The organism is Novosphingobium sp. BL-S-20 (genome assembly GCF_055521635.1).
The window spans coordinates 2,771,697-2,824,494 of sequence record NZ_CM145494.1; the positions used below are offsets into that span (position 1 = coordinate 2,771,697).

Here is a 52,798-nt window from a genome sequence, read left to right on the forward strand (position 1 = left end):
CGCCCACCATTTCTACATCACCTTCAAGACCGGCGCGCCCGGCGTAACGGTTCCTCCCGAACTGCGCGCCCGTTTCCCGGACGAGATGACGATCGTGCTCCAGAACAAGTTCTGGGACCTCGCGGTGCGCGAGGACGGCTTCACCGTCAGCCTCAGCTTCAACCAGATGCCGTCCAAGCTGGTGATTCCCTTCTCGGCGATCACGGCCTTCGTCGATCCGGCAGTGGACTTCGGCCTGCAGTTCCAGGCGGTGGAAGATGACGAGGACGAAGACGATCTTGCCGCTCCGGAGAACGATTCGGAACGCGACGTGGCCTCGCGCATTACTCCCAGCGAAGACGGCTCGAACGTCGTTTCGGTCGATTTCGGCAAGAAGAAGTAAGGCGGGCTGACGAAGCCCGAGAAGGCAAGCTTCATGGGCGTCGTTTCCGTTCCGAAAAAAGTCAGCAAGAGTGTCGGCAACAGCGTCGGCAGGGGCGTGAGCAAGGCCGGAACGGCGGTAAAGAATACCGCCGGGAAGGCGCTGGACAAGGCCAGCACCCTCAGCGGCCCCAGCCCGAACACCGCCACCAACCTCGCCATTGCCGACATCGCCCTGCGCGGCGGCAGCTTTCTGGCCCGGCGCGCGATGGAGCATGCGCTGCTGGGCAAGCGCTACACCCCGGAAACCGCGGCGCAGATCCTGCGCGGACGCTCTTTCAGCCAGGCGATGCTGCATACCGCCATCGCCCGCATGGCGCTCGGCTCCGCGCCGGGCGCCGCACTGGTCATCGGCGGCCTCGCCGCCAAGACGCTCTACGAGCGCAGCCGCGCCCGCAAGGAGAAGCTCCGCGGCGAAAAGCAGATCCGCGCCATGGCCGAGGACGGTGCCGACGAAAGCAAGGGCGAAACCGACCTCATGCCGAAGATCGGCGGATAGGCACGCCCGATTTCCCTGGAATTGCCCTCTTGATTTACCGGCCCGGCCTCGGCATCGGGGCACATGGTCAACTCCCCGGAAAATCCTGCCGATACGCTCGCCCGCCGCGGGCTGATGCTCATTCTGTCCTCGCCCTCCGGCGCCGGCAAGACGACGATCGCGCGCATGCTGCTCGAACACGATCCGCACATCCGCAACTCGGTCTCCTGCACCACCCGTGCGCCGCGTCCCGGCGAAGTGGATGGCAAGGACTACCACTTCGTCAGCAAGGAACAGTTCGACCGCATGGTTGCCGACGAGGACTTCCTCGAATGGGCTACCGTGTTCGGCCATTCCTACGGCACCCCCAAGGCCCAGGTTAAGGCCGGGCTGAAGGACGGGCAGGACTACCTGTTCGACATCGACTGGCAGGGTACCCAGCAGCTCTACCAGAAGCTGGAGCGTGACGTCGTGCGCGTGTTCCTGCTGCCGCCGAGCATCGACGAACTGCGCCGCCGCCTGACCGGGCGCGGTACCGACAGCATGGACGTGATCGCCGCCCGCATGGAGCGCGCCCGCTCGGAAATCAGCCACTGGGACGGCTACGACTACGTGGTGGTCAACGACGACATCGCCGCGTGCTTCGACAAGGTGGAACAGATTCTCTACGCCGAACGCATGCGCCGCGCCCGCCAGACCGGGCTGATCGGCTTCGTACGCGAACTGATGGTTCCCTAACCCGATTTTTCCTGTTCCTTGCGGGCACCTGCGCGGGTTTCGCGCGTAGATAGCCGGGAGCGCTTGGAACGGGAGAAGATCATGGCCGCGCGAAAGAACCCGCTGGTGCAGGCCCTGCCATGGGCCTGCCTGTTCGCCCTTTCGGCCTGCGGTTCACCTTCCCGCGAGGAAGCGACCGCAAGCCCGCAGGCCAGCGCGACAGACACGGAACAGCCCCCAGCCCCGGCAGCGCCCTCGCCGCAAAGCCTGCCGCCTGCCGAACCGCTGTCCTGCTCGGACGAGATCGGTGCCGCCGCCGCGCAGAAGCGCGCGGACTTGTGCCGCAACGTCTCCCCGGCCACGCATCCGCCCTGCAACATCGCCAACTCCTGCGCGATGATCGAGGACGAAATCGCCCGAAGCTGTGCGCTCTTCGAATCCAGGGGCGATCCGATGCCCGAATGCGCTGTCGATCCGAAAAGCAAGGAAGCCGCAGCAGCAGTCATCGAGCGCTACTACTCCGCGCTCAACGCCCGCGATTACGCCACCGCCTGGCAGCAATGGGGCAACGACGGCCCACCGAACCAGACGCTGGAAAAGTTCCAGGCCGGTTTCGCCCATACCCGCGCCATCCATGTCGCGATCAGCAAGCTGGAGCCGGGAGACGCGGGCGCCGGCTCGATCTATCAGTCGGTTCCGGTGACGGTGGACGCCATGCTCGACGACGGCACCCACCAGCGTTTTCGCGGCACTTACGTGGTACGCCGCGTGAACGACGTGGACGGCGCGAGCGCAGCGCAACTGCGCTGGCACATCGATTCGGCGCGGCTCACCTCCGCGCGCTGAGGTCCGGGGCGGCGGTAAGTCCTCTCTCCGCTCCCACTCTTCATCGCCCCAACCTACCCGTCGTCCCCGCGAAGGCGGGGACGACGGGGGCGTAGATAACGAGAGTCGCCCCTTTGCCTCAGCTTATGGCCACCCGAGTCCTTCTTTCTTGTCCTCGCCCTCCGCAGCCTCTAGGCGCGCCTGCAAACCTGCCTTTTGACCGACTTTCTGGAGACGCGAACATGTCCGAACTCGAAACCGCGATCGAAGCCGCCTGGGATGCGCGCGACACCGTCACCCCCGCCAGCGAAGACGTGCGCAAGCTCGTTGACGAAGCGCTCGGCCTGATCGAATCGGGCGCCGCCCGCGTCGCCGAACCGGACGGTCAGGGTGGTTGGAAGGTCAACCAGTGGCTGAAGAAGGCGGTCCTGCTCTCGTTCCGCCTCAACGACAACGCCCCCGTCGCCCACGGCGCCGGCGGCGCCCCCGCTTTCGACAAGGTGCCGGTGAAGTTCGACGGCTGGGCCGACGAAGACTTCCGCAAGGCCGGTTTCCGCGTGGTTCCGGGCGCGGTCGCCCGCCGCGGCACCTACATCTCGAAGGGCGTCGTGCTGATGCCGAGCTTCGTGAACATCGGCGCCTATGTCGGCGAAGGCACCATGGTCGACACCTGGGCGACCGTGGGCTCCTGCGCGCAGATCGGCAAGAACGTCCACATCTCGGGCGGCGTCGGCATCGGCGGCGTGCTTGAGCCGCTCCAGGCCGGCCCGGTCATCATCGAGGACAACTGCTTCATCGGCGCCCGTTCGGAAGTGGCCGAAGGCGTCGTCGTCGGCGAAGGCGCGGTGCTGTCGATGGGCGTCTACCTCGGCGCCTCCACCAAGATCGTCGACCGTGCGACCGGCGAAGTCCACATCGGCAAGGTTCCGCCCTATTCGGTGGTCGTCCCCGGCTCGCTGCCCGGCAAGCCGCTGCCCGACGGCACCCCCGGCCCGTCGCTCTACTGCGCCGTGATCGTCAAGACCGTCGACGCGCAGACCCGCTCGAAGACCGGCATTAACGAGCTGCTGCGCGACTGATCGCGGGCTTCGAACCAGCGTTCCGGAAGGGGTCGGATGGCACGCCATCCGGCCCCTTTCGCGTCTCGGGAACCGGACGAACGGCATCGGCGTTTCCGTGATTGGCCCTGAATGTACGGCGGCCACGACGAGCCGCTCCCAAAGCTGCGGGCCACGGGAGAGCCGAGATGCAACGCATCGGTGAAGAAGTTCATCTGGACGAGGACGAGGCCCGCTCGGGCAGTACGCCCCACATCGTGCGCTATGTCCTGATCGCCAGCCTGATCCTCGCGATTCTGGCCATGTCCGCGATCTGGATTTCGCGCGCCTGGTGGGACCAGCCGCCACCGCAGGGCCACCCGGTCACGGCCGAGGAACACGCGCTGGGCGGGTGAACCGTCGAATTCGCTTGCCAGAGCGGCCGACTCGACTGATCCTGCCTGCGGAAAACAAGGAACCGCACGCTTCCGGGCGATGCAGAGTTCTCAGGACAGGAGAAGCGGATGCAGGATGAGGTAACCACGCCCTCGCACGGCCGTCACGCCGCGCGCATTCCCCAAGGCAATGCCACGCTGAAGATTCTGCCGCATATTCTGGCCGCGATCTTCGGCGTCTTTGCGGTAGCGATCGTGATTCTCTGGCTTTCGATCGGCATCTGGAGCCGTCCCGATCCGCACCGCCTGATGCCCGGCGCGGCCCAGCAGCAGGCCCCGGCGGAACCTGTTCACCAGCTTTGACGGAAACGAAAAAGCGAGCCGCCGGCGGAGGCGTGTCCCGAGCGCGGCCAAGGCCGCGCTCCCGCCATGGACCTGCCGTTCGCCCCCCGACGCCCGACAAGCCCCCTGCACCGACGGCTCCCATATGAAAGGCGGCAAAGCGCCGATCTCTAGAAGGTCCGATACTGCGTTCGGTGACGTGGGTATTCGCCATGTCCCGTAGCGAGGACAGAGCGTTGCAGAAATTTAACGGCGCTGGTCCCGTCGCGAAACCGTCGATTCAGGCCAGCAGCGCTCGCGTACGGGCCACGACTTCGATCAGGTAATCGCGCGCCGCCTCCACGCCGAGCGCGGCCTGCGGCAGGGCCATGTCCAGCCCGAGCGTCTTGCCGCGCGGCAGGGCATCGACGAATTCGCGCAGCGGCAGATCACCCTCGCCGGGGATCAGCCGTCCGCCGCCCGGCTCGCCCTCACCCTTGAGCATGGCATCGCAAAGCCGGACATGCCCGATCAGCGCCGCATCGAGTTCGGCCAGTTCCCGCACGGCGCCGCCGGAACGGAAGAAATGCAGAGCGTCCACGGTCACGCTTACCCGGTCTCCACCGATATGGGCGACAAGGGCCAGAGCCTCAGCGAGACTGCGGACGGTCATGATCGGAGAGAATTCGAAAGCGAAGTCCATGTCGCGTTCGTGGGCCATTTCCGCGAGGCGTGCCATGTAGTCGAAGGCCTGCTCGCGTTCGAGGCCGTTGTCGCGCGCGCCGATGCGGCGGGTGCCGAGTTCGGCGAACACGTCCATGTCAGCGGCGTGGTCTTCCGGTGTCAGCGTTGCCGAACCGTTGATCCCCTCGCCGAGGCCGATACGCAGGCCGCCGTCTGCCAACGCCGCCCTGACCTCGCGGCGCAGCGCGGCATCGTCTCGCAGCGACCACGGCGCGTAGCCCTCGGGCTGACCGGCGGGTTGCTCCAGCCCCAGCGACACCGCCTTGCATTCCATCTGCGCGGCAAGCCGGACATGCTCGACCGGGCCCATGCCGGCAACCGTGCGCATGTCGATGCCTAGGGGATGGGGCATGATGTTAACCTCGTGAACCGTTGAGGGGTGTGAAGACATCCTGAATAGCCGTCCTTGCCCGCGCCGCGAAGCCTCGATCGCAGGAAAGCCACAGTTGGCGCAAGCTACCCGCCCCGTCCGCGAAACAGCTTGACGGCGAAGCCCGCCCCGGCGACGGGCAGGGCCTTCATCGACAAGGACAGACCCCCGCCATGATCGCATCCGTTTCCCTGCCTTCCGGCGTCACTTTCGCCAACGACCGGCCTTTCGTGCTGATCGGCGGCATGAACGTGATGGAGAGCCGCGAGGCGGTGATGGACGTGGCCGCCGAATTCGTGCGCGTCACCGGGGAGTTGGGCATTCCCTACGTGTTCAAGGCCAGCTTCGACAAGGCGAACCGCTCATCGATCTCCTCGTTCCGCGGCCCCGGTCTCGACGAGGGTATAAAGATCCTGGCCGAAGTGAAAGACCGCTTCGGCGTGCCGGTGCTCACCGACGTCCACGAGCCGTTCCAGGCGGAGGCCGTGGCCGAAGTCGCCGACATCCTCCAGCTTCCCGCCTTCCTCGCCCGCCAGACCGATCTCGTGGTGGCGCTGGCGCGCACCGGCAAGGTCATCAACGTGAAGAAGCCGCAGTTCCTCGCCCCGCAGGAGATGCGCCACATTATCCGCAAGTGCGAGGAAGCCGGGAACGGTCAGGTGCTGCTCTGCGAGCGCGGTTCCTCGTTCGGCTACAACAATCTCGTCGTCGACATGCTCGGCATGGACGATATGAAGGCGATGGCCCCTGTGGTGTTCGATGCCACCCATGCGCTCCAGCGCCCCGGCGGGCGCCCCGACAGCGCCGACGGGCGCCGCACTCAGGCCGCCGCGCTCACCCGCGCGGGCATGGCGCTGGGCATCGCCGGACTGTTCCTGGAAGCGCATCCCGATCCCGACAAGGCGCTCTGCGACGGCCCCTGCGCCCTCCCGCTGGACCGTCTGCGTGCCTATCTCGAACAGGTTCAGGCCATCGACCGCGTGGTCAAGGCCTTCCCGCCGCTGGATATCGATTGAGGTAACAGAACGCGGCTCGCCTATTAGGCGATGCCGCGTTCCTTGAGGATGCGCTCGATCACCGGCTTGTCACCGGGATTGTTGAGTTCGATCGCGTCCCACGACAGCGGATCGAGCGTGACGACCGAGACCGGCAGGCCGAGATCGAGGAAGCGCAGCTGCTCCAGCCCTTCGAGCAGTTCCAGCTCACAGGGCGGTGCCGCGACATAACGCTCCAACGCTTCACGGCGATAGGCATAGAGGCCGAGGTGCAGGTGCACGGGCGGGAATTCCCGCGCCGCCGCATCGGCCGGAAGATAGGGCAGCACCCGCTTCGAGAAATAGAGCGCCCGTCCGCGCCCGTCGATCACGGCCGTGGTTCCGCCGACGCGGCCCTCGGCCTGATCCTGCACCAGATGCTCGTAAACTGAGCGCGAGGCGCGGACCGCCGGAGTCGCCATGATCGCCTCGGGGTCTTCGAGCAGGCGCTCCACCAGCGCGGGCACGACACCTGAAGGCGACAGCGGCGCGTCGCCCTGAAGGTTCACCACGACATCGGCCACCGGGCCGAGCTTCGCAATCGCTTCAGCACAGCGCTCGGTGCCATTGGCGCAATCCGGCGAGGTCATCACCACTTGCCCGCCGAAGCTCTCGACTTCCGCGGCAATCCGCGCATCGTCGGTAGCGACCCAAACCCCGGCGGAACCGGGCACGCCCATGGCGCAGTCCCAGCTTCGCCGGATCAGGCTGCGCTCCTCGCCGGTGGCTCCGGCCAGGCGCACGAGCGGCTTGCCGGGATAACGGCTCGACGCATAGCGCGCCGGGATGACGATCGCAAAACTGGTTGACGTCACGGAAAGGTCAGCTCAGCCCTGCGCGGAGGAAGTCGTGCAGATGAATGATGCCGACCGGAATCTGGTTGATCGTCGCGACCATCTCGTTCTCGACCACGGCACAGTTCGGGCCTTCTTCGCCGACCACGAAAGCGCAGGTGATCTGGGCATCGTTGAAGAAGCGCATGGCATCCTCGGCGGCCATGTTCGCGCGCAGCATCTTCGGGCGCGGCGTCATCACGTCGCGCGCGCAGACCCGGTCGAGCATCTTGAAGTGCCGGCGCAAGTCGCCGTCGGTGATGATCCCGGCCAGGCGGCCCGCCGGATCGACGACCCCGGCGATGCCGAAGCCCATCGAGGTCATGCAGGTGATGACTTCGTCCATCGGCAGGTCGAGATCGACCAGCGGCAGCTTGTCAGTGCCGTGCATGATCTGGCTGACCGAAGCGAGACGCAGGCCGATCGAGCCGCCGGGATGCAGCGCCTTGAGGCTCTCGCGAGAGACGCCCTGCATATCCATCAGCACCATCGCAATCGCATCGCCGAGCGCAAGCTGCTGCGTGGTCGAGCTGGTGGGAGCGATATTGGCGGAGCAGGCTTCGGTGGCAACGGGCAGCAGCACGCAGACGTCGGAACGGCGCTCGACCAGTGAATCGGCGTAGGAAGTCATGCCGACGACGGGAATGCCGCAGCGCTCGGTGTGATCGAACAGCACCTGAAGCTCGGCGGTGTTGCCGGAATTGGAAATGGCGAGCACCACGTCGCCCTCCACCACCATGCCGAGATCGCCGTGCGCGGCTTCACCGGGGTGGAGATACATGGCGGGTGAGCCGGTAGCGGAAAGCGTCGCTGCGATCTTGCGCGCGATGTGGCCCGACTTGCCGACGCCGGCCACGACGATGCGGCCCGTGGCACCGGCCAGAAGCTGGCAGGCCTTGGTGAAGCTCGTGCCCAGCGACGCGCCGAGCTGGTCCAGCGTGCGGGCTTCGATATCGATGACTTCGCGTGCGCGGGAGACGATGAAATTGCTAGCCCCGACGGCTATCGAGACAACGGAATTCGACAAAACTACCCCCCTGGTCGCGCGCTTTCGATTGCTACGCATCAGATGACACCTTGCGCCTAATAGCTTCTCGGTCTCGGTACACAACGCCGCAGTTCTGACATGTACTGTTAGACACCGCGGTAATCGGCAATTTTGTGCTAAGCAGCATGAGGTACTATGTAAACCCCACATGACGGCGGATTTCCTCCGCTTGCCGCAAATCAGGCACGGCCACCGGTCAGTAGAAGAGCGCTATAGTTGACCGAAATTTATTATGGCCGTTTGATGGCAAACAAACCCGACTAATTCAGTCCAATGCGTCTACGGGACGACGCCTGCCGACGCGCTGCCAGGGTTGACCGATCACTTTCTCGAAGCGATCCCGGATGCCCCAGAGCCAGCCGATGCGGCGCTCGGCAAGGCCGGGCAGGCTCAGCAGGTCGCCGCCCAGCCAGGGCAGGAACGGATTGCGCCGCGAATAGGACCATATCTCGACGCGCTCGATCGGGCGCGCCGAGGCGCCGCGCGCGTGAAAGCCGAGGGTATCGGCCACGACCAGCGTATTGCCAGGCACCGCCAGCGCCCTCGGCTGGGGAAGCCCCATCTCGGCAAGGTCGCTCGCCCTGACGCGCGGCGATCCGCGCGCGGAAAGCCGGTCGATCGCACGCGGATCGGCCAGGCTGCGGCGATGTTCCCAGTCCAGCCGCTCTTTCGTCAGGCGATGCGAGCCGGGCACGAAAGTGAAAGGCGCTTCGTCCGCGGTGACCGGGTTTAGGAACAGCCAGGCCTTGAGCGAGGAATGGAAGGCATCGGCATGGAGCGATTCCTGGGGGTCCGCCTCGTTGCTGGCATCGTGGGTGACGATGGTCTGGATATAGTGCACCGGGCGGATGCGGAAACCGGCGACATATTCGAACAGGGCATTGAGATCGCGGCGATCCAGCAGGCCCCGCAGCTGCGGAATCGCGTGCAGCATGGCCGGATCGATCGCGAGGCGGCGGGTGATCGCATCGCCCTGCCGCATCTCGCGCGCCTCGCCTTCATAGGAGAGGATCGCAGCGCGCAGAGCGGTGAACTGTTCGGGCGGAATGACGTTCTCGATCGCGACATAGCCGTCGCGATCGAAAGCCTCGCGCCAGTCCGCACGGACCTTCTTCGCCAGCCGCCAGCGCCGCCACGCACAGAGCGCGCCCGCCAGCCTGACCCTTCCCCGGTGCAGCCCCAAACGATTGAGTCGCTGCGAGCCGATCAGGGGATTGTCGAGAAAACTTTTGGCCGATGTCCCTAGCTGAAAGAGCCAGACAGGTGACAGGAGTAGCAATTTTATCGACTTCGGAACTCTCATAGGAAGGGCGCTACCGATTTCCCGGAAGCAGGGCAACAGCCCGCGGGAGCAATCGACAGTGACGGATTTCGTCTTCTTCGGGGCGCTGAACAGGCTTGGCCGAATACCCGGCTCAGCTTTTCAGGATGAGAAGATACATGAGGATGGGTTCTTCCAGCGGCTTCGCCCTGGCACTGGCCATCTGCCTTTCAGCGACACCGGCACGGGCAGATGAGTGGGAGGGTTCGCCGCCTCTGTCGGCGCCCGATACTTCCGCGCAAACCACGCCGATCGGCCCCCTACCGATCACCGTATCGCAATGGAATCTCGCCGATATCGCCTCGCCTGATCTGATCGATCTGACTCCGACAGCGCTTGCCGAACTGCCCGAAGAGCCTCCCGATATCTACGGCCCCATCCAGCCCCTCTCGCCCGGCGGCCCTCTCGACGCATCGGGGCATGTCCCGCGCGAACATGCTCCCTATCGCGGCTTCTTCCGGCAAGCCGGAACGATCAGGACCGAACTCGCCATCCTGTTCGTCTATATGGGCGCGCAAAGCATTCCCAAGGTCTTCAAGAAGACCGCACCGTTCCACTTCAAGGACGAAGGCTGGTTCGGCAAGGACACCGCGAACATCGGCATGGACAAGCTCACCCATGCCTTCAACACCTACCTGATCGCCGACATTCTCCACGCGCGCCTGCACCGCAATACGCAAGGTTCGCAAGGCGATGCCGTAACGGCAGGCGTCATCGCCGCCGGGGTCATGGCGCTCAACGAAATCTCGGACGGTATCGAGACCGACAGCGGCTATTCGATGCAGGACATCGCGATGAACCTGACCGGCGCGACGCTCTCCGTGCTGCGCAACTCGGTGCCGGGCCTGAAGGACAAGTTCGCCTTCAAGATCGAGATCATGCCGAACGACCGGATCTACAGCCACGTCGGCAAGAAACACTACGCGCAGCAACGCTTCCTCTTCGCGCTGAAAGGCGCCGGGTTCGAGGGCCTCCAGCGCAGCCCGCTGCGTTTCCTCGACCTCCAGATCGGCTATTACGCCACCGACTTTCTCAACAGCGACCGCGCCAGAGGCATCGAACCCAAGCGGCACCTGTTCTTCGGTCTCGGCCTTAATCTGGGCGAACTGCTGTTCGGCCGCTCGGAGTCGCGGTTCGGCAAGGCGGCCCATTCGGTGCTCGATCACGTCCAGCTTCCCTATACCTCGCTGCGTGTCGACACGCACGGCGACTTCGGCCATTGGTGACGGCTCGCTTTCCTGTCCGATCCCGAAGGCCCGCCGACCATGAACCGAAATCTCACGCCTGCCGTCGAGCAGGCGATGCGCGAGGCGGCACGTCTCGCCATCCTGCCGCGCTTCGGCACGGCAGGCGCCGCGCCGGTCGAGAACAAGGCGGAAGATCCCGGTGACAGCGAGCCGGTAACTGCCGCCGACCGGGAATGCGAAGCGATCCTGTCCGACCGCCTCGCGGGCCTGATCCCCGGCGCCCATGTCGTCGGCGAGGAAGCCGTGCATCATCGGCCGGAGCTGCTGGACCATCTCGGCTCCGGCGCCTGCTGGATCATCGACCCACTGGACGGAACCGCCAATTTCGCGGCGGGAACCGCCCCCTTCGGCCTGCTTGTGGCGCTGGCGCAGGATGGGATTCCGGTCGGCGGCTGGATACTCGATCCGCTATCCGGTCGCTTCTGCGCGGCGCTTTCGGGTGAAGGCGCGGCGATCGACGGAGCTGCGTTCCGCGCGCCCTCCACCGAACCGGCTCGCCCGGTCGTGGCGGTGACGCGGCTCATGCCCGACAAAGAGCGACGCGCGCGCCTGCTCACCGCTCTCGCAGCAGAGGCCGAAGTGCTCGACAGCCCCCGCTGCGCCGCCGACCAGTACCCCCGCATCGCAACGGGAGGTAACCATGCAACCCTGTTCACCCGCACCCTGCCCTGGGACCATGCGGCGGGCGTGCTGTTTCTCAACGAAGCGGGAGGCCGCGCCGCCCGGCCCGACGGCACTGCCTATCGCTGCGACGACCGGCGCGAAGGCCTGATCGCGGCCACCACGCAAAAAACGTGGGACCGGGCGGCGGATCGCCTCTCCACGCTTGGCGATTCGCTTGCCGTGGAGCTAGAGACCGCGCGATGACGGTTCCCTTCCTGCGCATCCCGCCCTTTCCGGGCCACCGCGCCGCGCCTCTCGCCGAGGCCTCTTCCAGCCGCAATGCGGAAGTCCAAGGTCTTGCCGCCCTGCTGCGCGAAGCCCGCGTCGGCGGTGCCTACTGGGGTAAGGCAGCCTTGCTGCCCGAGAGGCGCTCCATACTCGTTGCTGCGCCAAAGCCCGAAACGGCAAGCGAAGCCGCGCAATACTTGCGCGCGGCAGGACTGGAATCGCAGGCGGTCTCTCTCGGCAGCCTGCCCGTCGAGGCCGATCCGTGGAGCCTCTGCGCCGCTGCCGATCTCGTGATCGCCGATGCCGACGACGAATTGCTGCTGGTGGCCTCCCTATCTGGCTGTCGGGTCGAACCGCTCGGCGCGGGCCGCTTCGCCGCGCTGGCCGACCCCGACACGCTGGAGGAGATTCTCGCCGCCGAACTCGGACGCTGGACCTATCGCGATCCCTTCACCGGCGACGTTCTGGAACCGAAACAGGCGATCGCCCTGCTGGCCCGCTGGCGCCGCCTGATCGACGCAAACCGCTCGGTCACCGCGATCTACGGCATCGCGCCGTGGAAGCGCATCACCGCCGACGCCCTGCTCTGGGACGGTTCCGGCCCGGTCCGCCATGCCAAGACCGAGCTTCCCTCTGACGCCTCGCAAGTGCTGGCCTGGATCGCACGCAGCGATGCCCGCACTCTCTCGCAGCTCGAAGCGCGCGGCGTGCGGATCGGCGAGATCGAGGACGGCATGATCCGCTCGACCGGCCTCGGCGCCAATTGCGTGCCGCCGCTCTCGATCGTCGTCGACGCCCACGGCCCCCACTTCGACCCTGCCCAGGCGAGCGAACTGGAACTTCTGCTCGAAACCGCGACGATCCCCGAGGACATGCTCCGCCGCGCCGCAGCCTTGCGCGAACGGCTCGTTTCGGGCGGGATCAGCAAGTACGGACAGGACGCCGAACGCCCCGCTGCGTCCAGAGAGAACAACCGCAAGCAGGTGCTCGTGACCGGACAAGTCGCGGACGACCGCTCGGTGCTGCGCGGCGGCGGCGGACTGGACAACCTCGCCCTGCTGCGCCGCGCACGCCAGCATGACCCGGACGCCCACATCGTCTTCAAGCCCCACCCCGATGTCGAGGCCGGCCACCGCAAGGGCCACATCCCCGATGCCGAGGCGCTGCAATATGCCGACGAGATCGACCGCACGTCCTCGATCGCCGCGCTGCTCGACCGGGTCGATGCCGTGCATGTCCTGACCTCGCTGGCCGGGTTCGAGGCGCTGATGCGCGGGCGCGAAGTCGTGACCCACGGCGTGCCGTTCTACGCGGGATGGGGCCTGACCCACGACCTCGGCAACGTTCCCGCCCGCCGCACCCGCCAGCGCACGCTCGACGAATTGGTGGCGGCCACGCTCATTCTCTACCCGCGCTACCTCGACCCCGTTACCCGCCTGCCCTGCGAGCCGGAAATCCTGGTGGAGCGGATCGCCGGAGGGCAGGCAGGGGTCCGGTCCAACCTCATCCGCCTGCGCGAGGCGCAAGGCCGGATCAAACGCCTGCTGGGCTGGATGACGGGCCGATGACGGTAAAAAATCGCAAAATGAGCGCCGAGGATCGTCCTTTCGTGCTCGATATCAGCCGCCTGATCTGGCGGCTCTGGGCGGGACGCCTGCCGACCGGGATCGACCGGGTCTGCCTGGCCTATCTGGAGGAATTCGCCGGTCAGTCGCTCGCCATGCTGCAATCGGGCGAGCGCCGCGTCGTCCTCGGCCCACGCGCCAGCGACCGGCTGTTCGCGCTGATGCTGGCGGGCGTCGGCAAGCCGATCCGGCGCGGGCTGGTGCTGCAACTGGCGACGGCCATTCCCCTAGCCCTCGCCCGCCCGCCCCGCGTGGCCGGGAAAATCTATCTCAATGTCGGCCACACCGGGCTCAACGCCGAAGGACTGGTGGACTGGCTCGCGGCGCAGCGCCTGCGGCCGGTGTTCCTGATCCACGACCTGATCCCGATCACCCATCCGCAATATTGCCGCGCGGGCGAGGCCGAACGCCATGCGAAACGTATGCGCCACGCCCTCGCCGCCGCGCAGGGCTTCATCGTCAATTCCGCCGACACCGGCGAGGAACTGACCCGCTTCGCCCGCAGCGAAGGCGGCGAACCGGCCCCCACCCTCGTTGCCCATCTCGGAATCGAGAAACTATCGGCAGCCCCCGTCACCGCCACGCCGCACGCGCGTCCCTATTTTCTCTGCCTGGGCACGATCGAGGCGCGCAAGAATCATATCCTGCTGCTGCGCGTCTGGAAGGCCCTGCGCGAGGAACTCGGCGCGGAAACGCCCGATCTGGTGCTGATCGGCCAGCGCGGCTGGGAAGCGCAGGACGTCTTCGATCTGCTCGATTCCGAAAGCCACGAGCACGGCCGAGTCATCGAACTGGCCCGCTGCACCGACGGCGAACTGGCGGACTGGCTGGACCACGCCCAGGCCCTGCTGATGCCGAGCCATGTCGAGGGCTACGGCCTGCCCGTGCTGGAAGCCTTCTCGCGCGGCACCCCGGTGATCGCCGCCGACCTTGCCGTCTACCGCGAACTGGCCCCCGGCATCCCCGTGCTGCTGGGCGCGGGGGACGAGCGCGGCTGGCAGGACGCGATACGCACCTGCCTTGGCGAAAGCGCCGAGATCGCGCGGCAGAAGCAGCTACTCCAGACTTACCGCGCACCCGACTGGCCCGGCCACATGGCTCTCGTGCGCCAGTGGCTCGAACGGCTCTAGGGCCTGTAGGGATTCAGCCCATGCGGGCCTGCGAACGGCGGCCTTTCGCGCTTCCGGTGCTCACGTACCTAAAGTACGCTGCGCGCCGGATCACGAAAGTCCACCGTTCTCGGCTCCGCCTGAACTGAATCCCCACAAGCCCTAGCCGACCGAGCAGCCGTCGCCCTCGCTGACTTTCGACCCGTCCGGCTTGTACCAGGTGGCGATCGGCCCGCTCTGCTCGTCGTAGTAGCAGACGGAAGACACAGTGTTCGTCGTCGCATCGACGTGGACCGCGTAGTTATGGGCGCCGCAATTGTGCTGCTCGCACTGCGAGGCGGCGATGTCGTTGTCCTTGCGCATCACCGGGCCGACCGGTCCCTTGATCGCCGCGATGGCGGCGAGAACCTTCGGATCGCTCACGGCGCGGGAGAGACCCTCCTGCACCACGGGATGCTGGAAGAAGGCATAGTCGCCCACCTTTTCGAACGGATACTTGCCGACATAAGCAGAGAGACTGGCCACCGCTCCGATCGGCGCGCTGGTAACGGCCTCAGCCGTGGCCGCTTCCTCCGTAGCTGCCTCGGCAGAGCGCTCGGCGAGAACCGAAGACGGTACAGCGTCCGGTTCGGCGCCCTTGTTGCAGCCCGTAAGGCCGCCGAGAGCTAAAACGAGAACACCGCCCGCCACCAGGGCGCGCCAGTCAGGGTCATGCATCCGGTATCCTCCTCACGTTCGACTCCTGTCGAATCGCACCGGAGCATCGCCGGTTCCCGCGCCGACTGCAATCGCGCCGGAAACGGTCCGATCCTTCAGCCGCGGATCGCCGGGCGCAGCCGCATCGCAAAAGACAGCACGAGGGGCCAGAACAACGTGGCGACCACATCGCCGATAGTATCGTGCCAGGCCCAGGAACCATGCGCGAGCCGGTCGATATATTCGTTTCCGAGTTCGAAGATCACCACCATGGCCAGTGGCCAGTTTGAGCTGAGCTTCTTCTTCATCACGATGGCGGTGAGAAGCCAGATCGTCAGGCCCGCGTAAGTATGCGCGAACTTGTCGGGAGCCGGGCACTGCGCGACGATCCAGGCGATCGTGCGCTCATATTGGTGGACGAATTCCATGCTGCCTTATGCTGCGCCGCATCATCCCGGTCCAGCCGGATCGTAGCCGTTCCCGTGACAATTCGCCGAACGGATTCTCGCCCGACATCAAGGCGCAGCGGATTTCGGTCCGCCGCGCCTTGATCTTCTCCCTTTCCTCGGCCTCTTTTCGGCGCCCGGCTTGGATGCCGGCCCGCCTGCTCCCTGTCGTCAGACCGGCTGATGCCGGAGCCTGACCGAGGGGGCGATCGATCGTGTCGCGCCCCGTATCGTCCGTTTTCGCGTTCCCGAAAGACGATCCGCCCTCATCCAGTGAACAGGCTCCGCCACCATGCCGCCGTCAGACGGACAACGATAACGTCGGCCTGCATTGGACGAGGGCGAGATCGTCCGCTCGGGGACCCGGAATATCCTGCATGAGGCCGGCACCGATCATGCTCGGTATCATCCCCGCGTTTCAGTCCTGCTTCAAAGGCTCGGGATGAATAACCCCGGACTTGCAACAAGCAGGACAAGTTCCGCCTGAGATGATGTCAGGAATGGCTTCCTGACACCATTTGTTCATGGCCCTCTTCCAAGCCGGTGCCGTCTTTCGCGGCCCGCCTCTCTTCTGCCTGAACACATAGCATCCGATCAAAGAAATCGGAAGCGATCATTGGCGCAAGGGCGCGGCACTCCGATATTTTGCATTGCGAAAGGAATTCTCCATGTCCCGCGATCTCACCAAGACACTGACCTACTTGTGCCTCCACCTGACGGTCGGCTTCACGGTCGCCTATGTAATGACGGGTTCGCGGGCCCTCGCGGGAGGGATCGCGCTTGTGGAGCCTTGCATCAACGCGGTAGCCTTCTGGTTCCACGAGCGCGCCTGGAAACGATTCGATGCTGCATCCGCTCACGTCGAAAACCGGACTGTTCGGGCGCTTCACCCCGCCTGAGGGCTGCCCGAAAGCGGTGGAAGCTGGACCGAAGCGGGCGAATCGGGAACGACACCTGCTCCCCCGCGTTTGCCAGCACTTGAAGGCTTTTGCGCCCGACACCCCTTCCATTAGTCCCTGAAAGGAACCCCGGCATGACGACGAATTCCGCCTCCGCCCGCTACACAGGCCTCGGCAAGGAAGGCAAGGGCGCGATCACCACCCGTTCGGGCGTGCTCAGCGACCAGCCCTACGGCTTCGGTACGCGCTTCGAAGGCCAGCCGGGCACCAATCCCGAAGAACTGATCGCCGCCGCCCACGCCGCCTGCTTCACGATGGCCACCAGCTTCGCCCTGGCCAAGGCGGGCTTCGCCGACGGCACGCTGGACACCCAGTGCACGATCACGCTCGACAGCGCCGATGGCGGCTTCGCCGTCACCAAGTCCGCGCTGACCCTCAAGGCCAACGTCCCCGGCATCAGCGCCGAGGATTTCGAGCGGCTTGCTGACGAAGCCAAGGCCGGATGCCCGATCTCCAAGTTGCTGAATTGCGAGATCACCCTCGAAAAGTCGCTGGAGGGCTAGGAAAGCCAGTCTTCGCCTGTCATGGCGCCCCTTCCAACGAAAGGACGATCATGGCAGGCGACGACGAGGATTACGTCTACGACGAAGAGAGCGGCGAATGGATGCCGGCCTCCGAACTGGCGAGCAAGCGCGCCGCCGCGACTGCGGTGGAAGTACGCGATGCCGTCGGTAATCTGCTGGCGGACGGCGATCAGGTCACCTTGATCAAGGACCTGGAGGTCAAGGGCGCCGGGCAGACTCTCAAACAAGGCACGCTCATCAAGTCGATCCGACTGACCGGCGATCCGCAGGAGATCGACTGCAAGTATCCCGGCATCAAGGGCCTGGTCCTGCGCGCGGAATTCGTGCGCAAGCGATGAGCCGGCGATCCACGAACGGAATGGCCCGGAACAGCGCGGGTTTTCAGGCGTTTGACAGTCGGAAGGGGGCAATCGGAGAGCCTCATTGCCGATAAGGACGCCAATGAAGACCCACGTTCTGGGCGCGGTCGTCGCCGCAGTCGCGATCGGATGTCTGGCGGGCGCTTGTCTGCCCGCCGGTTCCGATGCGAACGATGGGCAGGCAGAACCCCAAAAAACCCGCAAAATCGTCGATTCCCGGAATCCGGAGCCTCAGCCACGCCCCGAGCCACCCATGGGTTCGCCCCCACTCGGCCGCTGACGGTCGGTCCAGGCACAGCCCTGCCGGGTTTCCCCGCCGATCTTCAGCATCACCGTAAAGGGATAGGTCCGATCGGACATGCCGTCGCTGCATTGCCCCGGCGCGACGGCCAGCGTCAATTCAGCGCCGCCACGCATGCCGGTGAACGACACCCCGCCACGCCCCGCAAAGCGCGTGACCGCGATACTCTCGCCCTTGGGCAAGTCCGGCGCCGAATAGGTCATCCGCGTTCCCATGACCTCACCGCCCCAGAACGGTTCGGTGCCGAGGAAGCGAATGGTCTCCCCGCTGCCGATCTCGTGGAAAGGCGCATGGTCGGCTGCGTCACCCGGCATATCCTTTCCGCTACCGTGGCAGGCGGAAAGGGCGACAGCAGCGGCCAGGGTCGCACCGACGGTCATAGCCCGCACGCCATCGAGACGCCGCAGAGCAACATGCGCTTTCTTCATCTGCCGACTGTACCGGCCTTGCCCATGGCGCGCAATCGGCGCCGGTTCGGGGCATTCACCCGATCGCGGGCATCGATTCGTTCGAAACAGAACGCCAGCTCAGCACCCGAGACGCGAAATTTTAGGCACGCGAACTTTTTCAGAGCATTCCCGTTACCGCTAACACCATCATTCGCTGCAAAAAATCCAACAGTTGCAGTTTATGCAAAACCGGTGGCAAGTAATGCCATTGCGACGGCAAGGCACCACAAGCATGTTGCACTGCAACAAGATAAGGGGTGCCCGAGGCAATCTCCTATCGTTTCAGACTAAGGATTTTGCCATGTTCAAGACCGTTTTTGCCGCTGGTGCCGCGTTCGCCGCTCTTGCCACCACCGCTGCCCATGCCGAAGACTCGCGTGATTTCTCGCACGACGGCGTGCACTACAACTACACCACCGAACAGAAGGGCAAGGTTACCGTGATCTCGGGCACCGCTTCGGGCCAGATCCCCTTCCGCCTCTATGTTTCGGGCAACCGCGTGACCGGCAGCTACAACTCGCGCAACGTCAACTTCCGCCTTGCCGACGCCAAGGGCGCCCTGGCTCAGGCCGCTGCCGAGTAAGCCACTTTTCCGGGCTTCTGCCTGAAAAGAAAAAGGGCGCTCTCCCAATCGGGTGAGCGCCCTTTTGCTGTCTGCAAGCTGGCCTCAATGCCGCTTTTGCAGCACCTGCTCATGGCGGATGAGGCGAATTTCCAGATCGCCGCCCTCCTCTAAACCATGCTTGGTCGCAATCACTGCGCGCATGTCCTCGATTGCGGGTTCGTCCGCATCCGGCGGTACCTTGTAGCGCGCCAGGACGATCCCCTCCTTGGCATCGATCACGCTGAAGTGGCTGGACAGGCAGGAGGCTGCCAGGGCATCGAGATCGAGCCCATCGGCAAGGTTCCAGGTCTTGCCCTCGCGCGAGCGGATGCGCTTGCGGCAATGACGGCAGGTGCAGACCAGCGCTCCATCGTCCTCCCGCTCCCGCCGTCCCTCGGGAACATGCACGCGCGAGAACCAGCAGGGCGTGAGCGCATAGGCGTCTGACCGTTTCGTAAACATGCGTTCACCATGTCATCCGGACATGAACGGTTCCTTTTCGCGGGCATGGGTATATGTCCCCATGTTCCCAAAGCATTCACCTCGCCGACATCGCCCCTCGGTTATTCCTATATTGGAAGGTGAGCTGGCGTGACGTGGAGTTGAAATGGGTTTCGGCAAATGGTTCCTGGTGCTCGCGGCCGGAGGTGTCGGCGCGGGCGTGGTCGTCGCGGGAATGACGACCGGCCGGATGCAGAAATATCCCGACGGCTACGCCCTCGGCGGCGAGGCCCGCCACGCAGCCCGCGATGACGAAGGGAGCGACGAGCGCGGCTATGCCCTGTCCGATGGCGACTATACCGGCAGCGATCACTCAGGCTACGGCCCGCCGCGCGGGCGCATGGTGCCCCTCGGTGGTGCCGGATGGGCGGATGACGGCTATGCCGGCGCCGCGCCGCGCTGGAGCGATCAGGACGGGGAGCAGGACGAAAGCGACGCCGGCGACGGCCGCCCCTTCATCGGCGGTCTCCCGCAGCGCCCACCGCATGCCATCCTGCCGGGATCGCAAAGTTCCATACCGCAGCAGGCTGCGCCCCGGCCCTCTGCCCCGGCCCGCGATTCCGCCGCCGAATCCGCCGCCCGCGCTGCCGGGGCAGCTGCCGATGTGCTCGCCGCCGAGCGCGAGGGTTCCTGAGAATCAGGCCAGCGTCAGGAACACTTCCGCCTCGATCACCCACTGGCCGCCCAGTTCGCGCCACTTGGCCGTATAAGTGCCGGAAGCCGCCAGCACGTCGGAAGTGCTGTCGATGCCTTCCCAGCGCCCGTGCTCCATCGCGATCGGCTCCACCGGCGAGACCGTGACCTGCTCCGGCGTGCGCGTATAGATCAGCCGCGCTGCCCCCGCGAACTCGCGCCGCCAGACTTTCACCTGCCCCATCCGGCCCGAGATCAGCGCACTGTCGGTACCCGTCACCATCACGCAATCGCGCGCCAGAATCGGCCCGATGGCGGAGGCATCACCCTCGGCAATGGCGTGGTTGAAGGCAGCGCGCCGGGACCGGATCGCGAGTTCCGCCGCGCTCACGCCCTGCCTCCGGCGCCTGTCGCAGATGTTCCGATGCGGCCTGTCTGTATCATCGCGGGCAAACTTTCGTGTTCCGTTGTGGGCCGACGGCCTTACACGAAAGAGACGCGGTGTGGTGTGCAGGAAAGCAGGAAAAGACCAGGGCAGGCGAACAAAGCCCGCCAATTCCGCCCTTTTCGTTACGAGCAGCCCTCTACATATCCCAGCACGGGCATCGTCCCGACATGGATCAGCTTGACCTTCCCGTCCTGCCCGATCTCGAAGCGCAGCGCCGCATCGCCGCTCGCGGCATTGGGCGCGGTGAGATATTTTGCTGGAGCAGCCTCGTACTTGTGCGGTTCCTCGCGGAAGCCCGCGAACCACTTCTGCACATCCCCCTCGCTCGATCCGACGCGAATTCCTTCGATCAGCGTGACCTCGGAACGCTGCCCGAGCGTTATGCGCTGCACTTTGCCTTTCTCGACGATGGCATAGACGCCCGGATAATCCGGCGAGGTGACGGTGCTGCAGGCATCGCTTTCCTGCGCCCCGCGCACGGCCCAGGACGAACCCGCAGGCACGGCCTTGCCGATCCGCAGATCGCCCAGCCCTTCCAGCGTCAGCACGTTGCCATCGGTGGCTGCTGCGGAAGTCGTCTCGACTGGCGTAATCTCGGCGGCCTGCGAGGTCGCCGTCTCGCTTGGTTCTGCCGGCGCCGGGCCTGGTTCGGAAGAACAGGCTGCCAGAGCGACGGCCAGCACGGATACGAGCAGAAGATGTTTCATGGCCGCTACAACGAAAGACACTACCGGTGGTTCCAAAGGCCGGTTCGCGCGTCGATGCCAGCCGAAACGGGAGGTATTGGATTGCGGCTCCCTCAGTTGGCCGCAGCAAGCCTCGGCGCGTTCTTGTCCTCGCCGCGCGCGCGGCGCGGGGCGGTGAGGACACGGTTCTTTCCAGCCTGCTTGGCGGCATAAAGCGCGCTGTCCGCCATGGCCACGACATCGCCTGCGCCGGTCGCCGTCTCCGGTACGGTGGCGATCCCGAAGGAGGCGCTGACTTGCGCACCATGCGCAGCCGAGAGCGCCTCCACCCGCTGGCGCAGCAATTCGGCCTTGGCGGCGGCATGTTCGAGGCTGCACTTGGGCATGATGACGAGCAGTTCCTCGCCGCCGTAGCGGGCGATCACATCCGAAGGCCGCAGTGTGCTGACAAGCTGCCCCGCCACGTCGCGCAGCACCGCATCGCCTTTGGCGTGACCGTGATCGTCATTGAGGCGCTTGAAGTTGTCGAGGTCGATCATCAGCACCGAGATCGACGTGCCGGTGCGCTGCGCAAGGTTGATGTAGCGCTCCAGCGCATCTTCCATGTAGCGCCGGTTGTAGAGGCCGGTCAGCGGATCGCGCAGCGACTGGGTCCGCAGCTTTTCGCGCAGGGCGATGTTGGCCAGCGCCAGCGAGATCGAATCCGCCAATGCCCGTGCGATCCGGGTGGCGTCCTGAAGCTGCTGGCGGGCATCGGCGGCCTCGCTGGCCAGCACGAGCAGTCCGAACACCTGTCCGCGTGCCATCATCGGCACTTCGATACTGGATGCCTTGCCGACAGCGTGCGGACAGCACAGCGAGCCGGTCTGGCCGCCGTTGATGACGCCGCCGTGGATCTGCCGATCGTTGACATGGGGCTTGCCGCGTTTGAGCGCCCAGCAGGTCTCTGGAAACAGCGTCGGGGCCGGGGCGAAGCCTTGCCTCTGGCTCCACGACTGGGCAAGGTCCAGCCGGTCGCGCGAATTGTTGAAAAGGTAGAGCGCGCCGTCGAAACCGGGAAGCAGGCGTCTGGCGCTGGCCATCAGGACGGCCCCTGCATCCTCCTTGTCGTCGGCAGCCTGGAGCATGTCGGTCATCGCGAAAAGCTCCTCGACTTGCGCACGTGCCGCCCCGGCCTGTGCGACCAGGGTGAGATGCCCGTCGAGTTCCGCAACCGCGCGCCGCCCGTAGCGAATGCCGATGGCCAGCGTGAACAGCGCCGTCACGGCAGCGATCCCCGCCAGAATGTGCGCCGGCATGCCTTCCGTGAGGAAGCTCGCGGCGGCACAGGCCAGACTCAAGCCCTGAACCGCGTGGACCGCCATCCGCCGCGCCATGGTCATCGCCTTGCCTCTCGTCGAGATGCCTGTCGACGACATGTCCGGCGATTGAATATTGTCGAGATTCTCCATCTGCACCCTGCTTCCGTCGGAACAGGCAAAGTATCCCCAGACAGCTAACGAACCGTAACAAACAGCATTAAGATAGAGTTATTATCGATTAAATTCAGGTAATTGCATCGATATTTGGGCTTGAATTGGTATGCTGGCAGGTTTGCTTTTACGCGCCTGCCACCCGCAGCGTCATGCGCGAGGAGCCATAAGGCACGACCAGTTCCGCAGCCCGCTTCCAGTCGCCGCGCAGCCAGCTATCGTATGATTCGGGCGGAAGGATCACCGGCATCGTGTCCCGTCCCTCGGCGCGCAGAGCGGCATTGGCCTCGCAGGTAAGCAAAGCGAAGCTGGGCACTTCGCTGTCCTTCCATACCCCTGCCATCGCGAAGATCGGCTGGTCAGCGGCGCCGAACCAGCACTGGCGGCGCTTGCCGTCGCGTGGGTCCACCTTGCCCCATTCCATGAAGGCACTGGCGGGGACGAGGCAGCGGAACTCGCTGTTGCGCAAGTTGCCGATCCAGAACGGGCTTTCCAGATTGCGCACGGTGAGGATGCCGTGGCGCCGTTCATCCCAGCCCTGCGGTGGTGGCGGCACGCCCCAGAGGCGGGGAATCATGCGGCGGGGCAGGCGCTTTTCCGGGCGCGGACCCGCCACGAATTCGCGCCCCATGGTGATGACCGGCGCAAAGCCGCCCGCCGAAACCGAGCCGCCGAGCCAGGGATCATCTCCCGCATCGAACCCGAAAGTACGGGCAACTTCGCGGGCGGGTGCATCGAGGCGATAGATCATCGGCATGTCTGTTCGAGGCCCTAGACGGCTGGAAAAGCCGCGTCTATCGTCCGCCCATCCCCGGGGAGCCTGTGCCGAGGGTTTTCGTTTTCGCGAAAGCCCGAAGGAAACAAATGGCTGAGAGGGGCAGGTCACGCTGCCCGACCCGTTGAACCTGAACCCGTTAACACGGGCGGAGGGAAGGGCGGGCCACAGGACTACTCTGTCGCGACCTTTCTTTCGTCCATAAGCCGAAGGAAAATCGCTTATGGCCGACATCAATTCCAAACTGGAAATCGGCGTTACTACCGGACCCATTCGCGGGTCGAAGAAGATTCACGTCGGCCCCTTGGGGGTCGCGATGCGGGAAATTCACCTTGAGCCGGGATCGGGCGAGGCACCGGTGCGCGTCTATGACACTTCCGGTCCTTACACCGATCCCAGCGTCACCATCGACATTGCCGCCGGCCTTGCCGCCAAGCGCCGCGAATGGATTCTCGCCCGCGGCGACGTGGAGGATTACGAGGCTCGCGCCGTGAAGCCGGAGGACAACGGCCAGCTCGGACCGGACCGTTCGGGCGGCGTCCCGGCGTTCCCCAACGTGGTGAAGCGTCCGCTGCGCGCCAAGCCCGGCATGAACGTCAGCCAGATGCACTATGCCCGGCGCGGGATCATCACGCCGGAGATGGAATACGTCGCCGAGCGCGAGAACCTCGGCCGCGCGATGCTGAAGGAATATGCGCGCGACGGGCAAGATTGGGGCGCGGCGATCCCCGACTACGTGACGCCCGAATTCGTGCGCGAGGAAGTGGCGCGCGGCCGGGCGATCATCCCCTCCAACATCAACCACCCCGAAAGCGAGCCGATGGCGATCGGCCGCAACTTCCTGGTCAAGATCAACGCCAATATCGGCAACTCCGCCGTCGCCTCGGACGTGGCGAGCGAGGTCGACAAGATGGTCTGGTCGATCCGCTGGGGCGCGGACACGGTGATGGACCTCTCCACCGGCCGCAACATTCACGACACCCGCGAATGGATCATCCGCAACTCGCCCGTGCCGATCGGCACCGTGCCGATCTATCAGGCGCTGGAAAAGGTCGGCGGCATTGCCGAGGATCTGACCTGGGAGGTGTTCCGCGATACGCTGATCGAACAGGCCGAGCAGGGCGTGGACTACTTCACGATCCATGCCGGCGTGCGCCTGCCCTTCGTGCCGCTGGCGGCCAAGCGCGTGACCGGCATCGTCAGCCGCGGCGGCTCGATCATGGCCAAGTGGTGCCTTGCCCATCACAAGGAATCGTTCCTCTACGAACGCTTCGACGAGATCACCGAGATCATGAAGGCCTATGACGTCGCCTACTCGCTGGGTGACGGCCTGCGCCCCGGCTCGATCGCGGACGCCAATGACGAGGCCCAGTTCGCCGAACTCTACACCCTCGGCGAACTCACGAAGCGCGCCTGGGCTGAGGACGTGCAGGTGATGATCGAGGGTCCGGGCCATGTGCCGATGCACAAGGTGAAGGAGAACATGGACAAGCAGCTTGAGGCTTGCGGCGAGGCGCCGTTCTATACCCTCGGGCCGCTCGTGACCGACATTGCGCCGGGCTACGACCATATCACCAGCGGCATCGGCGCGGCCATGATCGGCTGGTATGGCACGGCGATGCTCTGCTACGTCACGCCCAAGGAGCACCTTGGCCTGCCCGACCGTGACGACGTGAAAGTCGGCGTCGTCACCTACAAGCTGGCCGCCCATGCCGCCGATCTGGCCAAGGGGCACCTGGCCGCCAAAGTCCGCGACGATGCGCTGTCCCGCGCCCGCTTCGAGTTCCGTTGGCGCGACCAGTTCAACCTCAGCCTCGATCCCGACACCGCCGAGCAGTACCACGACCAGACGCTCCCGGCGGAAGGCGCAAAGTCCGCGCATTTCTGCTCGATGTGCGGGCCGAAGTTCTGTTCGATGAAGATTTCGCAGGAAGTGCGGGACTTCGCGGCCAGGCAGAACCAGCCGAGCACCGGCTTCATCGCCGCCGAGGAAGGCGGCAAATTGGCCATCCTCGAAGCCGAGGCGGGCATGGCCGAGATGAGCAAGGTGTTCAAGGAAACCGGCAGCGAACTTTACATGGGTTCGGGCGGCCGCGATCACGACTGACCCTGCAAGACGTCGTCCCGGAACCTATCCGGGGCGACGTCTTGCCCACCGCTGCCAATTCCCCTTCGCCAGAATCGATTGCGCTGATATCTTGCGCTTCCAACAGGAGGCTTCCTCGAATGTCCCGCAATTCCAATGGCGACTGGATGAAACTCGCCCACGACAGCTACTGGCTCTGGGCCGAGTCCATGATCGTCATGGGCATGCGCACCACCGACATGATGACCGGCCGGGGCAGCAACCGTGAAAACGTGCTCATGGTCACCGAAAAACTTCAGGCCAGCGCCGAACTGGCCATCAAACTCGCCACCGGCGGCCTCGCCTCTCCCGAAAAGACCGCACACAAGGCCGTCCGCCACTATCGCAAGCGCGTGACCGCAAACCGCCGCCGCCTCTCGCGGGCCAAGACCCGGTGAGCGCGAAAGGCTCCGGCGCGATCCATATCGGCATCGGCGGCTGGAGCTACGATCCCTGGCGCGAGACCTTCTATCCCAAGGGCGTCTCCAAGGCGCGCGAACTGGAATATGTCGGCCAGAACCTCACCGGCACCGAGATCAGCGCCACGTTCTATGGCCGCCAGAAACCGGCCAGCTTTTCCAAATGGCGCGATACGGTGCCGGACGGCTTCCGGTTCGCCGTCAAAGGCTCGCGCTACTGCACGAACCGCAAAAACCTTGCCGAAGCGGGCGAGAGCGTCGCCAATTTCGTCGAGCAGGGGATCGTCGAACTCGGCGACAGGCTGGGGCCGATAAACTGGCAACTGGCGGCCACCAAACGGTTCGATCCGGACGAAATCGCCGCTTTCCTCGCCCTGCTGCCCTCCAGCCATGAAGGCATCGCCCTGCGCCATGCCATCGAACCGCGTCACGAGAGCTTCGACGATCCCGCCTTCCGCGACCTCGTGGGCAAGGCAGGTGTCGCCGTCATCCTCGCCGACAGTTCGAAGTATCCGGCCTTCGAGGAAGCGGCCGAGGCAGGCCCGTTCCTCTACGCCCGCCTCCAGAATGCGCAGGCCGGGATCGAGCAGGGCTATCCCGACGCCGAACTCGACCTCTGGGCCGAACGCGCCCGGGCATGGGCGCATTCCGGGCGCGATACGTTCCTGTTCTTCATCAACGGCGCCAAGGAGCGGGCTCCGGCAGCCGCCATGGCACTGATCGCCAGGCTCGCGGATTCGTGATGCCCGGCTGACGTCGCCGCAGCGATGTCTCTGAATTTGAAAGGCACGTGAAAAAGGGGCCGCATCGCTGCGGCCCCTTCTCATTTCAGCTCATGCGAGCGCTGAAGGATCAGTCTTCCTTCAGGCCACTGATCGCGCTGCGATCAGTCTTCCTTCAGGAACGCCGGCATGTGGTCGGGATCGCCGCCACCGTTGTCGCCGCCGCGCGGACCACGGGGACCGCGATCGCCGCGGGGACCACGGTCGTTGCCGCCACGGCCGCCATCGCGACGCGGGCCACGACGGTCACCGCCGCGATCCTCGCGCGGACCACGATCGCCGCGCGGTTCGCGCGGTTCGCGGGCCGGACGGGTATCTTCCAGCTCGGCGCCGGTTTCCTGGTCGACGACGCGCATCGACAGGCGAACCTTGCCGCGCGGGTCGATCTCGAGGACCTTGACCTTGACTTCCTGGCCTTCCTTGACGACGTCGGTCGGCTTTTCGACACGCTCGTTCTTCATTTCGGAAACGTGGACGAGGCCGTCCTTGCCACCCATGAAGTTCACGAAAGCACCGAAGTCGACGATGTTGACGACCTTGCCGGTGTAGATCTTGCCGACTTCCGCTTCCTCGACGATGCCGAGGATCCACTTCTTGGCGGCTTCGATCTGCGCGATGTCGGAGGACGAGATCTTGATCACGCCTTCGTCGTCGATGTCGACCTTGGCGCCGGTTTCGGCGACGATCTCGCGGATCACCTTGCCGCCGGTGCCGATGACGTCACGGATCTTCGACTTGTCGATCTGGATCGTCTCGATGCGCGGTGCGTGGGCCGAAAGTTCGGTACGGGCCGAACCGAGGGCCTTGGTCATCTCACCCAGGATGTGGGCGCGGCCAGCCTTGGCCTGTTCCAGCGCCTTGGCCATGATCTCGCGCGTGATGCCCGCGATCTTGATGTCCATCTGCATCGTGGTGATACCGGCTTCGGTACCCGCGACCTTGAAGTCCATGTCGCCGAGGTGATCTTCGTCACCCAGGATGTCCGACAGGACGGCGAAGTCCTTGCCTTCCAGGATCAGGCCCATGGCGATGCCCGAGACCGGACGGACCAGCGGCACGCCGGCGTCCATCATCGACAGCGAACCGCCGCAGACGGTGGCCATCGAGGACGAACCGTTCGACTCGGTGATGTCCGAGAGAACGCGGATCGTGTAGGGGAAGTCTTCCTTCGAAGGCAGCACCGGGTGCAGCGCGCGCCATGCCAGCTTGCCGTGACCGACTTCGCGGCGGCCCGGAGCGCCGAAGCGGCCCACTTCGCCGACCGAGTAGGGCGGGAAGTTGTAGTGCAGCATGAACGACGAGTACGACAGGCCTTCGAGGCCGTCGATCATCTGTTCGGCGTCCTTGGTGCCCAGCGTGGTGGTGCAGATCGCCTGCGTTTCACCGCGGGTGAACAGCGAGGAACCGTGGGTGCGCGGCAGGAAGCCGACGATCGCCTCGATCGGGCGAACCTGCTCCAGCGTGCGGCCGTCGATGCGCTTGCCGTCCTTGAGGATGGCGCCGCGCACGATTTCCGCTTCCAGCTTCTTCATGGTCTTGATGGCGACCATCTGCGTCTGCGGAGTTTCGTCCGCGAAAGCTTCCTTGGCCTTGGCGCGCGCGGCGTTCAGGGCATTGGAGCGCTTCGACTTGTCGGTCAGCTTGTAGGCAGCGGTGACGTCCTTGCCGACGGCCTTCTTGAGCTTCGCCTTGATGTCGGCGGTGTTGTCCGACAGGTCGACGTCCCAAGGTTCCTTGGCAGCCTTTTCGGCGAGGTCGATGATGAGGTTGACGACCTTCTTGATCTCGTCATGCGCGAACACGACGGCACCAAGCATCTCTTCCTCGGTCAGCTCCTTGGCTTCCGATTCCACCATCATCACGGCATCGCCGGTGGCGGCGACGACGAGGTCCAGACGGCCATCGGTGAGAGCGGCGGTCTGCTTCGGGTTCAGCGTATATTCGCCGTCGACGAAGCCGACGCGCGCGGCGCCGATCGGGCCCATGAAGGGAACGCCCGAGATGGTCAGCGCAGCCGAAGCGGCGATCATCGCAACGATGTCGGCCTCGGTTTCGCCGTCAAAGCTCAGGACCTGGGCGATGACGTTGATTTCGTTGTAGAAACCTTCGGGGAACAGCGGACGGACCGGACGGTCGATCAGGCGGCTGGTCAGCGTTTCCTTTTCGGTGGCGCCGCGTTCACGCTTGAAGAAGCCACCCGGAATGCGGCCGGCGGCCGAAAACTTTTCCTGGTAGTGCACGGTCAGCGGGAAGAAGTCCTGGCCTTCCTTCACCGACTTGGCGGCGGTAACCGCGCAGAGCACGACCGTTTCGCCGTAGGTGGCGAGGACCGCACCGTCGGCCTGACGGGCCACGCGGCCGGTTTCGAGAGTGAGGGTCTTGCCGCCCCACTCCATGCTTACGGTTTTGACGTCGAACATAAGAGGTTTTCCTCAGCCCACCGGCCCTATTGCAACGGCGGGGTTTTCTGCCGGGTATGCCGTCCCGGTCCGGTGTGGAGCCGTTTTGGGCCCCTGGGTCTGCCGCCGGATTGCGGACGTACCCCTGATGCAAGAAGCGGCCCGCTAGGGGCCGCTTCCCGTTAAGTCTTACTTACGCAGACCCAGCTTCTGGATCAGTGCGTTGTACCGCGCGACGTCCTTCTTCTTCAGGTAGTCGAGCAGCGAGCGGCGCTTGTTGACCATGGCCAGCAGACCGCGACGCGAGTGGTTGTCCTTGTGGTGAGCCTTGAAGTGCTCGGTCAGGTTGCGGATGCGCTCGGTGAGGATCGCGACCTGAACTTCCGGGCTGCCCGTGTCGCCAGCGACGCGTGCGTTGTCCGAAATGATGTCCTGCTTCTTTTCAGCGGTAACCGACATAGTACTTTACTCCGCGACATCCGATAGGTTGAATCCCCTGACGACGCGGGCTTCTCCGCCCGAAAGCTCCATCAGCGCGACGGGAGTGATCCCTTCTCGCGCCCAGTAGAGCCCGTCTTCATGGGGCAGTTCGGTCAGAACGCGGCCCTGTCGGACCGCTCTTGCCTGCTCCGAACCGAGGTCGATGGCCGGGATGTCGTCCAGCCCCACCTCAAGTGGCAAGAGTATCTGTTCAAGCGCAGCGCCCTTGCCGATTTCGTTCAATTTGTCCAGCGAAATCGCCTGAGACAGGTCGAACGGACCGGCCTTCACGCGGCGCAGCATGGACACTGTTCCGCATGTTCCCAAGGCCTGTGCGATGTCGCGTGCAAGGGAACGGATGTAGGTGCCCTTGGAGACATAGGCCCGCAGGGTAGCGCCCTCTTCAGCATCGAATCGCTCAAGGCGCAGTTCGCGAACTGTCACGCTGCGCGACTTCAGTTCCACTTCCTGGCCGGCGCGCGCGAGGTCGTAGGCGCGCTCGCCATCGACCTTCAGCGCCGAGTAGATCGGCGGCACCTGCTCGATAGGCCCGGTGAAGCGCGGCAGCACCGCTTCCACTTCGGCCTGCGAGGGGCGCACGTCGCTGGTGGCGATGACCTTGCCCTCAAGGTCCAGCGTGTCGGTTTCCTCGCCGAAACGCACGGTGAACTCGTAAATCTTGCTGGCATCGAGCATCCGCCCGGTCAGCTTGGTCGCCTCGCCCAGCGCGACGGGCAGGATGCCGGTGGCCAGCGGGTCGAGCGTGCCGCCATGGCCGACCTTCACCTTCTTGCCATAGCCCGCCTCGCGCAGATTGCGCTTCACGGCGGCGACCGCCTGCGTGGAGCCAAGGCCGAGCGGCTTGTCGAGGATGATCCAGCCATGAGGCGCCGGGCGGGTTGCGGGAGCGGAAGTCATGCCCTCCCCAAGTCGCACGGGCCGGGTTTGTCAACGCCTGCCGAAAGTCAGACGCCCGCCACGAACTGGGCCAGCGCGAAATAATGCCCCGTCGCCCACATGACCGGCGGCGCGACCAGCCTGCCGACGATGCCCCACTGCGGGAAGAAGTAAGGCACCACCAGCAGCAGCACGATCAGCAGCGGAAATCCGTAAGGGCGCAGCCGCGCATAACCCTCGGCAAGGCCGCGCGGCAGCAGGCCTTCGACGATATGCGAGCCGTCGAACGGCGGAATCGGCAGCAGATTGAACAGCGCGAGGAACACGTTGATCATGATGAAATTGCTGAAGTTCTTGGCGATGAATTCCAGCACCGCGCTGTCCGCCGAGCCGGCGAACCGGATCAGCAGCCCCAGCAGCACCGCACCGATCGCCGCCAGCACGAGGTTGGACCCCGGCCCTGCCGCCGCCACGACCATCATCCCCCGGCGCGGATCGCGCAGGCGCCAGCGGTTGACCGGCACCGGCTTGGCCCAACCGAAGATCGGCGCGCCCGCCAGTGCGAGGGAGCCGGGCAGGATGACCGTCCCGAACGGATCGACGTGCCGCAAGGGATTGAGCGAGAGGCGCCGCTGTTCCTGCGCGGTCGGATCGCCCAGCGCCAGCGCGGTCCAGCCATGCGAGACCTCGTGGAAGACGATGGCGAGGATCAGGGGAACGATGAGCGCCGCAGCGTCCAGCAGGGTCTGGTTCATGCTGGTGATCTAGGTGTGCGGGAGCCGGTGCGCAATGCGCTCACCCTTCCATGGCTTCCCCAAAGTGCTTGCGGCAGAGCGCAACATAGCGGTCGTTGCCGCCGATCTCGGTCTGCGCGCCCTCGCGCACCGCCGCGCCGGTCGCATCGACGCGCAAGTTCATCGTCGCCTTGCGGCCGCAGTGGCACACCGCTTTCAGCTCGATCAGCGCATCGGCGATACCCAGCAGCACTGCCGATCCGGGGAACAGCTCGCCCCGGAAATCGGTGCGCAGGCCATAGCAGAGCACGGGAATGTTCTCGCGGTCGGCGACATGGGCACATTGCCAGGCCTGCTCCGGGGTGAGGAACTGCGCCTCGTCCACCAGCACGCAGGACAGCGGCTCCACCGCGTGAACCGCGCGGACCTGCGCGACGAGATCGGTATCGCCCCGAAAGCGATGCGCCTGGGCATGAAGGCCGATGCGGCTCTCGATCGCGAAATCCTCGCCGCGTTCGCCGCCGCGATCGTCGATCCCGGCGGTCCACAGCATCGTGCGCATGCCCCGCTCGTGATAGTTGAAGTTCGCCTGAAGCAAAGTCGCCGACTTCCCGGCATTCATGCTGGCATAGTAGAAATAGAGTTTAGCCATCGTTGCTGGGGATAACACGCCCCATGCCGCCCCGCACCGCGCTTGCGGCGATTGTCCCCGCTTGAATGAAACCGCGCACCGCTATCTAATCCCGGCGACCAGACGAGGCAGGTCCGGGAGAGCTAAACGGGGAGTTCGGCATGAAGAGGTGGATCGCCGTCGCCGTGATCGTCACGCTGGCCGGGCTGGTTTCCGGCTACATCATCGATGCCCCGCTTGCATCTGCCGCCGCCGGTTCCTGGCGAGAGAAGGCCGTTTTCCTCGATGGCGGCGCGGCCAGCCTCGTCGCGATCCTGGGGTACAAGGGCGCGGTTGCCGGACCGTTGGTGCTGGGCGCCCTGCTCTGCCTGCTGGTGCTGACGCTTCCCTGGCGCCTCGGCCATGGGCAACGGCTCGCTCCCCAGCCCGGCCCCGTCTGGCGGCCGGAACCTCTTGGCGAGGAACACCGCATCGGCATCGCCCAGACTGCCGACAGGCAGCCTCCACCGCGACCTGTCGTGCTTGTCCGCAAGCCGCGCATCCGCAGTCGCGACTGGTTCGGCGATGCCAGCTGGCTGGGCGGCCTGCCCAGGCTGGGCGAACAGCCCTGGCCCCGCGACCGCGACGGCACCCCCTTGCCTTTCGCCGCGCAGATCGACTTTGCGGAAATCGCCGCGGCCTGTCCCGAGGCCCCGCTTCCCCGCACTGGCTCTCTTGCGTTCTTTCTCGGGGCGGGCGCGGTAATCCCGGTGCCTGCCGGACAGCAGGAATTCAGCAGCCCGCCCGAAGACTTCGCCCATGACTTCTTCCCGTTCTGGCCTGTCGATCCGCTCGCCGTCGACCTGCCCGTTCGCGACGAACCGGGAAGCGAGGACGACGACGACACGGTGCTGAACTGGCTGGCACGGCGATATCCCCTACGCGACGGGACGCTAACCGCCGCCGAGCCGGTCGAGCGCATCTGGTGGCACTCTGCGATCCACCTTGCGGAATGCTATCGCGCCGCGCTCCACGAAGCCTCCCGGCAGACGAGCCGGCGCAGATCGCGGGCAAGCGATGCGCGCGAAGACCTGGAACTGCTCGGCGCCGACCCTGCTGCCACGCCCCTGCTGCTCGAAACCGCGCAACGCGCGCTCGACCGCCAGGATGCGCGGCTGCGCGAACACGAGGCCCAGCGGGCATCCCTGGCCGAGGTTTCCCAAGCCATGGACCACTTCACCGAGCACCGCGATCCCTGGACACCGCTGACAGGCGAGGAATTCGCCGTGCTGCGCGACGTGCTCGCCCTTGTCGGCCGGGACAGCGCCGACTTGGTCTGGCGCCATGCGCCGCGAGACCTGCCCGAACTGGCCACTTTCACCCTGCGCGCCATGATTTCCGGCCCGCCGGCGGCTCTGGCACAGATCAGCGATGCGGAACTGGCCCGCATCAACGCCGGATACCGGCTTGCAGGGCGGCACCAACACGCCCTGTTCGAACGGCAGGGCTCTTCGTCACCACGCAAGAAGCATGACGGCGAGGTGCAACTCCTGCAACTCGCCCATGACGACATGATGGAATGGAACTGGAACGGACTCTACCGGTTCCGGATCGGTGCAGCCGATCTGGAGACAGGCCGCTGGGACCGCGTCAGCCTGACGTTCGCGCCAGGCTGACCGCGAAAGCCCTCAGCTCTCTTCGAGATCCCGCTTCACACGGGGATCGTTGAGCAGGGCATCGATGCGGCTCGCCTCGTCGAACGTCTCATCGGGGCGGAACCGGATTCTGGCAGCGTTCTTCAGCTTGAGCCGCTGCGCGACTTCGCGCTGGAAGAAGGCCGTGTGGGTGCGCAGCGCCTTGAGCACGACTTCCTCGTCCTCGCCCAGAAGCGGCTTCACATAGACCGTAGCTATGCGCAGATCGGGCGTCATGCGCACTTCGGTGACGGACACGGAATGCGCGCTCAGCGTGGCATCGTGGACCTGCTGGCGTGTGAGGATTTCCGAAAGGACGTGACGCACCTGTTCACCCACCTTCAGGAGGCGGACGGAGTGCTGCTCGGGCGTGACTTGCTGGCGTACCATGGCTTTGTCCCATGTGGGCGGATCACGACAATTTGCAACAATTGATTACGGCCCCGGAGCCTCTTTCTGTGGTTTCAGCTCCCGGAACGAGACAGCAACAGGTCTATCAAGGAGCCCGAGAATGAACAAGTTCACTGCCGCCCTGCTCGCCGCCGCCCTGCTGGCGCCGACCGGCGCTGCCCCCGCCATGGCAGCACCGGGTCATGGCCAGCCCCCGGTCCAGGCCCAGGCCCGGCAACAGGAGAAAGGCCAGCACCAGTTCCGCAAGGGCGAGAAGTTCGACCGTAGCCGCGCATCCCACTACCAGGTCATCGACTATCGCAAGTACCGCAACGTCAAGGCCCCGCCGAAAGGCTATCGCTACGTCCGCTCGGGCAACGACCTGCTGCTCGTCGGGCTGACCAGCGGCGTCGTGGCCGCCGTGACGTCCGGCATGTTCCGCTGATCCTGCCCGCGTTGCAATGGGGGCGCCTGATCCGGCGTCCCCGTTTGCCTCACATCTTCGTGACGATCCGTGCCAGCGACCGGACGTTCCGCGCCGCACCGCGACAGGCCAGGCGCTTCTCGATGAAGTCCATCGTCAGCAGGCTTTCGCCCATCGGCCCTCCGAAATCGACGAACAGACAGCGGTCGCCAAGCGCAAGCCGCTCCGCGCCGATGCTGCCGTGATCACCCATGAGGCGCCCGAACTGCTGCTTCGTCGGCTGACGCTCAAGCAGGACGGTATGGACGAACGTATCCTCGCTGCCCACGAACGGGTTTTCCTCCACCGCCGCGCGGATTTCGGCGAGATTACGGACCGCGACAAACGTGGTCATGTCGAAGCGGTCGCGCATGAGGTAGGCCAGCAGGTCCTCCAGCCCATCGGTCGGACGATCTTCGTAATCGAACAGGACATTGCCGCTGGAGATCACCGTCTCGGCATTCTCCAGTTCCTCGCGTTCGAAAGCATAGCGCAAGTCCGCCATCGACAGGCGGTCTCCACGAACGGTGAGGGATTCGAAAAAGGCGCAGTAGCGGGTCATCGCAGTGTCATCAGTCCTATTGGCAGCAGCATCGTCACACAGGTAAGCGCGCCCAGACAGCCACATCCGATGCGCGTCACCGCTCCATCGACAAGGGCATTCCCGAAGGCTCTGCCTATCCGATAACGCCTCCCGAAACGACGGCGGCCACCGCCGGGCTTGTCGCCCGACGATGGCCGCTCTTGAGCTTTCGGCCGGCGCCCGCGCGAAACGGGCACCGTCTATCAGCCGACGGTACGCTCGCGGTGGCTGACTTCGAACACTTCGAGGTGGTCGCCCGCCTTGATGTCGTTCGTGTCGGCCAGCACGACACCGCATTCCAGACCGGCGCGCACTTCGTCCACGTCGTCCTTGAAGCGGCGCAGCGAGGAGATCGTCGTGGCCGAAACGATGACGTCGTTGCGGGTAAGACGCGCGCTGAGACCCTTGCGGATATAGCCCTCGACCACCAGCAGACCTGCCGCCTTGTCGCGCTTGCCGGCCGGGAAGACCTGCTTGACTTCGGCGCGGCCGACGACGGTTTCGATCCGTTCGGGGCCCCAGATGCCGGCCATCTGCTTGGCGACTTCGGCGGTCAGTTCGTAGATGATGTCGTAATACATCATCGGCGTCTTGGTCTTCGCGATCATTTCGCGCGCCTTGGCGTTCGGACGGACGTTGAAGCCGACGATCGGCGCACCCGAAGCCGAGGCCAGAGCCACATCGGTTTCGGTGATGGCACCGACGCCCGACTGCAGGATGCGAACCTTGATCTCGTCGTTCGAGAGGTTGTTGAGCGCGGCGTTGATCGCCTCGACCGAACCCTGAACGTCCGCCTTGATCACCACCGGATACTCGATGATGTTCTGCTTGGCAGCCAGCGCCGAGAACATCGTATCGATGTTGGCGGGCGCGGTTGCCGTGCGCTTGGCGGTCGCCTGTTCCTGACGGTAGGACGAAACCTCGCGGGCACGCTGTTCGCTCTCGACAACGGTCAGCTTGTCACCGGCCATCGGCACACCGCCGATACCCAGGACTTCCACCGGCATCGAGGGCGGTGCAGCCTTCACCTGACGGCCCTTGTCGTCGAGCATGGCGCGCACGCGGCCGCTTTCGGTGCCGACGACGAGGATGTCGCCGACCTTCAGGGTGCCGCGGTTGACCAGCACGGTCGCCAGCGGGCCCTTGCCCTTGTCGAGCTTGGCTTCGATCACGGTCGCCTCGGCCTCGCGGTCGGGGTTGGCCTTCAGTTCCATCAGTTCGGCCTGAAGCAGGATCTTCTCGATCAGTTCGTCCAGACCGAAGCCGGTCTTGGCCGAGACTTCCACGTCCTGCACGTCGCCCGACATGGCCTCGACGACGATCTCATGCTCCAGCAGACGCTCACGGACGCGCTGGGCGTTGGCCTCGTGCTTGTCGATCTTGTTGATCGCCACGATCATCGGCACGCCAGCAGCCTTGGTGTGATTGATGGCCTCGATCGTCTGCGGCATGATGCCGTCGTCGGCGGCGACCACCAGGATCACGATGTCGGTCACATTGGCGCCGCGCATACGCATCTGCGTGAAGGCGGCGTGGCCCGGCGTATCAAGGAAGGTGACGAGATCGCCGCCCTTGGTCTTGATCTGGTAGGCGCCCATGTGCTGCGTGATGCCGCCGGCTTCGCCCTTCACCACGTCGGTGCCGCGCAGGGCATCGAGCAGCGAGGTCTTGCCGTGGTCGACGTGGCCCATGATGGCGACGACCGGGGGACGCGACTTCAGGGTTTCGGGTGCATCGACGTCGGTCGAGGTGTCGATGTCGACGTCGCTTTCCGAAACGCGCTGGATATTGTGGCCGAATTCGGTGACGAGCAGTTCGGCGGTATCCTGGTCGATCGTCTGGTTGACGGTGACCATCATGCCCATCTTGAACATCGCCTTCACCAGGTCGGCGCCCTTTTCGGCCATGCGGTTCGCCAGTTCCTGGACGGTGATCGCCTCGGGGACGATCACGTCGCGGACCTGCTTCTCGCGCTGCTGCGACTGGCCGCCGAAGTGGGCACGGCGTTCCTTTTCGCGGGCGCGCTTCAGCGCGGCGAGCGAACGGGCGCGGGCGCCCTCGTCGTCGTTCAGCGCACGGTTGACCGTGAGCTTGCCAGACTGGCGGCGATCTCCACCCTTGCGGTCACGCTCGGGCGTGCTGCGCGGCGGCGGAGCACTGGTCTTCTTGACGCCGGCCGGTGCCTTGGGCGCGGAAGAGCCGCCGGTATTGGCCGACGTTGCAGTGCTAGCAGCAGCCGGAGCCGCGGTCGAAGCCGCAGCTACCGGAGCGGGAGCCTCGGGCTTGCGCACCGGCTGAGGACGGGCGACCGGGGTGAAACGGCGCGGCGCAGGCGCCGGAGCGGCCACGGCAGGCGCCTTGGCGGCAGGAGCCTCGGCTGCGGGAGCCTCGACAGCGGGTGCGGGCGTTTCGGCGGGTGCCGGAGCTTCCGGAGCAGCGGCCTCGACAGGTGCTTCAGCAGGCGCTTCCGGGGCTGCAGGAGCTTCCTGGGCCGCCTTAGCTTCAGCCGCACGAGCGGCTTCTTCTTCTACGCGCTTGCTTTCCTGGGCACGATTTTCCTCGGCGCGGCGCTTCTCTTCCTCGAGAGCGCGCACCTTTTCCTTGTGCTCACGGCGATTCGCTTCTTCAAGCGCGGCGAGTCGGGCTTCCTCGGCCTCGCGCTGAAGACGGGCGACTCGCTCCTGCGGCGTCTCGTTCGAGGGAATCGGACGGCGCGCCGGAGCAGGTGCTGCCGGCGGCGGCGGTGCCGCGCGCTGCGGAGCAGGCTGCGGTGCAGCCGCCTGCGGTGCGGGCGCCTGCGGAGCCGGGGCGGCCTCGACGGCGCCTTCCGAACCGGGCTTGCCGAGCACCTTGCGGCGCTTCACTTCGACCACCACCTTGTTGGTGCGGCCGTGGCTGAAGGTCTGCTTGACCTCACCGGCTTCCACGGAACGCTTAAGCCCCAATGGCTTGCGGCCCAGGGTCGGTTTGTTGTCGGTCTCGCTCATATCTCTCGTCGTGCCCTTCGATCTCAATTCGTCGCCGCCGGCGCAGCGCGATGCGCCGGTCCGGTGCCACCATCCATACCGTCCCCGTCCGCCTCGGCGCGGGGCTGCCCCTGGAAATGCAGAAGGCGCTGCAGTTGCGCCGCGACTCGTTGAGCCGCTCCGCGATCGTTCAGCGCCAAGTGAACGACGTTGTCGCGGCCCAATGCCACAGACAGCGTCTCTCGGTCCAGAGGCAAGCGTATGCCCTTGAGACCGCTTCCTTCCGCCTCGCTCCCGACTCTCCAGGCCTGGTCGAGCTTGCGCGAGCCGTCTTCGCTCGCATCGGCGGCATGGGCAAGCCATGTGACCCGGCCCTCACGCGCGTTCTGCGCGATCCGGTCGGACCCCATGAGGAGCTTGCCCGATTTCAGTTCGAGGCCCAGCCGATCGGTCAGTGCGCGGATCAGCGCCTGTTCGATCCTGTCGGCAAGGTCTTCGGGGATCGTGAGCGCAGCGCCTTTATAGGCGCGCGCCAGTGCCCCCTTTAGTTTGCCCTTATCGAGCGAAATTTCAAGGTCCGAACGGGAAACGCCGATCCACGCGCCGCGCCCGGGGGCACGCGCGTGGATATCGGGAAGGACCAATCCGTCCGGCGAAATCGCCAGACGGATGTAGTCTTCACGCGCACCGATCTCTCCGGAGAGGATGCATTTCCTCTCCGGCCCGGTGCCGTCGATGTCGGAGCTTACGCGCTCATTGCGAGGATTCCGCATCGGCGGCCTCCTCGGTTGCCGGTTCGTCTTCGAACCAGTGGGCGCGGGCTGCCATGATGATTTCGTTACCCTGTTCTTCGTTCAGGCCGTACTCGCCGAGCACGCCGCCCTTGTCTTCGTCACGCGCACGGCGGTTCACCGAACCGTCGCGGCGACGCTGTTCCGAACGCTTCTTGGCGATCAGTTCGTCGGTGGCCAGATCGGCCAGGTCGTCGAGCGTCTTGATGCCGGCCTTGCCGAGAACCACCAGCATCGCCTCGTTGAGGTGCGGCAGTTCGGCCAGGGCATCTTCCACGCCAAGGGCGCGGCGCTCTTCGCGGCTGGCCTCTTCGCGGCGATCCAGCGCTTCCTGGGCGCGGCTCTGGAGTTCCTCGGCGAGTTCCTCGTCGAAGCCCTCGATCGCGGCCAGTTCGTTCAGCTCGATGTAGGCGACTTCCTCCAGCTCGGTGAAGCCTTCGGCCACCAGCAGCTGCGAAAGGGTCTCGTCGACGTCCAGCTCTTCCTCGAACATCTTCGAGCGCTCGGTGAATTCCTTCTGGCGCTTCTCCGAGGACTCGGCCTCGGTCATGATGTCGATCTGCGAAGCGGTCAGCTGCGAGGCGAGACGCACGTTCTGGCCGCGGCGACCGATCGCCAGCGAAAGCTGGTCATCGGGCACGACGACTTCGATGCGGCTCTCTTCCTCGTCGATGACGACGCGGCTGACGGTCGCGGGCTGGAGCGCGTTGACCACGAAGGTCGCGGTGTCTTCGCTCCAGGGGATGATGTCGATCTTCTCGCCCTGCAGTTCCTGCACGACGGCCTGAACGCGGCTGCCCTTCATGCCGACGCAGGCGCCGACCGGGTCGATCGAGTGATCGTTGCTGATCACGCCGATCTTGGCGCGCGAACCCGGATCGCGGGCAGCAGCCTTGATCTCGATCACGCCGTCGTAGATTTCGGGCACTTCCTGCGCGAAGAGCTTCTTCATGAAGTCCGGGTGGGCGCGGGAAAGGAAGATCTGCGGGCCGCGGTTCTGGCGCTCGACGCGCAGAACCAGCGCGCGGACGCGCTCGCCGACGCGAGCGGCTTCGCGGGGAATCTGCTGGTCGCGGCGGATCACGCCCTCGGCGCGGCCGAGGTTGACGATCACGTGGCCGAACTCGACCGACTTGATCACGCCGGTGATGACTTCACCTGCGCGGTCCTTGAATTCTTCATACTGACGGTCGCGCTCGGCGTCGCGGACCTTCTGGAAGATCACCTGCTTGGCCGACTGCGCGTCGATGCGGCCGAGGTCCACCGGGGGCAGCGGATCGACGATGAAGTCGCCGAGCTGCGCGCCCTTCTGGAGCTTTTCGGCCTGCTTGAGATCGACCTGCTTGAAGTAGTCCTCGACATGCTCGACCACTTCGACGACGCGCCACAGGCGAAGGTCGCCAGTGCGCGGATCGAGCTTGGCGCGAATGTCGTTTTCCGCACCGTAGCGGTTGCGGGCCGACTTCTGGATCGCTTCTTCCATCGCCTCGATGACGATCGACTTGTCGATCATCTTCTCCGACGCGACGGAGTTCGCGATCGCGAGCAGCTCGGCGCGGTTGGCGGAAATCGCACTGGCCATGGCTTAGTCTTCCTGTTCCTCGACGATCTCGTCGGCCCCGCTGACATCCAGCGGGCGGGTTGCGGCGATCAGCTTGTCGGTCAGGACGAGCCTTGCGGAATGAATGATGCCCAGCGGGAACGAAACCCGGCCGGACTTCTTGTCGTCGACCGTGACCTGATCGCCCTCGATGCCGACGAGTTCGCCGGTCAGGCCCTTGCGGTTGCCGTCCACCGGCTCCGACAGGTTGACCTTGACCTCGTGGCCGGCCCAGTTGGCATAGTCCTTCGGACGGGTCAGCGGGCGGTCGATGCCCGGCGAGCTGACTTCGAGACGATAGGCTTCCTCGATCAGCACGTCGCCGACTTCTTCAAGCGCGTCCATGCGATCGGAAATCCGGTGCGAGAGCTTCACACAGTCCTCGATCACAAGCTGACCCGTCGCCGGGTTCTCGGCCATGATCTGGAGCGCGATCTCGTCATCACCGACTTCGCTCTTGCCGAAGATTCGCACGCGCACGAGGTCGAATCCGAGGGCCTTGACCTCAGGTTCGATGACTTCGGTGATACGTGCAATGTCGGCCAAGCCCAGTTCTCCGGTGCGTTTCGTGATGCTGCAAGTGACATCCGGTGCCACGCAGTTTCGTGCCGGCCCCTTCCGGCGCCAGCCCGAACCTTGTTTCACCAATGTCGGGATGTGGCGCAGATAAGCGCATCGCGGTTAAAAAGCAAGAGAGGAGTGTTTAGTTTGGTGCGCCTTCGACATCCGTCGAAGGCTTGCGGCACCAGCCCACGCCCCCACCCGACCTCCCATCGGCAGTATACTTGAGTGGGAGGTCGGGTGGGGGCGCCTAAAATGATTTGGGGCTGGTGCCGCGCAAAACGGCCGGATGGCCGTTTTGCCTGGGCGGAAGCCCAAACAAAAAATGCAGGCCGGGCGAGTGTTCGGGTGGGGGGGGGTGCTCGCCCGGCCTGCGTCCGGCGGCGGATGAACCGCCTGCCGGTAAGTTTAGGAGTCACGTCACGCCGCGACTCAGCAGCCCGGCCCGTCGCATGGAGACCGCACTGCGTCCACCAACCACCAGGTGGTCGTGGAGCTCGATTCGCGAGGCTGCGCACAAGGCCGCAAGCCGCCGCGTGGCGATCACGTCCGCCCTGCTGGGCTGCGGATCGCCGGAAGGATGGTTGTGCACGAGCACCAGACCCACGGCCCGCTGCTCCAGCACACGATTCAATACAGACCGGCAGCCCGCCCGGATTGCCGCCTCGCAACCCGTCGTGCAGGCCACCTGACCGATCAGCCGCCCTTCGGCATCGAAGGGCAATTCCAGCATCACCTCACGGCGCAGGCACCCGAGGTGCATCACCAGGGTTTCGAGGACATTCCGCGAGAGGGGCCGTACGCGAGTGCAACCCGGGACCAGTCCTGCCACGAGGGATCGTTGCCATGCTGCCGCTTGCGCCAGACATGCAGGATCGTACCGACCGCAATCGCCGAGAGCGCCAGGAACGTCGGCGTTCCGCGCATGACCGCGTAGACCGTCGGCGGAATGCCGATATCCGCCCACCGCGCGAAATGTGCGCTCAGGCTGAGCAGCTGCAACGAGGTTGCCCATAGCGGCCATATCCTCCGGGCCTGGAGCGCGAGGGCGCCGAATCCGACCGTCCCCACGGTATCGGTCATGAGCGAAGTGGGATCGACACTCCTGAAGCCACTGGGCAGCAGGCTTTCTCCTCCCGCCTGGAGCAGGACCATCGCCAGGATGACCGCGGCGCCCCAGCGCTCCGGTGCGCCGCCCTGCCAGAAGGCAAGGGACATCGTCGCCGCGAGCAGCAGGAAGAAAGCAAGCTGTTCAACGTTTCCCAAAGGCATGTCCCACTTCGATGTTACCGCAGATCAGGCCGCTTTTCAGGCGGCCAGTTCGGCCAGCGCTTCGTGCTCGCCCTGCACTTCCTCCGGGAGGCGCGCGTCTTCCGGGCAGCGGATGGGAATATCCATGGTCTCGGCCAGCTTCGACAAGTCGCTGTGCGCCCGCACCAGTTCCGAACGCGCCTCGATCAGGCTGCGCTGCATTGCCGCAATGCGGGCCATCGGCCGCTGGGTGCTGTGCGCCGCCTCGACGATCGCCACGCGGCCACGGGCGATTTCGACCATGAGTTCGCTGGCCTTGGCAAGAAGCTCATCCATGTCCTTCTCGACCGACTGGATGCTCCGGGTGATCCGCATTCCGACAATATCGGGTGTCATATTCGTCGCCTCCCACGGGAAAAATCCGAGATCGAAGGCACCCGATCGAATGAAGAGCAAGCCCGGCGCCGTTAAAGCAGTTTTCCAAGCGCTTCCGCGATCGCCAGGGTGGCCGCAAGGGTCACCGCCATGATCAACGCCAGCACGAAAACCGCTCCTACGCGCCCAGCCCTTCCGAACTTCGCATCGAATGCCTCCAGGCCCGCCGGCTGCGCGATCCGGGTATCGAACCATTCCGGATGCCCGACCATGGGAGCCATGGGGCGGGCATCGGAGAGAACGAAGACCGGATCGACCGACAAGTCCTGATCGCTCTCTTCCGCCTCATCCGGCCCGGCGTCGACACGGGAAAAGCCATATGTGGATTTGCCACATAGTTCGAGAAGCTGGCCGTAAAGGCGGGCCGTATCCTTGCGGTTTACGGTCCCCCACTTGTCGCGCACGCCGTTGATGCGCTGGTCGACGGTATTCGGTGCGATACCGAGTTCGCGGGCAATTTCCTTGGTGGTGCGATGCATCAGCAGCCGGTCGAGCACCTCGACCTGCTTGAGCGTCAGGTTTTCCAACAGCTCTGTCGCCACGGAAGTGTCGGTTATTTCTCGCACATCGGCCCTCATTCGCGCCTGCCGTGCACTATAACGGCAAATCCCACTAGGAGAAATTATAGAGAGAACGATGCCTGAAATATCCTAAATACAGGCTTAATCCTTATTGTTTACCGCAACTTGACCAGAAGAATCAGGCAGAAGGATTGCTTTCGGACCGTCTTCCGGTTTCCGACAATCGGTGCTTTTTCATACAGTGGCGCAACTGGTCATAGGTCAGCCCGATCGCTCCAGCAGCGCGTCGCTGGTTCCAGCGATGCCTATCGAGCGCCTCGACCAGCAAACCGCGCTCGTAGGCCTCCACGGATTCGCGAAGCCCCTGCCCGGCCGACTGCGGCGCCACCGGCGGCGCGAACACAGGAGCGGGAGATGCCGCAACCGGGGCACCCAGGGCGCGCTCCGGCGCAGCCGAGACCGTTGCCGTCTTCCAGGGACTTTCGAAGGGATCGAAGACGATCTCCGCGATCGCTTCATATTGGTTGGCCCAGCGATAGACCGCCCGCTCCACGACGTTGCGCAGTTCGCGCACGTTGCCCGGCCAGTCATGACCGTCCAGCACCGCCACCGCCTCGGCAGAGAAGCCCGGCCAGCTGTCCCACTCCAGTTCGGTCGCCATGCGCCGTCCGTAATAGTCGGCCAGCTCGAACACGTCCCCCTCCCGCGCCCGCAGCGGGGGCAGATTGATGACCTCGAAACTGAGCCGGTCGAGCAGGTCGGCACGGAAAGTGCCTTCCTCGGCCATGCGCGGCAAGTCGGCATTGGTGGCCGCAACCACGCGGACATCGACCTGGACCGGACGCGAGGCGCCGATCCGAGCAATCTCGCCATATTCGATCGCCCTCAGCAACCGCTCCTGCGCCGCCATCGACAGGGTGCCGAGTTCGTCGAGGAACAGCGTGCCCCGATCCGCTTCCTCGAAACGCCCCGCCCGCGCCCGCACCGCCCCGGTGAAGGCTCCCGCCTCGTGACCGAACAGTTCCGCCTCGATCAGGGTCTCCGGCAAGGCGGCGCAGTTCATGGTGATGAGCGGCTCACCCCAGCGCGGCGAGAGGTGATGAAGCCGCTGGGCGATCAGTTCCTTGCCGGTCCCGCGCTCGCCGATGACCAGCACCGGGCGCCGCACCGCGGCAGCCCGACTGGCGCGCTCCACGGCATCGAGGAAAGCACTGGACTGGCCGATGAACTGAACATCTCTCTCCATTCCCAACTATTAGCGAATTTTCCCATTCATTAGCAATTCATCTTTTCCGCGCCGCGCTGCCAAACCTCTGAAAATCGCGGAAATCCGCACCTTTCAAAAATTGGCACGCCCCTTGCGATGACTTGGGCAAATTCACGAGATCCGACAGAGGAACACCACGATGTCCTTTCAGAACGCCAGCTTCGTAGCCAGCAGCCATCAGGGCAAGCAGCCCGGCTCGACCCGCGAGCGCAGCAAGCTCGACTGGGCGATCATCGCCGCCGTGCTGGCGATGGGCACGCTCAACCTCGTCGCCATGAGCGACCGGATCGCGCCGCCAGCTCATGCCGCGCCCATCTGCGGAGCGCCGCTCCAGTGAGCAGGCTCGACGCAGAAATCGAAATCCTGCAAGGATCGGCGCAGGACGCCTCGGCCTTTCAGGCAGGACGCGCCCGCCCGTTCCATTCCGGCGCGAACGACGGTTCTGCCTTCCATGGCGAGGCGCGCTTCAACCCGGCCCGCAAGTTCAATCCCACCTCGATAAAAGGAAACGCCAGGATGGGTATCTTCTCCCGCACGCGCGACATCATCGCCGCCAACTTCAACGACATGTTGGACAAGGCCGAAGATCCCGGCAAGATGATCCGCCTCATCATCCTGGAGATGGAGGAAACCCTGGTCGAAGTGCGTACCAGCAGCGCGCGCACCATTGCCGACCAGAAGGAACTGCGCCGTCACGTCGGCAAGCTGGACCAGCTCCAACACGACTGGGGCGACAAGGCCCAGCTCGCGCTCAGCAAGGACCGCGAGGACCTCGCCCGCGCCGCCCTGCTCGAAAAGAAGAAGGCCGCCGACATGGCCGAGCAGCTTCGCAGCGAGATCGCCGTGCTCGACGATGCCCTGCGCGCCTACGAGGAGGATATCGAAAAGCTTCAGAACCGCCTGCGCGAGGCCCGCAGCCGCCAGTCGTCGATTGCCGCTCGCTTGCAGAGCGCCGAGAATCGCGTCAAACTGCGCACCCTGCTGTCGAGCGAGCGCGTGGACGAGGCCCTGGTACGCTTCGACCAGCTCGAACGGCGCGTCGATTATGCCGAGGGCCGCGCCGAGGCGATGAGCCTGGGCGACAATCGCCAGCCGACGCTCGCCGAGGAAATCGCCGCGCTCCAGGACGGCGACACGATCGATGCCGAACTTGCCGAGATGAAGCGCGCCATGAGTGCGGGCAAGACGGGTTCGGAATAACAGCGGCGCGCCTGGCATCCCGGCAGGTGCATGCCGCCCGCCAAGGGCCATGACCGGGAATGCGGGTCAATACGATCCGACCAGTCAAAGGGACCCCGACTTCGGTCGGCGCGTCCCCAGGGAAAGGGAAAACCAGTGTCACGCGGACAATTCTATCTCGACAAGTCGAACGCCAAGCTGGCCGGTGTCTGCTCGGGCATCGCGGACTACACCGGGGTCGATGCGCTCTGGGTCCGCATCGCGGCGGTGCTGCTCACCTTCTTCGTCTCCTTTGTAACGATCCCGATCTACATCGCGGTCGCCCTCATGGCGGACAAGCGGCCCATGAGCCTCTACAGCGAAGCCGAGGAAGAGCGCCTGCTGCGCCGCATGGAACGCCGCCGGAATCGCCAGGGCTATGGCCTTATGCGTTCCGCACCCAACCGTTCCGGCCGCCTGCGCAGCGAACTCTCGGACATCGACCGCCGCGTCGCCGAGATGGAAGCGCACTATACCAGCAGCAATTCGCGCCTCGCCGCCGAAATCGACAGCCTGCGCTAAACCGCAGCCACGGGTAACAGGGACACACCCAAGATGGACTCGCACACTCTCGCACTCCTCATTCCGCTGGCTCCCTTCATGATCGCGGGCTTCGCGATCTGGACGCGGCACCAGCGCCGGATGGCCGAACTCCAGGTGACGGCAACCGCCGAAAAGGCCGCACAGTACGCCTCGCACTCCCGCGAACTCGAAGAGCGCGTGCGGGTGCTGGAACGGATCATCACCGACGGCGGCTACAATACCGCGCTCCAGATCGAGGCCCTGCGCGACACCCGCGAAGTGGAAGCCGGGGAGCAGGCGAAGGAAACCCGCCAGTGAGCTTCGGAGACTTCATGGGGCTGACCGCCGTGATGGGTGCGATGATCGCGATCGTCGCCATCCTCGCCGGGGTCTACAAACGCCGCCTCGCCTTCCTCGAACGCAAGCTGGAGATCGCGGCGGGCCAGACGGCCGAGAAGGCGGCGCAATACGCCACGCACAACGCCGGGATCGAGAACCGCCTGCGCGCGCTCGAAACCATCATCACCGACGGCGCCTGGGACACCGCGCGCCAGATCGAATCGCTGCGCACCGCCGACGGCGAGCCGCGCGCGAACTGAGCAGGGGGACCGACCGACATGGCTATCGACTACGCGACTCTGGAAGTGCTTTCGCCGGTACTGGTTACGGCCACGGCACTGGGGATCGGCGGCTGGATCTTCAACAACTGGCTGCGCATGCGCCATGGCTATCCGCTGGAGAATTCCTGGGGCAAGGCGGTCTATCCCAAGGACAACGAGGCGCAGGCCCGCGTCCAGCTGCTGACCCAGGAGAACGCCCAGCTTCGCGCCGAGATCGGTTCGATCAAGGACCGCCTCGCCAGCGTGGAGCGGATCGTCACCGATCAGGGTTATGATGTCGCCCGCCAGATCGAAAGCCTGCGGGACGCCCGCCATGAGGTGACGCAATGAGTTTCTGGACTGCCGTCGTCGTCATTTTCGCGATCGCCTCGATCACCTGGCTGCGCGCGCAGAAGCTGCGCGGCGAGAAGCCGGGCTTCCGGCTGGACGGCCATACCGAACGCGAACACGAACTGGAAAGCGAAGTCGAGAACTTGCGCAAGCGCATCGCCGTGCTCGAACGCATCGCCACCGACGACCGCCGCGAAAAGGACCTCGCACGCGAAATCGACGCCCTGCGGGACTGAGAAAAGTCGCCTTCCCTGAAATACGTCGTCCCGGATCAAGTCCGGGACGACGCTCGTTACGGCACCTTCGCTTCCAGTTCCGCCAGCCACACCGCCGCACTGGCATCGGAAGGCGCGCGCCAGTCTCCGCGCGGGCTGAGCGCGCCGCCAGAGGACACCTTCGGCCCGTTCGGCACCGCAGACCGCTTGAACTGGCTGAAGGCGAAGAAGCGGCGCAGGAACTTCTCCAGCCAGGAACGGATCGTCGCGAGGTCGTACTCGTTCTTGCGGTCCTCCGGGAAGCCAGCGGGCCATGATCCGGCCGCAGCCTCGCGCCACGCATGAAGCGCCAGGAAAGCGACTTTCGAAGGCTTCTGCCCGAAACGCACGATATGGTGCAGGAAGAAGTCGTTGAGTTCGTAAGGCCCGATCTTCGCCTCGGTGCTCTGGATCGCGCCGTCCGCGCCTGCGGGCACGAGTTCAGGCGAAATCTCGGTGCCGAGGATGGCAAGCAGCACCTCCTCGGTCTCGGCGCCGAACTGGTCGGTCGTTGCGCACCAGCGGATCAGGTACTGGATCAGCGTCTTGGGCACGCCCGCGTTGACCGTGTAGTGGCTCATCTGGTCGCCGACGCCGTAAGTACACCAGCCGAGCGCCAGTTCGGACAAGTCGCCGGTGCCGATCACGAAGCCGTCGTGCTGGTTGGCAAGGCGGAACAGGTAATCGGTGCGCAGGCCCGCCTGCACGTTCTCGAAGGTCACGTCATAGACGGGCTCTCCATTCGAGAAGGCGTGACCGATGTTCTGGAGCATCGTCGTCGCCGTGGGGCGGATGTCGATCTCTTCGGCGGTGATGCCGACGGCGTTCATCAGCTTCCAGGCGTTGGACTTGGTGCCGTCGCTGGTGGCGAAACCGGGCATCGTATAGCCGCGAATGAACGTGCGGGGCAGGCCCAGCCGGTCGCAGGCGCGGGCGGCGACGATCAGCGCGTGGGTCGAATCGAGCCCGCCCGAAATGCCGATCACCATCGACTTGGCGCCGGTCGCCTCGATGCGGCGCATCAGACCGTCGACCTGGATGTTGAACGCCTCGTAGCAATCGGCATCGAGCTTGTCGGCGCGCGAGGGCACGAAGGGGAAGCGCGAGACCGGGCGGATCAACCCGATATCGCCGCCCGCCGGGGCATGGCGGAAACGCACGGTGCGGAAAGTCTCGTCGGGATTGCCCGCCACTTCGGCCGCGTCGTTGAAGGTGGGCACGCGCATCCGGTCCATGACGATGCGGTCCACATCGACGTCGGCGATGCAGAGTTCCGCCTCCAGCGAGAAGCGCTCGCTCTCCGCCAAGAGGTCGCCCAGTTCGTAGACGATGCCCTGCCCGTCCCAGGCAAGGTCGGTCGTGCTCTCACCGTGACCCGCCGCCGAGTAGATGTAGGCCGCCGTGGCGCGGGCGGACTGCGAGCGGCAGAGCAAGTGCCGTTCGTCCGACTTGCCGATGACGATGTTGGAGGCGGAGAGGTTGCACAGGATCGTCGCCCCGGCGAGCGCGCCGTGCGAGCTGGGCGGGGTGGCAGCCCAGATATCCTCGCAGATCTCGATGAAGAAGCGGAAGTTCGGCAGCACTTCGGAGGCGAAGACCAGATCGACGCCGAAGGGCACGTCCTGCCCGTTCACGCGGATGGTCTGGCCCTTCAGCGTCTTGCCGCTGGCGAACCAGCGCTTCTCGTAGAACTCGCGGTAATTGGGCAGGTAGGACTTCGGCACCACGCCCAGCAGCCGCCCATGCGCGATGGCAAGCGCACAATTGTAGAGCCGCCCCTTGTGCGGCAGCGCCGCGCCGACCAGCAGCACGGGCGAGAGATCGGCGCTGACGTGGACGATCTCCGCCACGGCCGCTTCCACCGCCTCGATCATCGCCGCCTGCAAGTGCAGATCGTCGATGGCGTAAGAGGAGAGGCACAGTTCGGGGAAGACCAGCAGGTCGACATGGGCGTCATGCGCGCGCCGAGCCTCGGCCAGCACGGCGTCGCGATTGAAGGCGACATCGGCGGTGCGGACCTTGGGCGTGGAGGTGGCGACGCGCACGAAGCCGTGTTCGTGCATGGCGAAAAAGGGATGTGCACTCATGGGCAAATCCCTGACAGGATCGGACGCGAGAGGCAACTTCCCCTTGCCCTCCCCCGCGCCGCCCTTAAATGGCATGGGCATGCGCAGCCTCGACGACATCCGCGAAGAATACGAGTTTTCCGAAGGCGATGAACGCTATCGCCTCTTGATCGGCCTCGGCGCCGAACTCGATCCCATGCCCGACGCGCTGAAGACGGACGCGACCAAAGTGCGCGGCTGCTCGGCCAGCGTCTGGGTCTATCCGATGGCGCGCGAGGACGGCACGCTGCACTTTCTGGCGGACAGCAACGCGGCGATCACCAAGGGCATCGTCTCGCTGGTGATCTCCGCCGTTCAGGACCGGCCCGCCGCCGAAGTGGCCGCAACCGACATAGCCGCCGCGCTGGAGCCCTTCGACCTCAAGAACCAGCTCTCTTCCAACCGCACGCAGGGCGTGCCGAACATGATCGCGCTGATCCGCGAGACGGCGGCGCGCTACGCAGGAAGCGCCGGAGCCGCATGAAGAAGGCCAGCCGCCCTTTCTGGCTGGCGGCGGGGCTGTTCTTCGTCGCGCTGGGCACGATCGGCATTTTCCTGCCGGTCATGCCGACCGTGGTGTTCTATCTTCTGGCAGCATGGTGCTTCGGCAAGAGCCACCCGGAATGGGCCGAGCGACTCTATAACCACCCGCATTACGGCCATAACTTGCGCGAATGGCGCGACCGGCGCGCGATCAGCCGAAAGGGCAAGGTCTCCGCGATTCTGGCGATGACCGCCTCGATTCCGTTTACGTGGTTCACAGCAGGCTGGCCCTGGGTGCTGATCCCGGTGGGCGTGCTGGCGGTGATCGGCCCGTGGATCTGGACACGGGCTGAGTAGCGCGCGCTCAGCGCTCCTCCACCGCCTCGCGCAGCACGGCGATGCCCTGCTCGCGCTGACGGCGCAGTTCCTGCTTGAGCACCGCCGGATCGCGCGCGACCACGAAGCCGAAGCTGACCCCGCCCTCCTTGCCGATCGTCGCATGATGTAGCTTGTGCGCCTGCACCAGCCGCTTGGCATAGCCGCGCTTGGGCACCCATTTGAAATAGCGCTGGTGCACGAGGCCGTCGTGGATCAGCGTATAGATAACGCCGTAAAGCAGCACGCCCAGCCCGATCCAGGTCCCCGGCTCCCAGGCCTGCGCGCCCATGACCAGCGGCGACCCCACGGCAAACATCGAAATGCTGATCGCCGCGCCGACCAGGGCGTAGAGGTCGTTCTTCTCCAGCAGGTTGTCGTGCGGTTCGTGATGGTCGCGGTGCCAGGCCCAGCCGAAGCCGTGCATGATATATTTGTGACTGGACCAGGCCACGAATTCCATCGCGGCAGCGGAAGCAAGCACGATCAGGGCGGCAGAGAGAAACGACATGGGCCGCCTTCTAGACCTTCACGGCCGGAATGTCAGGCGCCGGTACATCAGGGGGAGGAAAGATCGGGAATGCAGATGCAGCCGCGACGACGCGGGGTGGTACACGGCTGCCCTGCATTCCTCTTATCTTTCAGGCGCCCTCTCCCGTCGGGTCGCATTCCTGCTCTACATCGCCGACCTCGCGACACTTAGTTACAAATGCCGACAGGACTGTGACCTCTGAGTCTTCTCCCGTTCATGTTCGTCAGCCTAAATCTGAATGCACGGAACAAGAGCCGAAAAAGAGAAGGAAAAGTCCCATGCGCAAGATCGCCCGTTTCATCGCTCCCGCCCTGGTTGCCGCGCTCGGCTTCTCGGCCGTCGCACCCGGCATCGCCGAAGCCGCCGCGCCCCACCGCGAAGCCGCCCGCATCACCCCGAATCGCGAAGCCCGCATCCGCGCCGACATCGGCGCCCTGCGCGGCCAGATCGACCGCGCTGCCGCCCGCCGCACGATCAGCCAGCGCGAAGCGACCCGCCTGCGCGGCGAAGTCGGCCAGATCCAGCGCCTCCACGCAACTTATGCCCGCGGCGGCCTGACCACCCGCGAGGTGCAGACCCTTCAGGTCCGTATCGACCGCGTTCACGCCGCGCTGAAGGCCGAGCGTAACGACCACAACAACCATCGCCGCTGATAGCTTGTTTGGAAAATGCCCATCCGGGCATTTTCCACACGGCACCGGCCCCATTGGACTCAGGCGCCCCCACCCGACCTCCCACGCGTGTACCCTGATGGGAGGTCGGCCCCCTCAGCGAAAAGGTCCCCCGGACCTTTTCGTGTTCTTCGGGACGGGCGTGGGCCGGGGCCGCCGAAATTCGTCTCCAGCGAATTTCCAAACTGTCGCTAACAGCCTCAGTTGACCGTATAGCGAATAATGTTGCGCGAAAAGGCGCGCCGGTTCCCCTTGAATTGCGGGTCCGGCGCGCCTAATCGCGCTTTCACCATGACCATGAAACCGCGCACCCTCTACCAGAAGATCTGGGACGCCCACGTCGTCGACACGCGCGACGACGGAACCAGCCTCATCTATATCGACCGTCACCTCGTGCATGAAGTGACAAGCCCGCAGGCCTTCGAAAGCCTACGCGTGGCCGGTCGACCGGTGCGCCGTCCCGATCTTACCCTTGCGGTTCCCGACCACAACCTGCCGACCACCGCGCGCAAGGATGCCGCAGGGCACATCCTGCCCATCGCCGATCCCGAAAGCGCCCAGCAGCTGGCCGCACTGAAGCGGAACGCGCCCGAATTCGGCATCCGCTATATCGACGCCACCGATGCCGAACAGGGCATCGTCCACGTCGTCGGCCCCGAGCAGGGCTTCTCGCTGCCCGGCGCCACGATCGTCTGCGGCGACAGCCACACCGCCTGCCACGGCGGCATCGGCGCGCTGGCCTTCGGCATCGGCACCAGCGAGGTCGAGCACGTGCTCGCCACCCAGACCCTGCTGCTCAAGCAGTCGAAGAGCTTCGAGGTCCGCGTCGACGGCAAGCTCGGCGCCGGGATCACCCCGAAGGACGTGGTGCTCCACATCATCGGCGTGATCGGCACCGCCGGCGGCACCGGCTATGTCATCGAGTTCCGCGGCAACGTCTTCGAGGAAATGTCCGTCGAGGGCCGCCTCACCGTCTGCAACATGGCGATCGAAGGCGGTGCCCGCGCCGGTCTGATCGCTCCGGACGAGACCACTTTCGCTTATGTCGAGGGCCGTCCCTATGCGCCGCAGGGCAAGGACTGGACCAAGGCCGTCGCCTGGTGGAAGAGCCTCGCCACCGACGAGGGCGCGACGTTCGACAAGACCGTCGCGATCCGCGCCGAGGATATCCAGCCGACCGTCACCTGGGGCACCAGCCCCGAGGACACTTCGGCGATCGGCGGCGTGGTCCCCGCGCCGGAAGACTTCGCCGACGCCTCCAAGCGTGATGCCGTGAAGGTCAGCCTCGACTACATGGCCCTGACGCCCGGCACCAAGCTGACCGAAGTGGAAGTGCAGAACGTCTTCATCGGCTCGTGCACCAACAGCCGCATCGAGGATATCCGCGCCGCCGCCGAAGTACTCAAGGGCCGCCACAAGGCCGACAACGTCAAGTGGGCGATCGTCGTCCCC

63 protein-coding genes (2 of these 63 only partly in view) are annotated in these 52,798 nt (G+C 65.2%); 33 read left to right on the forward strand and 30 right to left on the reverse strand.

What is annotated here, in order from left to right; genetic code table 11:
* From ACZ1II_RS20640 to ACZ1II_RS20670, 7 genes are all read left to right on the forward strand, one after another.
* Positions 1 to 382: the 3' portion of an SspB family protein gene (locus tag ACZ1II_RS20640; RefSeq protein ID WP_465145443.1), read on the forward strand. 119 nt of this gene lie to the left of the window's left edge; the window shows 382 of its 501 coding nt (coding positions 120–501); the start codon falls outside the window, past its left edge; it ends in the stop codon at positions 380 to 382.
* Between the two features lie 33 nt (positions 383 to 415).
* On the forward strand, positions 416 to 919 hold the full coding sequence (locus ACZ1II_RS20645; RefSeq protein WP_465145444.1) for a hypothetical protein: 504 nt from the start codon (positions 416 to 418) through the stop codon (positions 917 to 919).
* A 63-nt stretch (positions 920 to 982) separates the two neighbouring features.
* Positions 983 to 1,636 (forward strand): guanylate kinase, encoded by a 654-nt coding sequence (gmk, locus tag ACZ1II_RS20650; protein WP_465145445.1) that lies wholly within the window; start codon positions 983 to 985, stop codon positions 1,634 to 1,636.
* Positions 1,637 to 1,717: 81 nt separating this feature from the next.
* On the forward strand, positions 1,718 to 2,461 hold the full coding sequence (locus tag ACZ1II_RS20655) for a hypothetical protein (RefSeq protein ID WP_465145446.1): 744 nt from the start codon (positions 1,718 to 1,720) through the stop codon (positions 2,459 to 2,461).
* 221 nt (positions 2,462 to 2,682) lie between these two features.
* Positions 2,683 to 3,519, forward strand: a complete 837-nt coding sequence (gene dapD, locus ACZ1II_RS20660; protein ID WP_465145447.1) for a 2,3,4,5-tetrahydropyridine-2,6-dicarboxylate N-succinyltransferase — start codon at positions 2,683 to 2,685, stop codon at positions 3,517 to 3,519.
* Between the two features lie 167 nt (positions 3,520 to 3,686).
* Positions 3,687 to 3,893: a hypothetical protein gene (locus ACZ1II_RS20665; protein WP_465145448.1), complete on the forward strand. Its 207-nt coding sequence runs from the start codon at positions 3,687 to 3,689 to the stop codon at positions 3,891 to 3,893.
* 108 nt (positions 3,894 to 4,001) lie between these two features.
* Complete coding sequence (locus tag ACZ1II_RS20670; protein ID WP_465145449.1) at positions 4,002 to 4,235, forward strand: hypothetical protein; 234 nt, start codon at positions 4,002 to 4,004, stop codon at positions 4,233 to 4,235.
* A 259-nt stretch (positions 4,236 to 4,494) separates the two neighbouring features.
* Here ACZ1II_RS20670 and ACZ1II_RS20675 read toward each other — a convergent pair whose 3' ends face one another.
* Positions 4,495 to 5,289: a sugar phosphate isomerase/epimerase family protein gene (locus tag ACZ1II_RS20675; protein ID WP_465145450.1), complete on the reverse strand. Its 795-nt coding sequence runs from the start codon at positions 5,287 to 5,289 to the stop codon at positions 4,495 to 4,497.
* Positions 5,290 to 5,480: 191 nt separating this feature from the next.
* Here ACZ1II_RS20675 and kdsA point away from each other — a divergent pair, with 191 nt between their 5' ends.
* Entirely contained in the window at positions 5,481 to 6,323 is an 843-nt protein-coding gene (gene kdsA, locus ACZ1II_RS20680; RefSeq protein ID WP_465145451.1) for a 3-deoxy-8-phosphooctulonate synthase, read from the forward strand.
* Between the two features lie 23 nt (positions 6,324 to 6,346).
* On the opposite strand, the gene ACZ1II_RS20685 is transcribed toward kdsA, so the two are convergent.
* From ACZ1II_RS20685 to ACZ1II_RS20695, 3 genes are all read right to left on the reverse strand, one after another.
* Positions 6,347 to 7,156: a 3-deoxy-manno-octulosonate cytidylyltransferase gene (locus tag ACZ1II_RS20685; RefSeq protein WP_465145452.1), complete on the reverse strand. Its 810-nt coding sequence runs from the start codon at positions 7,154 to 7,156 to the stop codon at positions 6,347 to 6,349.
* A 7-nt stretch (positions 7,157 to 7,163) separates the two neighbouring features.
* Positions 7,164 to 8,201, reverse strand: coding sequence for a KpsF/GutQ family sugar-phosphate isomerase (locus tag ACZ1II_RS20690; protein ID WP_465145453.1), 1,038 nt, complete (start codon positions 8,199 to 8,201; stop codon positions 7,164 to 7,166).
* A gap of 286 nt (positions 8,202 to 8,487) precedes the next feature.
* Positions 8,488 to 9,525: a phytanoyl-CoA dioxygenase family protein gene (locus ACZ1II_RS20695; RefSeq protein WP_465145454.1), complete on the reverse strand. Its 1,038-nt coding sequence runs from the start codon at positions 9,523 to 9,525 to the stop codon at positions 8,488 to 8,490.
* Between the two features lie 137 nt (positions 9,526 to 9,662).
* Here ACZ1II_RS20695 and ACZ1II_RS20700 point away from each other — a divergent pair, with 137 nt between their 5' ends.
* Genes ACZ1II_RS20700 through ACZ1II_RS20715 form a run of 4 tightly spaced genes read left to right on the forward strand, consistent with a single transcriptional unit; the run spans position 9,663 to position 14,436 of the window.
* Entirely contained in the window at positions 9,663 to 10,769 is a 1,107-nt protein-coding gene (locus tag ACZ1II_RS20700) for a DUF2279 domain-containing protein (RefSeq protein WP_465145455.1), read from the forward strand.
* A 39-nt stretch (positions 10,770 to 10,808) separates the two neighbouring features.
* On the forward strand, positions 10,809 to 11,657 hold the full coding sequence (locus tag ACZ1II_RS20705; RefSeq protein ID WP_465145456.1) for an inositol monophosphatase family protein: 849 nt from the start codon (positions 10,809 to 10,811) through the stop codon (positions 11,655 to 11,657).
* Positions 11,654 to 13,249: a capsular polysaccharide export protein, LipB/KpsS family gene (locus ACZ1II_RS20710; protein ID WP_465145457.1), complete on the forward strand. Its 1,596-nt coding sequence runs from the start codon at positions 11,654 to 11,656 to the stop codon at positions 13,247 to 13,249. Before ACZ1II_RS20705 ends, ACZ1II_RS20710 begins: the two co-directional genes overlap by 4 nt.
* 17 nt (positions 13,250 to 13,266) lie before the next feature.
* Positions 13,267 to 14,436 carry a glycosyltransferase family 4 protein gene (locus ACZ1II_RS20715; RefSeq protein ID WP_465145458.1) on the forward strand — a complete coding sequence of 390 codons (1,170 nt, stop codon included), beginning with the start codon at positions 13,267 to 13,269 and terminating at the stop codon, positions 14,434 to 14,436.
* Between the two features lie 141 nt (positions 14,437 to 14,577).
* Here the strand turns inward: ACZ1II_RS20715 and ACZ1II_RS20720 are convergent, their stop codons facing one another.
* Positions 14,578 to 15,132 carry a hypothetical protein gene (locus tag ACZ1II_RS20720; protein ID WP_465145459.1) on the reverse strand — a complete coding sequence of 185 codons (555 nt, stop codon included), beginning with the start codon at positions 15,130 to 15,132 and terminating at the stop codon, positions 14,578 to 14,580.
* Between the two features lie 95 nt (positions 15,133 to 15,227).
* Positions 15,228 to 15,539 (reverse strand): hypothetical protein, encoded by a 312-nt coding sequence (locus ACZ1II_RS20725; RefSeq protein WP_465145460.1) that lies wholly within the window; start codon positions 15,537 to 15,539, stop codon positions 15,228 to 15,230.
* A 686-nt stretch (positions 15,540 to 16,225) separates the two neighbouring features.
* Between ACZ1II_RS20725 and ACZ1II_RS20730 the strand changes: the two genes are divergently transcribed.
* The 3 genes from ACZ1II_RS20730 (at position 16,226) to ACZ1II_RS20740 (ending at position 17,378) form a co-directional block, all read left to right on the forward strand.
* A complete protein-coding gene (locus ACZ1II_RS20730; RefSeq protein WP_465145461.1) occupies positions 16,226 to 16,456 on the forward strand; it encodes a DUF2061 domain-containing protein in 231 nt (76 codons plus the stop codon).
* Between the two features lie 134 nt (positions 16,457 to 16,590).
* On the forward strand, positions 16,591 to 17,019 hold the full coding sequence (locus tag ACZ1II_RS20735; protein ID WP_465145462.1) for an OsmC family protein: 429 nt from the start codon (positions 16,591 to 16,593) through the stop codon (positions 17,017 to 17,019).
* Between the two features lie 50 nt (positions 17,020 to 17,069).
* Positions 17,070 to 17,378 carry an alkylphosphonate utilization protein gene (locus ACZ1II_RS20740; protein ID WP_465145463.1) on the forward strand — a complete coding sequence of 103 codons (309 nt, stop codon included), beginning with the start codon at positions 17,070 to 17,072 and terminating at the stop codon, positions 17,376 to 17,378.
* Positions 17,379 to 17,630: 252 nt separating this feature from the next.
* Here ACZ1II_RS20740 and ACZ1II_RS20745 read toward each other — a convergent pair whose 3' ends face one another.
* Complete coding sequence (locus tag ACZ1II_RS20745) at positions 17,631 to 18,128, reverse strand: COG3650 family protein (protein ID WP_465145464.1); 498 nt, start codon at positions 18,126 to 18,128, stop codon at positions 17,631 to 17,633.
* Positions 18,129 to 18,450: 322 nt separating this feature from the next.
* On the opposite strand from ACZ1II_RS20745, the gene ACZ1II_RS20750 reads away from it, so the two are divergent.
* Positions 18,451 to 18,732 carry a hypothetical protein gene (locus ACZ1II_RS20750; protein WP_465145465.1) on the forward strand — a complete coding sequence of 94 codons (282 nt, stop codon included), beginning with the start codon at positions 18,451 to 18,453 and terminating at the stop codon, positions 18,730 to 18,732.
* 84 nt (positions 18,733 to 18,816) lie between these two features.
* On the opposite strand, the gene ACZ1II_RS20755 is transcribed toward ACZ1II_RS20750, so the two are convergent.
* Positions 18,817 to 19,215 carry a hypothetical protein gene (locus ACZ1II_RS20755; RefSeq protein ID WP_465145466.1) on the reverse strand — a complete coding sequence of 133 codons (399 nt, stop codon included), beginning with the start codon at positions 19,213 to 19,215 and terminating at the stop codon, positions 18,817 to 18,819.
* Positions 19,216 to 19,360: 145 nt separating this feature from the next.
* Between ACZ1II_RS20755 and ACZ1II_RS20760 the strand changes: the two genes are divergently transcribed.
* On the forward strand, positions 19,361 to 19,888 hold the full coding sequence (locus ACZ1II_RS20760; protein WP_465145467.1) for a hypothetical protein: 528 nt from the start codon (positions 19,361 to 19,363) through the stop codon (positions 19,886 to 19,888).
* 3 nt (positions 19,889 to 19,891) lie between these two features.
* Here ACZ1II_RS20760 and ACZ1II_RS20765 read toward each other — a convergent pair whose 3' ends face one another.
* From ACZ1II_RS20765 to ACZ1II_RS20780, 4 genes are all read right to left on the reverse strand, one after another.
* Positions 19,892 to 20,278, reverse strand: a complete 387-nt coding sequence (locus tag ACZ1II_RS20765) for a YybH family protein (protein WP_465145468.1) — start codon at positions 20,276 to 20,278, stop codon at positions 19,892 to 19,894.
* A gap of 179 nt (positions 20,279 to 20,457) precedes the next feature.
* Complete coding sequence (locus ACZ1II_RS20770) at positions 20,458 to 21,042, reverse strand: hypothetical protein (protein ID WP_465145469.1); 585 nt, start codon at positions 21,040 to 21,042, stop codon at positions 20,458 to 20,460.
* A gap of 92 nt (positions 21,043 to 21,134) precedes the next feature.
* The gene (locus ACZ1II_RS20775) at positions 21,135 to 22,439 is read right to left on the reverse strand and encodes a sensor domain-containing diguanylate cyclase (RefSeq protein WP_465145470.1); all 1,305 of its coding nucleotides are present in this window, start codon (positions 22,437 to 22,439) and stop codon (positions 21,135 to 21,137) included.
* 181 nt (positions 22,440 to 22,620) lie between these two features.
* Entirely contained in the window at positions 22,621 to 23,250 is a 630-nt protein-coding gene (locus ACZ1II_RS20780) for an SOS response-associated peptidase family protein (protein ID WP_465145471.1), read from the reverse strand.
* Positions 23,251 to 23,491: 241 nt separating this feature from the next.
* Here ACZ1II_RS20780 and thiC point away from each other — a divergent pair, with 241 nt between their 5' ends.
* The 3 genes from thiC (at position 23,492) to ACZ1II_RS20795 (ending at position 26,555) form a co-directional block, all read left to right on the forward strand.
* Positions 23,492 to 25,375: a phosphomethylpyrimidine synthase ThiC gene (gene thiC, locus ACZ1II_RS20785; RefSeq protein WP_465145472.1), complete on the forward strand. Its 1,884-nt coding sequence runs from the start codon at positions 23,492 to 23,494 to the stop codon at positions 25,373 to 25,375.
* Between the two features lie 119 nt (positions 25,376 to 25,494).
* The gene (locus tag ACZ1II_RS20790) at positions 25,495 to 25,791 is read left to right on the forward strand and encodes a hypothetical protein (protein ID WP_465145473.1); all 297 of its coding nucleotides are present in this window, start codon (positions 25,495 to 25,497) and stop codon (positions 25,789 to 25,791) included.
* On the forward strand, positions 25,788 to 26,555 hold the full coding sequence (locus tag ACZ1II_RS20795; RefSeq protein WP_465145474.1) for a DUF72 domain-containing protein: 768 nt from the start codon (positions 25,788 to 25,790) through the stop codon (positions 26,553 to 26,555). The genes ACZ1II_RS20790 and ACZ1II_RS20795 overlap by 4 nt, the downstream gene beginning before the upstream one ends.
* Positions 26,556 to 26,698: 143 nt before the next feature.
* Here ACZ1II_RS20795 and pnp read toward each other — a convergent pair whose 3' ends face one another.
* From pnp to ACZ1II_RS20820, 5 genes are all read right to left on the reverse strand, one after another.
* Positions 26,699 to 29,014 carry a polyribonucleotide nucleotidyltransferase gene (gene pnp, locus ACZ1II_RS20800; RefSeq protein WP_465145475.1) on the reverse strand — a complete coding sequence of 772 codons (2,316 nt, stop codon included), beginning with the start codon at positions 29,012 to 29,014 and terminating at the stop codon, positions 26,699 to 26,701.
* A gap of 168 nt (positions 29,015 to 29,182) precedes the next feature.
* Positions 29,183 to 29,452 (reverse strand): 30S ribosomal protein S15, encoded by a 270-nt coding sequence (rpsO, locus tag ACZ1II_RS20805; protein ID WP_021232261.1) that lies wholly within the window; start codon positions 29,450 to 29,452, stop codon positions 29,183 to 29,185.
* Between the two features lie 6 nt (positions 29,453 to 29,458).
* Positions 29,459 to 30,391 (reverse strand): tRNA pseudouridine(55) synthase TruB, encoded by a 933-nt coding sequence (truB, locus tag ACZ1II_RS20810; protein ID WP_465145476.1) that lies wholly within the window; start codon positions 30,389 to 30,391, stop codon positions 29,459 to 29,461.
* 47 nt (positions 30,392 to 30,438) lie between these two features.
* A complete protein-coding gene (locus ACZ1II_RS20815) occupies positions 30,439 to 31,125 on the reverse strand; it encodes a site-2 protease family protein (RefSeq protein WP_465145477.1) in 687 nt (228 codons plus the stop codon).
* A gap of 40 nt (positions 31,126 to 31,165) precedes the next feature.
* On the reverse strand, positions 31,166 to 31,756 hold the full coding sequence (locus tag ACZ1II_RS20820; protein ID WP_465145478.1) for a thymidine kinase: 591 nt from the start codon (positions 31,754 to 31,756) through the stop codon (positions 31,166 to 31,168).
* A gap of 140 nt (positions 31,757 to 31,896) precedes the next feature.
* Here ACZ1II_RS20820 and ACZ1II_RS20825 point away from each other — a divergent pair, with 140 nt between their 5' ends.
* A complete protein-coding gene (locus tag ACZ1II_RS20825) occupies positions 31,897 to 33,390 on the forward strand; it encodes a DUF1963 domain-containing protein (RefSeq protein ID WP_465145479.1) in 1,494 nt (497 codons plus the stop codon).
* Positions 33,391 to 33,402: 12 nt separating this feature from the next.
* Here the strand turns inward: ACZ1II_RS20825 and rbfA are convergent, their stop codons facing one another.
* A complete protein-coding gene (gene rbfA, locus ACZ1II_RS20830) occupies positions 33,403 to 33,798 on the reverse strand; it encodes a 30S ribosome-binding factor RbfA (RefSeq protein WP_465145480.1) in 396 nt (131 codons plus the stop codon).
* 121 nt (positions 33,799 to 33,919) lie between these two features.
* Between rbfA and ACZ1II_RS20835 the strand changes: the two genes are divergently transcribed.
* Complete coding sequence (locus ACZ1II_RS20835) at positions 33,920 to 34,243, forward strand: RcnB family protein (RefSeq protein WP_465145481.1); 324 nt, start codon at positions 33,920 to 33,922, stop codon at positions 34,241 to 34,243.
* Between the two features lie 49 nt (positions 34,244 to 34,292).
* On the opposite strand, the gene ACZ1II_RS20840 is transcribed toward ACZ1II_RS20835, so the two are convergent.
* From ACZ1II_RS20840 to pspF, 10 genes are all read right to left on the reverse strand, one after another.
* Positions 34,293 to 34,823: a DUF1697 domain-containing protein gene (locus ACZ1II_RS20840; protein WP_465145482.1), complete on the reverse strand. Its 531-nt coding sequence runs from the start codon at positions 34,821 to 34,823 to the stop codon at positions 34,293 to 34,295.
* A 224-nt stretch (positions 34,824 to 35,047) separates the two neighbouring features.
* Positions 35,048 to 37,831, reverse strand: a complete 2,784-nt coding sequence (gene infB, locus ACZ1II_RS20845) for a translation initiation factor IF-2 (protein WP_465145483.1) — start codon at positions 37,829 to 37,831, stop codon at positions 35,048 to 35,050.
* A gap of 23 nt (positions 37,832 to 37,854) precedes the next feature.
* Positions 37,855 to 38,583: a DUF448 domain-containing protein gene (locus ACZ1II_RS20850; RefSeq protein WP_465145484.1), complete on the reverse strand. Its 729-nt coding sequence runs from the start codon at positions 38,581 to 38,583 to the stop codon at positions 37,855 to 37,857.
* Positions 38,564 to 40,183, reverse strand: a complete 1,620-nt coding sequence (gene nusA, locus ACZ1II_RS20855; protein WP_465145485.1) for a transcription termination factor NusA — start codon at positions 40,181 to 40,183, stop codon at positions 38,564 to 38,566. The genes ACZ1II_RS20850 and nusA overlap by 20 nt, the downstream gene beginning before the upstream one ends.
* Before the next feature lie 3 nt (positions 40,184 to 40,186).
* The gene (gene rimP, locus ACZ1II_RS20860; RefSeq protein ID WP_465145486.1) at positions 40,187 to 40,747 is read right to left on the reverse strand and encodes a ribosome maturation protein RimP; all 561 of its coding nucleotides are present in this window, start codon (positions 40,745 to 40,747) and stop codon (positions 40,187 to 40,189) included.
* A 430-nt stretch (positions 40,748 to 41,177) separates the two neighbouring features.
* Entirely contained in the window at positions 41,178 to 41,525 is a 348-nt protein-coding gene (locus ACZ1II_RS20865) for a JAB domain-containing protein (RefSeq protein WP_465147352.1), read from the reverse strand.
* Positions 41,525 to 42,028: a hypothetical protein gene (locus ACZ1II_RS20870; protein ID WP_465145487.1), complete on the reverse strand. Its 504-nt coding sequence runs from the start codon at positions 42,026 to 42,028 to the stop codon at positions 41,525 to 41,527. Before ACZ1II_RS20870 ends, ACZ1II_RS20865 begins: the two co-directional genes overlap by 1 nt.
* A 42-nt stretch (positions 42,029 to 42,070) precedes the next feature.
* Positions 42,071 to 42,388, reverse strand: coding sequence for a hypothetical protein (locus tag ACZ1II_RS20875; protein WP_465145488.1), 318 nt, complete (start codon positions 42,386 to 42,388; stop codon positions 42,071 to 42,073).
* A 92-nt stretch (positions 42,389 to 42,480) separates the two neighbouring features.
* Complete coding sequence (locus ACZ1II_RS20880) at positions 42,481 to 42,990, reverse strand: helix-turn-helix transcriptional regulator (protein WP_465145489.1); 510 nt, start codon at positions 42,988 to 42,990, stop codon at positions 42,481 to 42,483.
* A 157-nt stretch (positions 42,991 to 43,147) separates the two neighbouring features.
* Positions 43,148 to 44,215: a phage shock protein operon transcriptional activator gene (gene pspF, locus ACZ1II_RS20885; protein WP_465145490.1), complete on the reverse strand. Its 1,068-nt coding sequence runs from the start codon at positions 44,213 to 44,215 to the stop codon at positions 43,148 to 43,150.
* A gap of 160 nt (positions 44,216 to 44,375) precedes the next feature.
* On the opposite strand from pspF, the gene ACZ1II_RS20890 reads away from it, so the two are divergent.
* The 7 genes from ACZ1II_RS20890 (at position 44,376) to ACZ1II_RS20920 (ending at position 47,162) form a co-directional block, all read left to right on the forward strand.
* Positions 44,376 to 44,573, forward strand: coding sequence for a hypothetical protein (locus tag ACZ1II_RS20890; RefSeq protein WP_465145491.1), 198 nt, complete (start codon positions 44,376 to 44,378; stop codon positions 44,571 to 44,573).
* Positions 44,570 to 45,436 (forward strand): phage shock protein PspA, encoded by an 867-nt coding sequence (pspA, locus tag ACZ1II_RS20895; protein ID WP_465145492.1) that lies wholly within the window; start codon positions 44,570 to 44,572, stop codon positions 45,434 to 45,436. The genes ACZ1II_RS20890 and pspA overlap by 4 nt, the downstream gene beginning before the upstream one ends.
* A gap of 135 nt (positions 45,437 to 45,571) precedes the next feature.
* Positions 45,572 to 45,976, forward strand: a complete 405-nt coding sequence (locus tag ACZ1II_RS20900) for a PspC domain-containing protein (RefSeq protein WP_465145493.1) — start codon at positions 45,572 to 45,574, stop codon at positions 45,974 to 45,976.
* A gap of 33 nt (positions 45,977 to 46,009) precedes the next feature.
* Positions 46,010 to 46,294, forward strand: coding sequence for a hypothetical protein (locus ACZ1II_RS20905; RefSeq protein ID WP_147219482.1), 285 nt, complete (start codon positions 46,010 to 46,012; stop codon positions 46,292 to 46,294).
* Positions 46,291 to 46,575 carry a hypothetical protein gene (locus ACZ1II_RS20910; RefSeq protein ID WP_465145494.1) on the forward strand — a complete coding sequence of 95 codons (285 nt, stop codon included), beginning with the start codon at positions 46,291 to 46,293 and terminating at the stop codon, positions 46,573 to 46,575. The genes ACZ1II_RS20905 and ACZ1II_RS20910 overlap by 4 nt, the downstream gene beginning before the upstream one ends.
* A gap of 18 nt (positions 46,576 to 46,593) precedes the next feature.
* The gene (locus ACZ1II_RS20915) at positions 46,594 to 46,926 is read left to right on the forward strand and encodes a hypothetical protein (protein ID WP_465145495.1); all 333 of its coding nucleotides are present in this window, start codon (positions 46,594 to 46,596) and stop codon (positions 46,924 to 46,926) included.
* Positions 46,923 to 47,162, forward strand: a complete 240-nt coding sequence (locus ACZ1II_RS20920) for a hypothetical protein (protein WP_465145496.1) — start codon at positions 46,923 to 46,925, stop codon at positions 47,160 to 47,162. The genes ACZ1II_RS20915 and ACZ1II_RS20920 overlap by 4 nt, the downstream gene beginning before the upstream one ends.
* 56 nt (positions 47,163 to 47,218) lie before the next feature.
* Here the strand turns inward: ACZ1II_RS20920 and ACZ1II_RS20925 are convergent, their stop codons facing one another.
* Positions 47,219 to 49,267, reverse strand: a complete 2,049-nt coding sequence (locus ACZ1II_RS20925) for an NAD(+) synthase (RefSeq protein WP_465145497.1) — start codon at positions 49,265 to 49,267, stop codon at positions 47,219 to 47,221.
* Positions 49,268 to 49,346: 79 nt separating this feature from the next.
* On the opposite strand from ACZ1II_RS20925, the gene ACZ1II_RS20930 reads away from it, so the two are divergent.
* On the forward strand, positions 49,347 to 49,769 hold the full coding sequence (locus tag ACZ1II_RS20930; protein ID WP_465147353.1) for a SufE family protein: 423 nt from the start codon (positions 49,347 to 49,349) through the stop codon (positions 49,767 to 49,769).
* Positions 49,766 to 50,125, forward strand: coding sequence for a YbaN family protein (locus ACZ1II_RS20935; RefSeq protein ID WP_465145498.1), 360 nt, complete (start codon positions 49,766 to 49,768; stop codon positions 50,123 to 50,125). The genes ACZ1II_RS20930 and ACZ1II_RS20935 overlap by 4 nt, the downstream gene beginning before the upstream one ends.
* Before the next feature lie 7 nt (positions 50,126 to 50,132).
* Here the strand turns inward: ACZ1II_RS20935 and ACZ1II_RS20940 are convergent, their stop codons facing one another.
* Positions 50,133 to 50,654, reverse strand: a complete 522-nt coding sequence (locus tag ACZ1II_RS20940) for a sterol desaturase family protein (protein ID WP_465145499.1) — start codon at positions 50,652 to 50,654, stop codon at positions 50,133 to 50,135.
* A gap of 299 nt (positions 50,655 to 50,953) precedes the next feature.
* Here ACZ1II_RS20940 and ACZ1II_RS20945 point away from each other — a divergent pair, with 299 nt between their 5' ends.
* Positions 50,954 to 51,328, forward strand: coding sequence for a hypothetical protein (locus ACZ1II_RS20945; protein WP_465145500.1), 375 nt, complete (start codon positions 50,954 to 50,956; stop codon positions 51,326 to 51,328).
* Between the two features lie 309 nt (positions 51,329 to 51,637).
* Positions 51,638 to 52,798 carry the 5' portion of a 3-isopropylmalate dehydratase large subunit gene (gene leuC / locus ACZ1II_RS20950; RefSeq protein ID WP_465145501.1) on the forward strand. It continues 273 nt past the right edge of the window, so 1,161 of the gene's 1,434 nt are visible here — the first part of the coding sequence; the start codon lies at positions 51,638 to 51,640; its stop codon lies beyond the right edge, outside the window.

Coding starts and splice junctions, on each gene's coding strand:
- gmk (WP_465145445.1), top strand. CDS start 983: ATGGTCAACTCCCCGGAAAATCCTGCCGATACGCTCGCCCGCCGCGGG.
- ACZ1II_RS20740 (WP_465145463.1), top strand. CDS start 17,070: ATGGCAGGCGACGACGAGGATTACGTCTACGACGAAGAGAGCGGCGAA.
- ACZ1II_RS20780 (WP_465145471.1), bottom strand. CDS start 23,250: ATGCCGATGATCTATCGCCTCGATGCACCCGCCCGCGAAGTTGCCCGT.
- ACZ1II_RS20905 (WP_147219482.1), top strand. CDS start 46,010: ATGGACTCGCACACTCTCGCACTCCTCATTCCGCTGGCTCCCTTCATG.
- ACZ1II_RS20675 (WP_465145450.1), bottom strand. CDS start 5,289: ATGCCCCATCCCCTAGGCATCGACATGCGCACGGTTGCCGGCATGGGC.
- ACZ1II_RS20925 (WP_465145497.1), bottom strand. CDS start 49,267: ATGAGTGCACATCCCTTTTTCGCCATGCACGAACACGGCTTCGTGCGC.
- ACZ1II_RS20750 (WP_465145465.1), top strand. CDS start 18,451: ATGTTCAAGACCGTTTTTGCCGCTGGTGCCGCGTTCGCCGCTCTTGCC.
- ACZ1II_RS20835 (WP_465145481.1), top strand. CDS start 33,920: ATGAACAAGTTCACTGCCGCCCTGCTCGCCGCCGCCCTGCTGGCGCCG.
- ACZ1II_RS20790 (WP_465145473.1), top strand. CDS start 25,495: ATGTCCCGCAATTCCAATGGCGACTGGATGAAACTCGCCCACGACAGC.
- ACZ1II_RS20820 (WP_465145478.1), bottom strand. CDS start 31,756: ATGGCTAAACTCTATTTCTACTATGCCAGCATGAATGCCGGGAAGTCG.
- nusA (WP_465145485.1), bottom strand. CDS start 40,183: ATGGCCAGTGCGATTTCCGCCAACCGCGCCGAGCTGCTCGCGATCGCG.
- ACZ1II_RS20865 (WP_465147352.1), bottom strand. CDS start 41,525: ATGCACCTCGGGTGCCTGCGCCGTGAGGTGATGCTGGAATTGCCCTTC.
- ACZ1II_RS20825 (WP_465145479.1), top strand. CDS start 31,897: ATGAAGAGGTGGATCGCCGTCGCCGTGATCGTCACGCTGGCCGGGCTG.
- ACZ1II_RS20890 (WP_465145491.1), top strand. CDS start 44,376: ATGTCCTTTCAGAACGCCAGCTTCGTAGCCAGCAGCCATCAGGGCAAG.
- ACZ1II_RS20645 (WP_465145444.1), top strand. CDS start 416: ATGGGCGTCGTTTCCGTTCCGAAAAAAGTCAGCAAGAGTGTCGGCAAC.
- rbfA (WP_465145480.1), bottom strand. CDS start 33,798: ATGGTACGCCAGCAAGTCACGCCCGAGCAGCACTCCGTCCGCCTCCTG.
- infB (WP_465145483.1), bottom strand. CDS start 37,831: ATGAGCGAGACCGACAACAAACCGACCCTGGGCCGCAAGCCATTGGGG.
- ACZ1II_RS20735 (WP_465145462.1), top strand. CDS start 16,591: ATGACGACGAATTCCGCCTCCGCCCGCTACACAGGCCTCGGCAAGGAA.
- pnp (WP_465145475.1), bottom strand. CDS start 29,014: ATGTTCGACGTCAAAACCGTAAGCATGGAGTGGGGCGGCAAGACCCTC.
- ACZ1II_RS20710 (WP_465145457.1), top strand. CDS start 11,654: ATGACGGTTCCCTTCCTGCGCATCCCGCCCTTTCCGGGCCACCGCGCC.
- pspF (WP_465145490.1), bottom strand. CDS start 44,215: ATGGAGAGAGATGTTCAGTTCATCGGCCAGTCCAGTGCTTTCCTCGAT.
- ACZ1II_RS20695 (WP_465145454.1), bottom strand. CDS start 9,525: ATGAGAGTTCCGAAGTCGATAAAATTGCTACTCCTGTCACCTGTCTGG.
- ACZ1II_RS20940 (WP_465145499.1), bottom strand. CDS start 50,654: ATGTCGTTTCTCTCTGCCGCCCTGATCGTGCTTGCTTCCGCTGCCGCG.
- ACZ1II_RS20655 (WP_465145446.1), top strand. CDS start 1,718: ATGGCCGCGCGAAAGAACCCGCTGGTGCAGGCCCTGCCATGGGCCTGC.
- thiC (WP_465145472.1), top strand. CDS start 23,492: ATGGCCGACATCAATTCCAAACTGGAAATCGGCGTTACTACCGGACCC.
- ACZ1II_RS20760 (WP_465145467.1), top strand. CDS start 19,361: ATGGGTTTCGGCAAATGGTTCCTGGTGCTCGCGGCCGGAGGTGTCGGC.
- ACZ1II_RS20770 (WP_465145469.1), bottom strand. CDS start 21,042: ATGAAACATCTTCTGCTCGTATCCGTGCTGGCCGTCGCTCTGGCAGCC.
- truB (WP_465145476.1), bottom strand. CDS start 30,391: ATGACTTCCGCTCCCGCAACCCGCCCGGCGCCTCATGGCTGGATCATC.
- ACZ1II_RS20850 (WP_465145484.1), bottom strand. CDS start 38,583: ATGCGGAATCCTCGCAATGAGCGCGTAAGCTCCGACATCGACGGCACC.
- ACZ1II_RS20935 (WP_465145498.1), top strand. CDS start 49,766: ATGAAGAAGGCCAGCCGCCCTTTCTGGCTGGCGGCGGGGCTGTTCTTC.
- ACZ1II_RS20945 (WP_465145500.1), top strand. CDS start 50,954: ATGCGCAAGATCGCCCGTTTCATCGCTCCCGCCCTGGTTGCCGCGCTC.
- ACZ1II_RS20665 (WP_465145448.1), top strand. CDS start 3,687: ATGCAACGCATCGGTGAAGAAGTTCATCTGGACGAGGACGAGGCCCGC.
- ACZ1II_RS20920 (WP_465145496.1), top strand. CDS start 46,923: ATGAGTTTCTGGACTGCCGTCGTCGTCATTTTCGCGATCGCCTCGATC.
- rpsO (WP_021232261.1), bottom strand. CDS start 29,452: ATGTCGGTTACCGCTGAAAAGAAGCAGGACATCATTTCGGACAACGCA.
- ACZ1II_RS20725 (WP_465145460.1), bottom strand. CDS start 15,539: ATGGAATTCGTCCACCAATATGAGCGCACGATCGCCTGGATCGTCGCG.
- ACZ1II_RS20915 (WP_465145495.1), top strand. CDS start 46,594: ATGGCTATCGACTACGCGACTCTGGAAGTGCTTTCGCCGGTACTGGTT.
- ACZ1II_RS20745 (WP_465145464.1), bottom strand. CDS start 18,128: ATGAAGAAAGCGCATGTTGCTCTGCGGCGTCTCGATGGCGTGCGGGCT.
- kdsA (WP_465145451.1), top strand. CDS start 5,481: ATGATCGCATCCGTTTCCCTGCCTTCCGGCGTCACTTTCGCCAACGAC.
- ACZ1II_RS20670 (WP_465145449.1), top strand. CDS start 4,002: ATGCAGGATGAGGTAACCACGCCCTCGCACGGCCGTCACGCCGCGCGC.
- ACZ1II_RS20730 (WP_465145461.1), top strand. CDS start 16,226: ATGTCCCGCGATCTCACCAAGACACTGACCTACTTGTGCCTCCACCTG.
- ACZ1II_RS20705 (WP_465145456.1), top strand. CDS start 10,809: ATGAACCGAAATCTCACGCCTGCCGTCGAGCAGGCGATGCGCGAGGCG.
- ACZ1II_RS20875 (WP_465145488.1), bottom strand. CDS start 42,388: ATGCGGATCACCCGGAGCATCCAGTCGGTCGAGAAGGACATGGATGAG.
- ACZ1II_RS20715 (WP_465145458.1), top strand. CDS start 13,267: ATGAGCGCCGAGGATCGTCCTTTCGTGCTCGATATCAGCCGCCTGATC.
- ACZ1II_RS20755 (WP_465145466.1), bottom strand. CDS start 19,215: ATGTTTACGAAACGGTCAGACGCCTATGCGCTCACGCCCTGCTGGTTC.
- dapD (WP_465145447.1), top strand. CDS start 2,683: ATGTCCGAACTCGAAACCGCGATCGAAGCCGCCTGGGATGCGCGCGAC.
- ACZ1II_RS20840 (WP_465145482.1), bottom strand. CDS start 34,823: ATGACCCGCTACTGCGCCTTTTTCGAATCCCTCACCGTTCGTGGAGAC.
- ACZ1II_RS20930 (WP_465147353.1), top strand. CDS start 49,347: ATGCGCAGCCTCGACGACATCCGCGAAGAATACGAGTTTTCCGAAGGC.
- ACZ1II_RS20815 (WP_465145477.1), bottom strand. CDS start 31,125: ATGAACCAGACCCTGCTGGACGCTGCGGCGCTCATCGTTCCCCTGATC.
- ACZ1II_RS20700 (WP_465145455.1), top strand. CDS start 9,663: ATGAGGATGGGTTCTTCCAGCGGCTTCGCCCTGGCACTGGCCATCTGC.
- ACZ1II_RS20720 (WP_465145459.1), bottom strand. CDS start 15,132: ATGCATGACCCTGACTGGCGCGCCCTGGTGGCGGGCGGTGTTCTCGTT.
- ACZ1II_RS20775 (WP_465145470.1), bottom strand. CDS start 22,439: ATGTCGTCGACAGGCATCTCGACGAGAGGCAAGGCGATGACCATGGCG.